52 protein-coding genes and 3 pseudogenes (1 of these 55 running past the window's edge) are annotated in these 56228 nt (G+C 71.1%); 29 read left to right on the top strand and 26 right to left on the bottom strand.

Annotated elements, in window-relative coordinates:
• Window positions 1-1326: the 3' portion of a GAF domain-containing protein gene (locus ABZS97_RS18945; protein ID WP_356139237.1), read on the top strand. 600 nt of this gene lie to the left of the window's left edge; only the last 1326 of its 1926 coding nucleotides appear in the window; the start codon falls outside the window, past its left edge; the stop codon is at window positions 1324-1326.
• 54 nt (window positions 1327-1380) lie between these two features.
• Here ABZS97_RS18945 and ABZS97_RS18940 read toward each other — a convergent pair whose 3' ends face one another.
• Complete coding sequence (locus tag ABZS97_RS18940; protein ID WP_356139235.1) at window positions 1381-2766, bottom strand: MFS transporter; 1386 nt, start codon at window positions 2764-2766, stop codon at window positions 1381-1383.
• A gap of 336 nt (window positions 2767-3102) precedes the next feature.
• Here ABZS97_RS18940 and ABZS97_RS18935 point away from each other — a divergent pair, with 336 nt between their 5' ends.
• Window positions 3103-3354 (top strand): WhiB family transcriptional regulator, encoded by a 252-nt coding sequence (locus ABZS97_RS18935; protein WP_356139233.1) that lies wholly within the window; start codon window positions 3103-3105, stop codon window positions 3352-3354.
• A 152-nt stretch (window positions 3355-3506) separates the two neighbouring features.
• Here ABZS97_RS18935 and ABZS97_RS18930 read toward each other — a convergent pair whose 3' ends face one another.
• Window positions 3507-3872 (bottom strand): DUF6479 family protein, encoded by a 366-nt coding sequence (locus tag ABZS97_RS18930; RefSeq protein WP_356139231.1) that lies wholly within the window; start codon window positions 3870-3872, stop codon window positions 3507-3509.
• 82 nt (window positions 3873-3954) lie between these two features.
• Window positions 3955-4995, bottom strand: a complete 1041-nt coding sequence (locus tag ABZS97_RS18925) for a protein kinase family protein (protein WP_356139229.1) — start codon at window positions 4993-4995, stop codon at window positions 3955-3957.
• Between the two features lie 267 nt (window positions 4996-5262).
• On the opposite strand from ABZS97_RS18925, the gene ABZS97_RS18920 reads away from it, so the two are divergent.
• The 5 genes from ABZS97_RS18920 to pqqB all read left to right on the top strand — a co-directional run bounded on the left by ABZS97_RS18920 (window position 5263) and on the right by pqqB (window position 12311).
• Complete coding sequence (locus ABZS97_RS18920; RefSeq protein ID WP_356139227.1) at window positions 5263-6153, top strand: SDR family oxidoreductase; 891 nt, start codon at window positions 5263-5265, stop codon at window positions 6151-6153.
• Window positions 6154-6332: 179 nt separating this feature from the next.
• The gene (locus ABZS97_RS18915) at window positions 6333-9317 is read left to right on the top strand and encodes a carbohydrate binding domain-containing protein (protein WP_356139225.1); all 2985 of its coding nucleotides are present in this window, start codon (window positions 6333-6335) and stop codon (window positions 9315-9317) included.
• Window positions 9318-9480: 163 nt separating this feature from the next.
• Window positions 9481-10722 (top strand): acyl-CoA dehydrogenase family protein, encoded by a 1242-nt coding sequence (locus tag ABZS97_RS18910; RefSeq protein ID WP_356139223.1) that lies wholly within the window; start codon window positions 9481-9483, stop codon window positions 10720-10722.
• A 143-nt stretch (window positions 10723-10865) separates the two neighbouring features.
• A complete protein-coding gene (locus ABZS97_RS18905; protein WP_356139221.1) occupies window positions 10866-11279 on the top strand; it encodes an SseB family protein in 414 nt (137 codons plus the stop codon).
• Between the two features lie 147 nt (window positions 11280-11426).
• Window positions 11427-12311, top strand: coding sequence for a pyrroloquinoline quinone biosynthesis protein PqqB (pqqB, locus tag ABZS97_RS18900; protein ID WP_356139219.1), 885 nt, complete (start codon window positions 11427-11429; stop codon window positions 12309-12311).
• A 56-nt stretch (window positions 12312-12367) separates the two neighbouring features.
• On the opposite strand, the gene ABZS97_RS18895 is transcribed toward pqqB, so the two are convergent.
• The 6 genes from ABZS97_RS18895 to ABZS97_RS18870 all read right to left on the bottom strand — a co-directional run bounded on the left by ABZS97_RS18895 (window position 12368) and on the right by ABZS97_RS18870 (window position 17540).
• Window positions 12368-12760, bottom strand: coding sequence for a MarR family transcriptional regulator (locus tag ABZS97_RS18895; protein ID WP_356139217.1), 393 nt, complete (start codon window positions 12758-12760; stop codon window positions 12368-12370).
• A 70-nt stretch (window positions 12761-12830) separates the two neighbouring features.
• Window positions 12831-13184, bottom strand: a complete 354-nt coding sequence (locus ABZS97_RS18890) for a VOC family protein (protein WP_356139215.1) — start codon at window positions 13182-13184, stop codon at window positions 12831-12833.
• A gap of 171 nt (window positions 13185-13355) precedes the next feature.
• A complete protein-coding gene (locus ABZS97_RS18885; RefSeq protein WP_356139213.1) occupies window positions 13356-14387 on the bottom strand; it encodes a LacI family DNA-binding transcriptional regulator in 1032 nt (343 codons plus the stop codon).
• The gene (locus tag ABZS97_RS18880; protein WP_356139210.1) at window positions 14384-15298 is read right to left on the bottom strand and encodes a carbohydrate ABC transporter permease; all 915 of its coding nucleotides are present in this window, start codon (window positions 15296-15298) and stop codon (window positions 14384-14386) included. Before ABZS97_RS18880 ends, ABZS97_RS18885 begins: the two co-directional genes overlap by 4 nt.
• Window positions 15295-16218: a sugar ABC transporter permease gene (locus tag ABZS97_RS18875; protein WP_356139208.1), complete on the bottom strand. Its 924-nt coding sequence runs from the start codon at window positions 16216-16218 to the stop codon at window positions 15295-15297. The genes ABZS97_RS18880 and ABZS97_RS18875 overlap by 4 nt, the downstream gene beginning before the upstream one ends.
• Window positions 16215-17540, bottom strand: coding sequence for an extracellular solute-binding protein (locus tag ABZS97_RS18870; RefSeq protein WP_356139206.1), 1326 nt, complete (start codon window positions 17538-17540; stop codon window positions 16215-16217). The genes ABZS97_RS18875 and ABZS97_RS18870 overlap by 4 nt, the downstream gene beginning before the upstream one ends.
• A gap of 239 nt (window positions 17541-17779) precedes the next feature.
• Here ABZS97_RS18870 and ABZS97_RS18865 point away from each other — a divergent pair, with 239 nt between their 5' ends.
• From ABZS97_RS18865 to ABZS97_RS18850, 4 genes are all read left to right on the top strand, one after another.
• On the top strand, window positions 17780-19801 hold the full coding sequence (locus ABZS97_RS18865; RefSeq protein WP_356139204.1) for a beta-galactosidase: 2022 nt from the start codon (window positions 17780-17782) through the stop codon (window positions 19799-19801).
• A 130-nt stretch (window positions 19802-19931) separates the two neighbouring features.
• A complete protein-coding gene (locus ABZS97_RS18860) occupies window positions 19932-21500 on the top strand; it encodes a glycosyl hydrolase 53 family protein (protein ID WP_356139201.1) in 1569 nt (522 codons plus the stop codon).
• Window positions 21501-21713: 213 nt separating this feature from the next.
• Entirely contained in the window at window positions 21714-22001 is a 288-nt protein-coding gene (locus ABZS97_RS18855) for a helix-turn-helix domain-containing protein (protein WP_356139199.1), read from the top strand.
• Between the two features lie 46 nt (window positions 22002-22047).
• Window positions 22048-22776 carry a hypothetical protein gene (locus tag ABZS97_RS18850; protein WP_356139197.1) on the top strand — a complete coding sequence of 243 codons (729 nt, stop codon included), beginning with the start codon at window positions 22048-22050 and terminating at the stop codon, window positions 22774-22776.
• A gap of 114 nt (window positions 22777-22890) precedes the next feature.
• On the opposite strand, the gene ABZS97_RS18845 is transcribed toward ABZS97_RS18850, so the two are convergent.
• From ABZS97_RS18845 to ABZS97_RS18835, 3 genes are all read right to left on the bottom strand, one after another.
• Window positions 22891-23412: a hypothetical protein gene (locus tag ABZS97_RS18845; protein ID WP_356139195.1), complete on the bottom strand. Its 522-nt coding sequence runs from the start codon at window positions 23410-23412 to the stop codon at window positions 22891-22893.
• A 249-nt stretch (window positions 23413-23661) separates the two neighbouring features.
• Window positions 23662-24603 carry a DJ-1/PfpI family protein gene (locus ABZS97_RS18840; RefSeq protein ID WP_356139193.1) on the bottom strand — a complete coding sequence of 314 codons (942 nt, stop codon included), beginning with the start codon at window positions 24601-24603 and terminating at the stop codon, window positions 23662-23664.
• A complete protein-coding gene (locus tag ABZS97_RS18835; RefSeq protein WP_356139191.1) occupies window positions 24600-25151 on the bottom strand; it encodes an isochorismatase family protein in 552 nt (183 codons plus the stop codon). Before ABZS97_RS18835 ends, ABZS97_RS18840 begins: the two co-directional genes overlap by 4 nt.
• Window positions 25152-25291: 140 nt before the next feature.
• Between ABZS97_RS18835 and ABZS97_RS18830 the strand changes: the two genes are divergently transcribed.
• From ABZS97_RS18830 to ABZS97_RS18800, 7 genes are all read left to right on the top strand, one after another.
• Complete coding sequence (locus ABZS97_RS18830; protein ID WP_356139188.1) at window positions 25292-26272, top strand: SMP-30/gluconolactonase/LRE family protein; 981 nt, start codon at window positions 25292-25294, stop codon at window positions 26270-26272.
• 341 nt (window positions 26273-26613) lie between these two features.
• Window positions 26614-27447 (top strand): undecaprenyl-diphosphate phosphatase, encoded by an 834-nt coding sequence (locus ABZS97_RS18825; RefSeq protein ID WP_356139186.1) that lies wholly within the window; start codon window positions 26614-26616, stop codon window positions 27445-27447.
• Between the two features lie 169 nt (window positions 27448-27616).
• Entirely contained in the window at window positions 27617-28294 is a 678-nt protein-coding gene (locus ABZS97_RS18820; RefSeq protein WP_356139243.1) for a FadR/GntR family transcriptional regulator, read from the top strand.
• Window positions 28291-29739 carry an amino acid permease gene (locus tag ABZS97_RS18815; protein WP_356139184.1) on the top strand — a complete coding sequence of 483 codons (1449 nt, stop codon included), beginning with the start codon at window positions 28291-28293 and terminating at the stop codon, window positions 29737-29739. Before ABZS97_RS18820 ends, ABZS97_RS18815 begins: the two co-directional genes overlap by 4 nt.
• A gap of 11 nt (window positions 29740-29750) precedes the next feature.
• A complete protein-coding gene (locus tag ABZS97_RS18810; RefSeq protein ID WP_356139241.1) occupies window positions 29751-30767 on the top strand; it encodes an asparaginase in 1017 nt (338 codons plus the stop codon).
• Window positions 30768-30922: 155 nt separating this feature from the next.
• Window positions 30923-32338, top strand: coding sequence for an aspartate ammonia-lyase (gene aspA, locus ABZS97_RS18805; RefSeq protein ID WP_356139182.1), 1416 nt, complete (start codon window positions 30923-30925; stop codon window positions 32336-32338).
• Window positions 32339-32371: 33 nt separating this feature from the next.
• Window positions 32372-33304 (top strand): glutaminase, encoded by a 933-nt coding sequence (locus tag ABZS97_RS18800; protein WP_356139180.1) that lies wholly within the window; start codon window positions 32372-32374, stop codon window positions 33302-33304.
• 19 nt (window positions 33305-33323) lie between these two features.
• Here the strand turns inward: ABZS97_RS18800 and ABZS97_RS18795 are convergent, their stop codons facing one another.
• Complete coding sequence (locus ABZS97_RS18795) at window positions 33324-34094, bottom strand: alpha/beta hydrolase (protein WP_356139178.1); 771 nt, start codon at window positions 34092-34094, stop codon at window positions 33324-33326.
• 156 nt (window positions 34095-34250) lie between these two features.
• Between ABZS97_RS18795 and ABZS97_RS18790 the strand changes: the two genes are divergently transcribed.
• The 3 genes from ABZS97_RS18790 (at window position 34251) to ABZS97_RS18780 (ending at window position 38208) form a co-directional block, all read left to right on the top strand.
• A complete protein-coding gene (locus ABZS97_RS18790) occupies window positions 34251-35240 on the top strand; it encodes a phosphotransferase (protein WP_356139176.1) in 990 nt (329 codons plus the stop codon).
• A gap of 101 nt (window positions 35241-35341) precedes the next feature.
• Complete coding sequence (mptB, locus tag ABZS97_RS18785; protein WP_356139172.1) at window positions 35342-36730, top strand: polyprenol phosphomannose-dependent alpha 1,6 mannosyltransferase MptB; 1389 nt, start codon at window positions 35342-35344, stop codon at window positions 36728-36730.
• Window positions 36731-36768: 38 nt separating this feature from the next.
• A complete protein-coding gene (locus tag ABZS97_RS18780) occupies window positions 36769-38208 on the top strand; it encodes a glycosyltransferase 87 family protein (protein WP_356139170.1) in 1440 nt (479 codons plus the stop codon).
• A gap of 11 nt (window positions 38209-38219) precedes the next feature.
• Here ABZS97_RS18780 and ABZS97_RS18775 read toward each other — a convergent pair.
• The 3 genes and pseudogenes from ABZS97_RS18775 to ABZS97_RS18765 form a co-directional block, all read right to left on the bottom strand.
• Window positions 38220-39140, bottom strand: a pseudogene (locus ABZS97_RS18775) (D-alanyl-D-alanine carboxypeptidase); the annotation flags it as partial.
• 124 nt (window positions 39141-39264) lie between these two features.
• The gene (gene rho / locus ABZS97_RS18770; protein WP_356139166.1) at window positions 39265-40407 is read right to left on the bottom strand and encodes a transcription termination factor Rho; all 1143 of its coding nucleotides are present in this window, start codon (window positions 40405-40407) and stop codon (window positions 39265-39267) included.
• 480 nt (window positions 40408-40887) lie between these two features.
• Window positions 40888-41382 carry a helix-turn-helix domain-containing protein gene (locus ABZS97_RS18765; RefSeq protein WP_356139164.1) on the bottom strand — a complete coding sequence of 165 codons (495 nt, stop codon included), beginning with the start codon at window positions 41380-41382 and terminating at the stop codon, window positions 40888-40890.
• Between the two features lie 124 nt (window positions 41383-41506).
• Between ABZS97_RS18765 and ABZS97_RS18760 the strand changes: the two genes are divergently transcribed.
• From ABZS97_RS18760 to ABZS97_RS18735, 6 genes are all read left to right on the top strand, one after another.
• Window positions 41507-42352, top strand: coding sequence for an alpha/beta hydrolase (locus ABZS97_RS18760; protein ID WP_356139162.1), 846 nt, complete (start codon window positions 41507-41509; stop codon window positions 42350-42352).
• Between the two features lie 98 nt (window positions 42353-42450).
• Window positions 42451-43704, top strand: a complete 1254-nt coding sequence (locus ABZS97_RS18755; RefSeq protein ID WP_356139160.1) for a cytochrome P450 — start codon at window positions 42451-42453, stop codon at window positions 43702-43704.
• A gap of 116 nt (window positions 43705-43820) precedes the next feature.
• Window positions 43821-44558 (top strand): SgcJ/EcaC family oxidoreductase, encoded by a 738-nt coding sequence (locus ABZS97_RS18750; protein ID WP_356139158.1) that lies wholly within the window; start codon window positions 43821-43823, stop codon window positions 44556-44558.
• The gene (locus ABZS97_RS18745; protein ID WP_356139156.1) at window positions 44555-44896 is read left to right on the top strand and encodes a YciI family protein; all 342 of its coding nucleotides are present in this window, start codon (window positions 44555-44557) and stop codon (window positions 44894-44896) included. Before ABZS97_RS18750 ends, ABZS97_RS18745 begins: the two co-directional genes overlap by 4 nt.
• Complete coding sequence (locus ABZS97_RS18740) at window positions 44893-46158, top strand: RNA polymerase sigma factor (protein ID WP_356139154.1); 1266 nt, start codon at window positions 44893-44895, stop codon at window positions 46156-46158. Before ABZS97_RS18745 ends, ABZS97_RS18740 begins: the two co-directional genes overlap by 4 nt.
• Window positions 46159-46208: 50 nt before the next feature.
• Window positions 46209-46376, top strand: a complete 168-nt coding sequence (locus ABZS97_RS18735) for a hypothetical protein (protein ID WP_356139152.1) — start codon at window positions 46209-46211, stop codon at window positions 46374-46376.
• An 11-nt stretch (window positions 46377-46387) separates the two neighbouring features.
• Here the strand turns inward: ABZS97_RS18735 and ABZS97_RS18730 are convergent, their stop codons facing one another.
• The gene (locus tag ABZS97_RS18730) at window positions 46388-46870 is read right to left on the bottom strand and encodes a GNAT family N-acetyltransferase (RefSeq protein WP_356139150.1); all 483 of its coding nucleotides are present in this window, start codon (window positions 46868-46870) and stop codon (window positions 46388-46390) included.
• Between the two features lie 114 nt (window positions 46871-46984).
• On the opposite strand from ABZS97_RS18730, the gene ABZS97_RS18725 reads away from it, so the two are divergent.
• Window positions 46985-47752 (top strand): class I SAM-dependent methyltransferase, encoded by a 768-nt coding sequence (locus tag ABZS97_RS18725; RefSeq protein ID WP_356139148.1) that lies wholly within the window; start codon window positions 46985-46987, stop codon window positions 47750-47752.
• 59 nt (window positions 47753-47811) lie between these two features.
• On the opposite strand, the pseudogene ABZS97_RS18720 reads toward ABZS97_RS18725, so the two are convergent.
• From ABZS97_RS18720 to ABZS97_RS18695, 6 genes and pseudogenes are all read right to left on the bottom strand, one after another.
• A pseudogene (locus ABZS97_RS18720) lies at window positions 47812-48058 on the bottom strand (MFS transporter); the annotation flags it as partial.
• Between the two features lie 122 nt (window positions 48059-48180).
• Window positions 48181-48444: pseudogene (locus ABZS97_RS18715) on the bottom strand (MFS transporter); the annotation flags it as partial.
• Window positions 48445-48783: 339 nt separating this feature from the next.
• A complete protein-coding gene (locus tag ABZS97_RS18710) occupies window positions 48784-49311 on the bottom strand; it encodes a GNAT family N-acetyltransferase (RefSeq protein WP_356139146.1) in 528 nt (175 codons plus the stop codon).
• Window positions 49312-49448: 137 nt separating this feature from the next.
• A complete protein-coding gene (locus ABZS97_RS18705) occupies window positions 49449-50687 on the bottom strand; it encodes a hypothetical protein (protein ID WP_356139144.1) in 1239 nt (412 codons plus the stop codon).
• A 199-nt stretch (window positions 50688-50886) separates the two neighbouring features.
• Window positions 50887-51612, bottom strand: coding sequence for a winged helix-turn-helix domain-containing protein (locus tag ABZS97_RS18700; protein ID WP_356139141.1), 726 nt, complete (start codon window positions 51610-51612; stop codon window positions 50887-50889).
• A 137-nt stretch (window positions 51613-51749) separates the two neighbouring features.
• A complete protein-coding gene (locus tag ABZS97_RS18695) occupies window positions 51750-52916 on the bottom strand; it encodes a serine hydrolase domain-containing protein (protein ID WP_356139139.1) in 1167 nt (388 codons plus the stop codon).
• Between the two features lie 281 nt (window positions 52917-53197).
• Between ABZS97_RS18695 and ABZS97_RS18690 the strand changes: the two genes are divergently transcribed.
• A complete protein-coding gene (locus ABZS97_RS18690) occupies window positions 53198-54268 on the top strand; it encodes a phosphatidylinositol-specific phospholipase C domain-containing protein (RefSeq protein ID WP_356139137.1) in 1071 nt (356 codons plus the stop codon).
• A 9-nt stretch (window positions 54269-54277) separates the two neighbouring features.
• Here the strand turns inward: ABZS97_RS18690 and ABZS97_RS18685 are convergent, their stop codons facing one another.
• The 3 genes from ABZS97_RS18685 to ABZS97_RS18675 all read right to left on the bottom strand — a co-directional run.
• Entirely contained in the window at window positions 54278-54682 is a 405-nt protein-coding gene (locus ABZS97_RS18685; RefSeq protein ID WP_356139135.1) for a nuclear transport factor 2 family protein, read from the bottom strand.
• A 26-nt stretch (window positions 54683-54708) separates the two neighbouring features.
• The gene (locus ABZS97_RS18680) at window positions 54709-55677 is read right to left on the bottom strand and encodes an acetylxylan esterase (protein WP_356139133.1); all 969 of its coding nucleotides are present in this window, start codon (window positions 55675-55677) and stop codon (window positions 54709-54711) included.
• Between the two features lie 114 nt (window positions 55678-55791).
• The coding region (locus ABZS97_RS18675) for a hypothetical protein (protein WP_356139131.1) at window positions 55792-56228 on the bottom strand (437 nt) is incomplete at its 5' end.

Genomic DNA, 56228 nt, shown 5'->3' with positions numbered 1-56228 from the left:
ATCGGGGTGCTGTTCGCCGCGGACCGCCGTGCGCGGGTCTTCGAGCGGGAGGAGATCGCACTCCTCGGCTCGTTCGCCGCCCTGGCCGCGGCGGCCATCGACACCGCGAACTGGCTGGCGGAGACCCGCTCCGCCCTCGACCGCCTGGCCGGTGCCAACGAGATCATCCGGGACCGCAGCGCCGTGATCGAACGCGCGTCGGACGTCCACGACCGGCTCGCCGAGCTCGTGCTGCGCGGCGGTGGCGTCCACGACGTCGCCGCGGCCGTCTCCGAAAGCCTCGACGGCACGGTGCGGTTCACCGAGACGACCGACGCCCCAGGCACCGCTCTGGAGGCGTCCCGTGCCGAAGGCCACGCCGTGCGCCACCGGGACGACTGGGTGGCCGCAGTGTCCGCCGGAGGCGAACTGCTCGGTGCGCTCGTGCTGCGCGGCCATCCGGGGCTCGATCCCGTCGACCAACGCACACTGGAACGCGCCGCGATGGTCACCTCGCTGCTCCTGCTCGCCCGACGCTCGGCCGCCGAGGCCGAACAACGGGTGCGCGGGGAGTTGCTGGACGACCTGCTGGACGCGCGCGACCGTGACCCGCGCCTGCTGCGGGAACGGGCGGCCCGGCTGGACGCCGACCTCGACGCCACGCACGTGGTGCTGGCCGCCCGCCTGGAGGGTGCGGCCTGCGACGCCGACCAGGAAGCCGCGGCGCGCCGGCGGCTGTGGTCCGCCGCCTCCCATCTCGCCGCGACCCGGCACGGACTGGCCGCGGCCCGCGACGGCGGCACCGTCCTGCTGCTGCCCCTGGTCCGCGACGACACCGCCACGGATCTGGCCCGCCGTACCGCACGACAACTGGGCACCGCGGTCCACGAAGCGGTCACCGTCGGAGCCTCCGCACCCGTCGGCGACCTCGCCGCCCGCCCGGACGTCGTGGCCGCCGCGTATGCGGAGGGACAGCGCTGCCTGGAAGCGCTGCGTCTGCTCGGTCGCGCCGGCGATGGCGCCGCCGCCGAGGACTTCGGGTTCCTGGGGCTGCTGCTCGCCGGGGACCGGGACATCTCCGGGTTCGTCGAGCGCACCATCGGACAGGTGGTCGCCTACGACGAACGGCGCGGTACCGACCTGCTGCGCACGGTCGACGCCTACTTCAGGTCCGGCATGAGCCCCGCACGGACCAAGGACGACCTGCACGTGCATGTGAACACCGTCGCCCAGCGTCTGGAGCGGGTGGGCCGCCTGCTCGGCGAGGACTGGCAGAGCCCGGCCCGCGCGCTGGAGATCCAACTCGCGCTGCGGTTGCACCGGTTGTCGTCCGCGGGCCGGCACTGATCCCCGTACGCCGGAGCGTACGGGGATCAGCGGGGGAGAGCCGTGGGGCGCCGGTCAGGCGGTGTGCGCGTCCGCCGTCGGGGCCGCCACCGGCCGCGCGTCGGTGGTGCTGTCCACCTCGGCCAGGTCGCGGTGGCGGGTTTCCTTGGCGACTCCCACCGCGATGAGCGTCACCACGACCGCCGCGATCACGTACAGGGCGATCGGCGTCGAGCTGTCGTAGTCGGCGAGCAGCGCGGTGGCGATGAGCGGAGCCGGGGCGCCCGCCGCGACCGAGGCGAACTGGGCGCCGATGGAGGCACCGGAGTAGCGCATCCGCGTGGCGAACATCTCGGAGAAGAAGGCGGCCTGAGGGGCGTACATCGCGCCGTGCAGCACCAGACCCACGGTCACGGCGAGGACCAGGTTCCCGAAGCCGCCGGTGTCGATGAGCGAGAAGAACGGGAACATCCACAGGCCGACTCCCGCCGCGCCCAACAGATACACCGGCCGACGCCCGACCCGGTCCGAGAGGGCGCCCCAGGCCGGAATGACCGCGAAGTGCACGGCGGACGCGATGAGCACCGCGTTGAGCGCCGTCTGCTTGGAGACCCCGGCCGACGTGGTGGCGTAGACCAGAATGAACGCGGTGATCACGTAGTAGCTGATGTTCTCGGCCATGCGGGCGCCCATCGCGATCAGGATGTCCCGCCAGTGGTTGCGCAGCACGGACACCACGGGCAACTTCTCCGCCTCGGCGCCCTGCGTGGCCTTCCGGGCCTCGGCCTGCGCCAACGCCTGCTTGAAAACGGGCGATTCATCGACAGAGAGACGTATCCACAAGCCGACGATCACGAGCAGGCCCGAGAGCAGGAACGGGATGCGCCAGCCCCAGGACGTGAAGGACGCGTCGGACAGAGTGGCGGTGAGCAGCGACAGAACGCCGGTCGCGAGCAACTGTCCGGCGGGCGCCCCGGTCTGCGGCCACGATGCCCAGAACCCGCGCCGCCTGGCGTCCCCGTGCTCGGAGACCAGCAGTACGGCGCCGCCCCACTCGCCGCCGAGCGCGAAGCCCTGCACCAGTCGCAGCGCGGTGAGCAGCACGGGCGCGGCCGCGCCGACGGTCGCGTGGGTGGGCAGCAGACCGATCGCGAACGTCGCCCCTCCCATCATCAGCAGGCTCAGGACCAGCAGCTTCTTGCGGCCGAGCCGGTCGCCGTAGTGCCCGAAGACGAGCGCGCCCAGCGGCCGTGCGGCGAAGCCCACCGCGTACGTCAGGAACGACAGCAGCGTGCCGACCAGCGGGTCGGAGTCCGGGAAGAACAGTTTGTTGAAGACGAGTGCCGCGGCCGAGCCGTACAGGAAGAAGTCGTACCACTCGATGGTGGTGCCGATGAGGCTGGCGGCGACTATGCGCTTCAGGTTCACGGACGTCGGGGGAGCGGCTGCTGCGGAGGCCATGTGCACCACTTCCAGGTGTTCGGTGGGGACGTGTATGTGTCGGCACACGCTAGGAACACGCAGGTCGGGCGCACATGTGTTGGGACTACATAGTTCGGCGGTGGTGTGTGCGGTCGGCCCCCATGCTCGCGTCCCGGGCCGCCGCCACGCGCCGCACCCGGTGGTCCGCTCAGCTGTGCTCTGCGTCGGACTCCGTGGCCTCCGACTGTGCACTTCCCGCCACTGATCGCGACGACGCGGGGCCTCCCTCCGTTTCTGTCCTGGTTCTGCGGGCACCCGCACGTGGCGGTCCCGCTGGACGCGGTGAACCAGGAGCGGCCTGCAGGGGAGACGGTCATGGAGTGGTTGCGAAGGGCGGCTTGCGCGGAGATGGATCCCGAGCTGTTCTTCCCGGTCGGAACCACGGGGCCCGCGCTGCGGGACGAGCGGGAGGCGAAGCAGATCTGCGCCCGCTGCCCGGTGGTCGGTGAGTGCCTGGACTGGGCCCTCACGAGTGGACAGGCCTTCGGGGTGTGGGGCGGAACCTGCGAGGAGGAGCGCTCCGCGATGCGGCGATACGCCCTCGACACCGGGCGGGGCGGGCGCTGACGCCGACCGCCCGTCCCGGCAGGGCCCCGCCCTCACCCCAACGGGAGGGCGAGGCCCTGTACTTCCTGGTGCGTGCGTGCGTGCGTGCGTGCGTGCGTGCGTGCCGCTGTGCGCCGTACGACGTTCACGTCACGCATTCCGCCGGCTCGGGCTCAGGTGGGTCCCGGGCCTCCGCTGCCGAAGGAACCGTTGTTGCCCTCGTCCCACCGGGGCCGCTTCTTCGAGGGGCTCGGCCGGGAACTGATGTTGCCGTGGGCCTTCAGGCGGTGCGGTGTCAGGCGGTCGCCGCTGCGGGGCACCTCGTCGGGCTCCCGGTACTCCCGGATCTCCGATACCGGGCCGTCCTCGGGGAGGCGAGGCTGCTCCTCCGGGCGGGGCGGGGCCGGCTCCCGGCGCCGGACCCGGATCCCGAGCCTGACCGCCCAGATCAGACCCGCGACGACGATCACGCCGGCTATGAGCGGAGCGATCCCGAGGAAGCCAAGAGATGCGGCGATTTCCGTGCTCAGTGCAGTCATCCGAGGCGAGTACCCGGGGACGCGCTGTCCACCCCCGTAGGGAATCCGCGGTCGATCCTCCGGTCTCTTCTCTGTTCCGGGCTCAGAACCGCGACGGAAACGGGGTCCGTTTACTCTCGGTGAGCAGGCGGCGGGCGAAGTCGTTGAAGGCGACGGCGGTCCGGGCGTGCCGATCGATGATCGCGGCGATCTCGGGGCGGACCCTCTCGGGCCGGCGGCCGGCGATCCACTCACGCAGGAAGACCTCGGGGTCCGCATCGCCGCGTACGTCGTCGAGCACGTGGTAGCGGAGCAGATGGGTCGCGGTGAGCGAGCGGTCGTAGACGAGATGGTTCGAGAGGAACTCGGCCTCGCCCCCTGAGAGTTCGAAGCGGGAGCTGAGGGCGAGTCCGAAGTCGGCGAAGTAGAGCAGTCGGCCATCGGTCAGGATGTTGTGGAAGTGGGCGTCGAAATGGACGAGCCCGTGTGCGCTCATGAAGGCGGTTGCGCGCACCAGGGACTCCTCCACCCACGGGTAGGCCGAGCTGCCTCCGTCCTGCGGCACGGCCCCCCGACGGTCATCCAGCCATGCGGCCAGCGTCTGCGGCACGTGTTCCAGGAAGAGCACCAGGCAGGCTGACGAGCGGCCGATGGCCTCCAGTCGTTCGCGTACGGCCTGGGAACCCTCCCAGTGAGCGACCGCGCCTTCGATGCCCCCGAACGCGTCGGCGAAGCCTTCCGGAGGGGCGGCGGGCAGGATGCGCCAGTGGTACATCAGCGGAAAGCCCGCGTAGGCGTTCCCGAGGACCCAGTGGGTGGTCATGGTGTGCACGGCCAGTTCACGCCAAGCGCCGAACCCCGCCGACCCCACCCCGTACTGATAGAACATCGGCAGACCGAAGAGATTCGCCGTCGACCGCACGTTCTCCGGCTGCAACTCCAGGTCCGTCAGGGGCACTTGCTTGACGAAGACGCGCGTCCCGTCGATGTCCAGCTCGGCCGACCGGCCCCCGATGCCCGACCCGAGAGGCACGGCCGCGGCGACGACCTCGCCGAGCCGGCGGTCGCTCAGCAGGGACAAGTGCGCGGCTACCGTTCCATGGGCGGCGAGACGCGCGACATGCCGTGGGTCTGGGGGATGCATCGACGGCTCCTCGGCGGCCTGAACCAGGACTTCGGTGATCTCGCGAACGCGCTCGACCCTATCCGTCGGGTCGTCCCGGCGAGGCACCGCATGACCGGCGTCGGGGCGACGCGCACGGTGCCCGCCGAGGGAGAGACGTCCGCTGTCGGCACCCTCGCGTGGTGCCCGCCGGCTGGGTGGGGCGCCGGCGAGCGGTCCGCTTTTCGGGTGCCGTGAGAGGGGAACTCGATCAACCGTCCCGTGCCGTTTCGCGCCCAGGAGGCCGACGTGACCGATTCCCAGCACACTCAACAGAACCCGACGACACAGCACCCCCAGCCCGACTTTCCCGAGCAGGAGCAGCCGCACCCGGGCTGGACCGGGCCCATGGACCCGCCCCCCGATCACGGCGAGGAGTCCTACCGCGGCAGTGGCCGTCTGGAGGGCCGCAAGACCGTGGTGACCGGCGGCGACTCCGGTATCGGGCGCGCGGTGGCGCTGGCCTTCGCCCGTGAAGGGGCCGACGTGCTGTTCACCTACCTCAAGGAGGAGGCGGACGACGCGCGGGAGACCTCCCGGCTGGTCGAGGACGCGGGCCGCAAGGCGGTCGCCGTCCCCTGCGACATACGCGAGGAGGACAACTGCCGCGAGCTGATCGAGCGTGCGGTCGCGGAGTTCGGGCGCATCGACGTCCTGGTGAACAACGCGGCGTACCAGATGTCGCAGCCGGACGGGATAGAAGCGATCTCAACAGAGCAGTTCGACAGGGTCATGCGCACCAACGTGTACGGGATGTTCTGGCTGACGAAGTTCGCGCTGCCGCACATCCCGGAGGGCGGCAGCGTCATCAACTCCACGTCGGTGCAGGCGTACAAGCCCAGTCCGCATCTGCTGGACTACGCCACGACGAAGGGCGCGATCGTGACCTTCACCCAGGGGCTGGCGCAGATGCTCGTCGAGCGCGGCATCCGCGTCAACGCGGTGGCGCCCGGGCCGGTGTGGACACCCCTGATCCCGGCGACGATGCCCGACACCGTCGAGTTCGGCAAGCAGGCCCCTCTCGGCCGCCCCGCGCAGCCCGCCGAACTCGCCCCGGCCTACGTCTACTTGGCCTCCCAGGAGGCGAGCTTCGTCACGGCGGAGATCCTCAACGCGACCGGCGGCACGCCACTGCCGTAGGAGCCGCCCGTTTGCCGACAAGCCGTCCGGACCCCGCTCGTGACGACCGTGCGCACCCCCTTTACGTGGCTGTCATGTCCCTGTAGCTTCCGCGCCGCAAGAGTTTTCAGGAAGTTACCGGTTCTTCTTGCAGATCTTGGGTGTCAAGTCCCTTTCCTGCGGCCCGTATCGGAGTTGCCATGAGACGCACGCCACCACGCCTGCCAAGACGCCCGCTGGTGGTGTTCGTGGCTGCAGCCGGACTGCTCGGACTGGTCGCGGCGCCTGTGACCAAGGGTTCCGCACCGATGGAACCGATGGAGACGACGGCCGCGACCTCCAACACGGCGACCGTCTTCTACTACACGAAGACCAAGAACTGGCCTGCCACGTACCTGCATTACGCGCCGGACGGCGGTTCCTGGACCACCGTGCCCGGTACGCGGATGGAATCGGCCTGCACGGACTGGGTGAAGAAGACGGTCGACCTCGGCTCGGCCGCCGGACTGCAGGCCACCTTCAACAACGGCAGCGGCACCTGGGACAACAACGGCGGCAGCAACTACGCCCTGGGCACCGGCACCATCACCGTCAAGGACGGCGTGATCGCCCACAGCGACCCGTGCGCCGACAGCGGAACGGGCAGCGGCAACCAGGCCACGGTCTACTACTCGACCACGACCTCCGGCTGGACCACCGCCAACATCCACTACGCGCCCGCCGGCGGGTCCTGGACGACCGCGCCCGGCGTCGGCATGGAGGCGGCCTGCACCGGCTGGTGGAAGAAGACCCTCGACATCGGTACGGCGACCTCGCTGAAAGCCGCCTTCAACAACGGCAACGGCGTGTGGGACAACAACAACAGCGCCGACTACAGCATCCCGACCGGCACCACGACCGTGAAGGACCGGACGCTCACCAAGGACGCCACCGACCCCTGCGCCGCCGAGGAGCCGGACACGCAGGCTCCGACCGCGCCCGCCCACGTCACCGCGAGCGCCACCAACACGTCGGTCGTGGTGAGCTGGGATGCGGCAAGTGACGACACGGGCGTCACCAAGTACCAGGTCACCCGCACCGGCGGCACCCGGGGCACGGTCGTCACCGATATCGGCTCAACGGTGTACTCCGACACGGGACTTGAGGAGAAGACCGCTTACACGTACACCGTGAAGGCCGTCGACGCTGCCGGGAACACCTCGCCCGCATCGGCCGCGGCGACCGCCACGACCGGCGAGAAGGCACCCGCGCCGACGTCCGGCACGCCGCTGGGTACCGACCCGCGCAAGGACCCGATCTACTTCGTGCTCACCGCCCGCTTCTACGACGGTGACCGTTCCAACAACCGCGGCGGCAGCCAGGACGTGAAGTCGGGCAACGCGGCGAACAACGACCCCATGTTCCGCGGGGACTTCAAGGGCCTGGTGAACAAGCTCGACTACATCAAGGGGCTCGGCTTCTCGGCCGTCTGGATCACCCCGGTCGTCCTCAACCGCTCGGACTACGACTACCACGGGTACCACGGCTACGACTTCTACAAGGTCGACCCGCGCCTGGAGTCCGCCGGCGCCTCCTACCAGGACCTGATCAACGCGGCCCACGCCAAGGGGATGAAGATCTACCAGGACGTGGTCTACAACCACAGTTCCCGCTGGGGCGCCAAGGGCCTGTTCACGCCTACCGTGTACGGCGTGCGCGATTCCCAGTGGAGCTGGTACTACGACGAGAAGAACGAGGGCTTCGAGTACGACGGCCTGACCGTCGAGCCCAAGTCCGGGAAGTCGTACTACAACGGCGACCTGTGGTCCACGGCCGAACCGTCCGGCAACACCTGTGTCAACTGGGGCAAGCCGACCGGTGCCAAGAGCGCCGAGGGTTACACGCTCTACAACTGTCAGTGGCCCAGCCCCACGTCGGGCATGTTCCCGAAGACGTACTACCACCAGTGCTGGATCGGGAACTGGGAGGGTGAGGACTCGCGGTCCTGCTGGCTGCACGAGGACCTGGCCGACTTCAACACGGAATCGACACCCGTGCAGAACTACCTCATCGGCGCCTACGACAAGTACATCGACATGGGCGTCGACGGCTTCCGCATCGACACCGCCGTGCACATTCCGCGCGTCACCTGGAACCGCCGCTTCCTGCCCGCCATTTACGACCGCGTCACCCAGAAGTTCGGCACGGACGCCGCCAAGAACTTCTTCGTCTTCGGCGAGGTCGGCGCGTTCGTCAACGACAAGTGGAACCGCGGCTCGGTCAACCACTCGGCGCAGTTCTTCACCTGGAAGGAGCGCAAGGAGTACAGCGCGGACGACGCGACAGCGGCCATCGAGCAGTACAACTACGAGGAGCAACTCGGCACCGGAAACCAGCCGACGTCGACGAACGCCTTCCTCAGTGGGAACAGCTACCACACACCGGACCACAGCCAGTTCTCCGGCATGAACATCATCGACATGCGCATGCACATGAACTTCGGCGACGCGCAGAACGCCTACAGCAACGGCAAGGACTCCGACGACTCCGTCAACGACGCCACGTACAACGTCGTCTACGTCGACAGCCACGACTACGGCCCGAACAAGTCCAGCACCCGCTACAGCGGAGGCACCGACGCCTGGGCCGAGAACATGGCGCTGATGTGGACCTTCCGCGGTATCCCCACGCTCTACTACGGCTCGGAGATCGAGTTCCAGAAGGGCAAGCAGATCGACTGCGGCCCGACCTGCCCGCTGGCGTCCACCGGGCGTGCCTACTACGGCGATCACCTCGCCGGGTCCGTCACGGCCTCCGACTTCGGGACGGTGGACTCGGCGAGCGGAGAGGTCGCCACGACGCTGGCCCAGCCCCTGGTCAAGCACCTCCAGCGGCTGAACCGTATCCGCAGGGCGATCCCGGCCCTGCAAATGGGCCAGTACTCCACCGACGGCGTCAGCGGTTCGATAGCCTTCAAGCGCCGCTACACCAGCGGGAGTACGGACAGCTTCGCACTCGTCACGGTCACCGGCGACGCGACGTACACCGGCATCCCGAACGGCACCTACACGGACGCCGTCACCGGTGATGCGAAGACCGTCTCCAACGGCACGCTGTCCGTGGCGGCACCGGGCAAGGGCAACCTGCGGGTGTACGTGCTGAACGGTCCCGGCAGGATCGGGACCGCCGGACCGTACCTGAAGTAGGGCGCGGCGAGAGGCCCCCGGGCCCGGGAGCGTGTTCGCGCTCCCGGGCCCGAGGGCCTGACCTGATTGGCGCTTTCGAGTCGGTACACGCCCGCCCGCTGCCATGTTCAATCGCTCGTATCGGGCCATCGGCGGACGGCCCGCCCGTCAGGAGGCAGGCACTGTGATCGCGGCTCCCGAACCCGGTCTGACCGAACGTGACATCGTCGAGCGGGCCGTGGCGCTTCGCCCCGCACTGCTGGAACGCCAGCCGGAGACCGAGCGGTTGACGCGCTATCCGCAACAGACGCACGACGACTTCCTGCGCTCCGGCTTCTACCGGATACTGCAGCCACGCCGGTACGGCGGCTACGAGTTCGGCCTGCCGACGTTCTACCGCGTGGTGACCGAAATCGCTCGCGGCTGCCCCTCCACGGGCTGGGCCCTCTCGCTCGCCGCCGCTCATGTCCTGCAGGTCACCACGGTCTTCGACGAGCGGGCGCAGGACGAGATCTTCGGCGGCGACGGCGAGTTCCGGGCCGCGTCCACCGCCACCCCCATCGGTGTCGCACAGCCCGACGGCGACCACCATGTGATGCTCGACGGCACCTGGCCGTACGCCTCCGGCTCCCCGTACTCCACGCACTACGTCGGCCAGACGCTGCGCGCCCCCGAGAAGGAGGGCGACCCGCCGGGACCGTTCGTGCTGTTCGTCGCGCCCCGCGCCGTCTGGACGGTGCTCGACGACTGGCAGGGCGTCCTCGGCCTGCGCGGCAGCGGCTCGAACAGCATCCGCCTGGACCGGGCCCGTATCCCCACCCACCTGACCCGCGAGGTGAGCCTGCTCGACCTGCCCGTCGAGGGCGGCACCGCCGGGTCCCGGCTGCACGGCAACCCCATGTACGCCGGTCGCGCGGCCAGCTTCTTCCACGGGGAACTGGCCGCCATCATGACCGGCATCGCCCACGCGGCCGCCGACGAGTACGCGAGGATCGTCGCCGCACGCCCGCTGATCGCCGACCCGACCCGCACCCGGTCCGAACTGCACGACTACCAGCGGCACCTGGGTGAGGCGCTGGGCGCCATCCACGCGGCCGAGGCGGCTCTCCAGCACACCGCCGAGGAGTGGATGGAGACCTGCCGTCGCAACGTCTCGGGCGAGGCCCCCTTCACCGCCGCCGAGGACAACCGGCTGGCGCTCGTCTTCCTCACCGCCGGACGCATGGCCTGGGACGTGCTGCAGGGCATCCTCTTCCGCACGGCGGGCTCCCGTCACGCGCGAGACGGCGAGCGGATGCAGCGCTACTTCCGTGACGCGGCCACGTACTGGTCCCATATCGGCCCCACCATGGCCGAGCCACTGCACCGACGCGTCGGCTGTGACCGCCTCGGCCTGCCTTCGGACCACATTCCGCTGCTGCCCTGAGCGAGGGGCCCGCTGGTCGAGCCCCGTCGCGAAGACCGCAGGCATGCCCACGGTGCGCCCGGGTACGCGACGAGGGTGTGCCCGGGGCGGATCGTGATGATCGTGTCCTGGGCGGCCCGTCCGTACTACCCCCGGGATCTGCCATGGATACGTCCTCGAACAACCACACCGCACCCGCGACGCCCGCGCAGGAGGCGCTGGACACCCTCGCGGTCCACACACAGGACACGGAGGCGTTGAACACGCTCGCGGACAGCGAGGTGCTCATTCCGGTGCCCGACGACGCGGGCGACGCGGACGCCACCGACCCGTCGGCCGTCGCGCTGCCCGTGCTGGAGCAGGACAGCGGTGAGCAGGTCGTGCCGGTGTTCACGTCGGAAGTGGAGATGGCCGGGCTGCTGCCCTTCGTCTCGCGCTACCGGCTGGTGCCGCTGGGCGCGCTGGCCTCCCAATGGCCGTCCGGTGACCTCTCGCTCACCATCGACGCCGGCTCCGCGCACGGCCTGACGCTCAACTCGGAGGGCGTACGCACCCTGTTGGCCCGCCCCCAGCTGTGAACCCGGCACCGGTCAGCGGCTCCTGCGGGGCTTGAAAGGACACCCCCCGGCAGTGCTCGCCCACGGGCCGTGCCGCCGCGTATTCGAGGCCCTCCGACAGGGAAACATCCTGCGGGGAACGGTCCGATACGGAGAGGTGGGATCGCTGTGAGAGTCGCCTTGCTGGGCACGGCCGCCGGGGGCGGCTTCCCGCAGTGGAACTGCGCCTGCGCGCTGTGCGCGGCGGCCCGCGACGGCAAGCTGCCCGCGCGCACGCAGGAGTGCGTCGCCGTCAGCGGCAACGCCCGCGACTGGTGGCTGCTCAACGCCTCACCCGACATCCGTACGCAGCTCATCGCGGCCCCCGTGCTCGCACCGGGACCCGGGCCCAGGGACACGCCCGTACGGGGGGTGCTGCTGACCGACGCCGAGGCCGACCACGTCATGGGGCTGACCATCCTGCGCGGCGGTGCCGACCTCACGGTCTACGCCCCGCCGGCGGTCCTGGCCACGCTGGCACCGCTGCGCGGCATGCTGGACCGCTACGCCCCGTGGGTGTGGGCGGACAGCCTGGCCGAGGGCGGCTTCGTCCTGTCGGGGGGTCTTGTGGTCACCGCGCACCCGATCGGATCCAAGATCCCCAAGTACGTGTCCGGTGCGGCCGAGGACACGCGGTGGGTGACGGCGTACCGGATCGAGGACCTGGCCACCGGGGGAGTGCTCGTGTACGCACCCTGCGTGGCCCGGTGGACCCCGGCGCTGGACGGGCTGCTGACCACGGCGGACTGCGTACTTCTGGACGGCACGTTCTACGCGGCCGACGAGATGGGCGGTGCGGTGCGCGCCCCCGCCGGGCAGGCCGCGATGGGGCACCTCCCGGTCTCCGGGGCGCAGGGCAGCCTGGCCGCTCTGGCCCGCCACCCCCGCGTGCGCCGGATCTACACGCACCTCAACAACACCAACCCGCTGCTTGACCCGGACTCGGAGGCCCGTGCCCGGGTCACGGAGACAGGCGTCGAGGTGCTGGAGGACGGCGCCGAGGTGGCCCTCTAGGGCCGCTCCGCGGGCCGTACGGCCCTGGTCGGGGCCGGTGCGCCGCCGTGCGGCCGCTAGTCGTTCAGCATGCGGGCGAGGGCGGCGCGTTGCAGGGGGCGGACCTCCGTGTGCAGGTCGCGGCCCTTCGGGGTGAGCGCGACCCACACGCCACGGCGGTCCTCCTGGCAGACGCTGCGCTCCACCAGGCCGTCCTTGTCCAGCCGGCCGATCAGGCGGGACAAGGCGCTCTGGCTCAGGTGCACCCGGCCGACGATGTTCTGCACCCGGCACTGCTCGCCCGGCGCGGCGGCAGCCTCGGAGGCCAGGATGTCGAGCACCTCGAAGTCGCTGGCGCCGAGGCCGTACGGATGCAGCACGCGGTCGATCTCGCACATGGTGCGCGCGTGCACCGACAGGATGTCCCGCCACCGCTCCTCAAGCCGCGTACCGGCCGTCTTCGCTGCCATATCTGAACGATAACAGAGATCCGGCCATTCGTTGAGTATGCAATTAGTGCAGCTGCATGCAATGGTCGGGCTAGGCGGTGGGCGGGTCCTGCGTGATGCCGACCAGGTTGCCGTCCGCGTCCTTGACCGAGGCGATCAGCTTGCCGCCGCCCACGTCCTGGACGTCCTGCAGCAGCTCGGCGCCGGCCTCGACGAGACCCGCCAGCGTCGCCCGGATGTCGGTGACGTGCCAGTAGGGAACGGGTCCGGTCATCCCCTTGGCGTGCCCGTTGGGGTCCAGACCCACGTCCTGCCCGGCGTCCTTGTAGCCCACGTAGTAGGGCTCGTCCGCGTACGGCTCCACCCCCAGCAGCGCGCTGAACAGGGCCTTCGTCCGGGTGAGGTCCTTGACGGGGTAGATGATGGTCTTCAGGCCGTCGGTCATGACGTCTCCTAGGGAGTGCGTGTCGGGGTGCCGCTGTCCGGCGTGCCGACGTGTTGTCGTCGGCTCCTTCACGTTAGGTCCGCGGAGTGCCCGGTGGCTTCTTCGATCCTGACCGGTCGACGCCTTGGCCGACGGTGGTGGGCGACACGGCCGCTGCCGCCCACCACTCGCTCAGGTCGACTGCCGCCGCACCAGTTCCGTCGGCAGGATCACCGCCGCCGGGTCCTCGCCCCCTATCTGGGCAAGCAGGACGCGCACCATCTCGTTGCTGATGCGGTCCCAGGGCTGGCGGATGGTGGTGAGGGCGGGGTTGGCCGCCGTCGCGGCGGGGGAGTCGTCGAAGCCGCCGACCGACACGTCCTCCGGCACCCGCAGCCCGGCCTTGCGCAGGGCCGCCAGTACGCCCTGCGCCATCAGGTCGGAGGCCACGAAGACGGCGTCCATGTCCGGGACCCGCGCGAGGAGCTGCTCGGCGCCGGCCTCACCGCTGGCCCGGCTGTAGTCGCCGGAGGCGATGAGGCGGTCGTCGGCCTCGATGCCCGCGGCGGACAGCACCTCGCGGTAGCCCGCCAGACGCTCGACGCCACCGGGGGTGTCGAGCGGACCCGTGACCATGCCGATGCGGCGACGGCCCAGCGACAACAGGTGCTGGACCATGTCGCGGGCGCCGTCACGGTCGTCCGCGGCGACGTAACTCACCTTGGAACCCAGGCCGATCGGCTTGCCGCAGGCGACCAGCGGCACCCCGGCCTCGCGCAGTTCCTCGGCGACCGGGTCGCCGGAGTGACTGGAGACCAGCAGCACGCCGTCGACGTGACCCGCGGTGATGTACCGCGTTATACGCCGCCGTTCGTCCTCGGTCCCGGCGAGCATCAGCAGGAGCGGGACGTCGTGGGCGGCCAGCGCCTGCGTGCAACCACGCAGCAGGACATTGAAGTTGGGGTCCTCGAAGAACCGCTCCTGAGGCTCGGTCAGCAGGAAGCCGATCGAGTCGGAACGCCCGGTGATCAGCGAGCGGGCGTGCCGGTTCACCACGTAACCCGTGCGGTGGATGGCGGCGTTGACCGCCTCCTGGGCGGCGGGGCTCACATAGTGGCCGCCGTTGAGCACCCGTGACACGGTGCCGCGCGAGACCCCCGCCTCACGCGCCACGTCGTGGATCGTCGGCGGTTTGCGCCTGCCCCCCGTGTTGCTCATGGTCATGACTTTACGGCCCCGGACAGCAGGTCGAGGCTCCAGAACCGCTGGATGACCAGGAACAGGGCGATCAGCGGGAGCACCGCCAGCAGAGCGCCGGTGATGACCAGCGTGTACAGGGCGGGGGTGTTGGCGCCCTGCTCCAGCAGGGTGAACAGGCCCAGTGTGATCGGGAACTTCTCGTCGTCACTGAGCATGATGTACGGCAGCAGGAAGTTGTTCCAGACCGCCACGAACTGGAACAGGAACACCGTCACCAGTCCGGGCACCATCATCGGCAGCGCGATCCGCGTGAAGATCCGCCACTCGCTCGCCCCGTCCATCCGCCCGGCCTCCACCACGTCACCGGGCACGGCCGCGGCCGCGTAGATCCGGGCGAGGTACACGCCGTACGGGGAGAGGATGAGGGGCAGGAGCACGGAGGCGTACGAGTCGGTGATGTCCGCCTTGGCCAGCAGCAGGTACTGCGGGATCGCGAGGATCACCGGCGGCATCAGCACGCCCGCCATGAGCACGCTGAAGACGGTCTCGCGGCCGCGGAAGCGGTAGACGGCGAGGGCGTAACCGCTGAGCGCCGAGACGGCCGTCGACAGGAGGGCGCCCAGGCCCGCGTAGAGGGCGGAGTTGCCCATCCACTTCCAGTAGACGCCGTCGCGGTAGGCGTTGAGATCCTTGACGTTCTGGGTGAAGCCGGTGCCCGGCAGGAACGTGAACGTCGAGAACAGCTCACGGCCCGACTTGGTGGCCGCGATCACCACCCAGGCGACCGGCAGCAGGCAGTACAGCGCGCCCAGCAGCAGGGTGAGGGTGGGGACGAGTGCGATCCGGCGGCGCAGCGGCGGGCCCTGGGCGGTGCCGGGCGTGGTGCCGGCCGCCGGGGCGGCCTTGCGGATGTCGCCGGTGGCAAGAGAACTCATCGTGCTTCCTCCTGCTTGTTACGGGAGTTCGCGGCGCGCAGGAATCCGAAGGACAGGACGAGCGTGGCGAGGGCGATGATCGTCGCCTCCGCGGCGGCCGCGTAGATGTCGCCCTTGCCGAAGGCGTCCTGGTACACCTTCATCAGCGGACTCCAGGTCGTGGGAACGGAGTTGGTGAGCGGTTTGAGGGTGGTCGGCTCGCTGAACACCTGGAGCGTCGCGATGATCGAGAAGAAGAAGGTGAGCACCAGCGAGGGCGCCACCATCGGGATCTTGATCTTCAGCGCGACCTGCAGTGGCGTGGCACCGTCCAGCTTCGCCGCCTCGTACACCTCGACCGGGATGGCCTTGAGAGAGGTGTAGATGACGATCATGTTGAAGCCGGTGCCGCCCCAGACCGCGATGTTCGACAGCGCGAGGTAGAGCGGGCCGCCGTCCAGCAGGTCCGGCTGCGGCATCCCCAGCTTGTCGAGGATGAAGTAGAACGGGCTGACGTCCGGCAGGTACAGGAAGCCCCACAGCAGCGCCGCCACGACGCCGGGGATGGCGTACGGCAGGAAGATCGCGAGCCGGGTGAAGGGCGCGAGCCGCACCTTGTCCGTGTCGAGCATCAGCGCGAAGAGCAGGGCGAGCCCGAGCATCACCGGGACCACGATGGCACCGTAGCCGACCACGCGCAGCGCGCCGTCGAGGAGCTCGGAGTCGCTCAGGGCGTCCTTGTAGTTCTCCAGGCCGGCCCAGACCTCCTTGCGGGCACCCGAGCCCAGACCGAGGCCCGAGACGTGCACCTTGTGGAGGCTGAGCCAGAGCGCGTACCCGATGGGCAGCGCGAAGAACAGGGCGAACAGGATCGTCGCGGGGAGGAGGAAAGCGTACGGGGCCGTCCTGACCCCGTACGACTTCCGGCGTGCCGTGGTCACTCGGCGACCTCGAAGCCCTGCTTCTCGAGGTCGGCGACCGTGTCACCCTGCATCTTGGTCAGGGCGGCGGAGAAGTCCGACTTGTTCTTGGCGGCGGCGCCGAACGCGTCCTTGAAGGTCGTGTAGGCGACGTTCACGTTCGGGCCCCAGGCCGAGGGCGCCGTGGACTTCGCGATCTCGGAGGCCCGGGCGTAGAAGTCCGACTGGTTCGAGAAGAAGGCCGGCGGCTGGGCGAAGGCGTCACTGGTCTGCGCGGTCGTGGCGGCGGGGTAGATGCCGCCCTCCTTCGCCAGCGCGGTCAGCGCCTCGGGGTCGGTGTTCAGCCAGGCGGCGAACTTCGCGGCGGCCGCCTTGTGGTTCGAGTCCGTGGTGACGGCCGTGGAGGAGCCGCCCCAGCTGCCGGTGACCTTCTCTGAGGCGGACCACTGCGGCAGCGGGGCCATCGCCCACTTGCCCTTGGTGTCGGGGGCCGCCGTGGTCAGGGTGCCGGGCGCCCAGACCGCGCTGACCCAGGCGATCTGCTTGCCGGTGTTCAGCGCCTTGTTCCAGGACGGCGTGTACATCGGCTGGTTGTCGATCGCGCCCTCCTTGACGAGGCCGCCCCAGAAGTCGGCGACCTTCTTCGACGCCGCGTCGTCGATGCCGACCTTCCACTTCTCGCCCGAGGTCGTCCACCACTTGGCACCGGCCTGCTGGGCGAGACCGGCGAAGAGGCCGGAGTCGTTGGCGGAGAAGGTGGTCAGGTCCTTCTCGGGGGCCTTCTTCTTCAGAGCGCGGGCGGTCTCGGCGAACTCGTCCCAGGTCGTCGGAACCTTCAGGCCGTACTTCTTGAAGAGGTCCTGGCGGTAGTAGAACATCATCGGACCGATGTCCTGCGGGATCGCGTAGACCGCGTCCGTGCCGAGCGTGGTCTGCTGCCAGACGCCGTCGGCGAAGTCGGACTTCGCGTCCTTCACGTCGCCCGCTATGTCGGCCAGGGCGTCATTGCTGACCAGGGTCGGCAGCGCCTGGTACTCGGCCTGGACCAGGTCCGGGGCCTTCTTCGCCTTGTGCGCCGTGAGGATCTTGGTGACCAGCGTGTCGCCGGACGCCTGCTTCTTCACGGTCACCGTGATCTGCTGCTTCTTCCCCGGCCCCTTGTTCCACAGGTCCGCGACCTTGTCCATGCCCGGGGTCCAGGTCCAGTAGGTCAGCGAGGCGGGCCCGGACTGGGCGTCGCTGTCGCTGTCCTTGTCGGACGAGCCGCAAGCGGCGAGGGCGGTGGCGCCGAGCGTGACGGCGAGGGCGGTGGCCACGAGGCGGCTGAGCTTCGTGTTGGGCATGGATCGTTCTCCCCTGACCTGGGTCTCCGCCTGCTGCGGAGGCCTGCCATGCTTCTGTGAGCGTTCACATAACCAGGATCAATGCTTGGCGCAAAGACCTGCGCTGTGTCTGTGAGCGTTCACAGTAGAGAAACATCCCGGACACTTGTCAATGGTTGTTGCTGTGCGGTTATGTTGGGCTCTCGCCGTCGGCGATGTGTGTGCACGTTCCCAAATGATCGACTTCACGGGAGAGATCCATGCCGGAGACCACCCCGAAGGGCCTCACCCGGCTCGCCTTCGGAGGGGACTACAACCCTGAGCAGTGGCCGGAACACGTCTGGCACGAAGACGTCCGGCTGATGCGCGAGGCGGGCGTCACGATGGTGAGCGTCGGGATCTTCTCCTGGGCGATGCTCGAGCCCGAGCGCGGCGCCCACGACTTCGGCTGGCTCGACCGGCTGCTCGACCTGCTCCACGACAACGGCATCCGCGCCGACCTCGGCACCCCGACGGTCGCCCCGCCGGTGTGGTTCTACCGCGAGCACCCGGACGCGCTGCCGGTGGCCGCCGACGGCACCCGCTACGAGTTCGGCTCGCGCGGCGCCATCTGCCACAGCAACGCCGACTACCGCGCCGCAGCCGCCGACATCACCACGCGGCTCGCCACCCGGTACGCCGACCACCCGGCGCTCGCCCTGTGGCACGTCCACAACGAGTACGGCGTCCCCGTCTCCGCCTGCTACTGCGACTCCTGCGCCGCGCACTTCCGCCGCTGGCTGGGCGCGACGTACGAGACCGTCGAGGCGCTCAACGAGGCCTGGGGGACCGCCTTCTGGGGCCAGCGCTACACGGACTTCGAGCAGGTCAACCCGCCACGGACGACTCCCACCGTCGGCAACCCCGCCCAGGCGCTGGACTACAAGCGGTTCGCCGACGCCACCATGCGCGAGAACTTCGTGGCCGAGCGGGACATCCTGCACCGCCTCTCGCCCGGCATCCCGGTGACCACCAACTTCATGACCGCGCTCAGCCAGTGCGACTCCGTCGACTACTGGGCCTGGGGCCGCGAGGTCGACCTGGTCACCAACGACCACTACCTGATCACCGACGGCCGCCGCACCCATGTGAACCTCGCGATGGCCGCCGACCTCACCCGCTCGGTGGCCGGCGGCGCCCCCTGGCTGCTGCTCGAACACTCCACCTCGGGCGTCAACTGGCAGGCCCGCAACCCCGCGAAGGCCCCGGGCCAGATGGCCCGCAACTCCCTCGCCCATGTGGCGCGCGGCTCCGAGGGCGCCATGTTCTTCCAGTGGCGCCAGTCCCGGCGCGGCGCCGAGAAGTTCCACTCCTCGATGCTGCCGCACGCCGGCACGGACTCCCGGGTGTGGCGCGAGGTGGTCGAACTCGGCGCCTCCCTCGACTCGTTGAGCACCGTCCGGGGCACCCGCACCCAGGCCGACGTGGCCGTCCTGTGGGACTGGCACTCCTGGTGGGCGCAGACCCTCGACTGGCGCCCCAGCGAGGACCACGACCCGCGCGAGCGCGCCGACGCGTTCTACGAGGCGCTCTACGACCGCCACCTGACCGTCGACTTCGCCCACCCGGAAGCCGACTTGTCGGCCTATCCCCTTGTCGTCGTGCCCGCGCTGTACCTGATGACCGAGGCCGCCGGGAACAACCTCAGGGAGTACGTCGAGAACGGCGGCACCCTCGTCGTCTCGTACTTCTCCGGCATCGTCGACGAGCACGACGCCGTGCACGAGGGTCCCTACCCCGGCCCCCTGCGCGACGTACTCGGCCTGACCGTCGAGGAGTTCTCGCCGCTGCTCAAGGACGACCGCGTCCGCATCACCGGCCCCGACGGCTCCGAGCTCAGCGGCGATGTGTGGACCGAGTTCGTGGTGCCGCGCGGCGCCGAGACCGTGTGGACGTACGCCGACGGTCTGACCGCCGGCCATCCCGCCATCACCCGGCACCGGCACGGCAAGGGCTCGGCCTGGTACGTCTCCACCCGACTGGCCGCGCAGGGGCTGGACGCCCTCATCGGCTGGGCCGCCGACGACGCCCGTCTCGCGCCACGGGCCGACCTCCCCCGCGACGTCGAACTGGTGCACCGCACCGGCGAGTCGGGCACCTTCCTGTTCGCGATCAACCACTCCGCGCTCGACGCCAAGGTGCCCCTCGACGCGCACGGCACGGAACTGCTCACCGGCGAACGCGCCGCCGGGCGCCTGTCCGTGCCCGCGGGAGCCGTCAGGGTCGTACGACTCGACGGCTGATCCCCGCCCACAAGACCCCGACCGGACTCCTGGGGGGACATCCGGTCGGACGGGCGGCGCCGGGCCCCGACCTTCGGGCGCGGCGCCGCCCCACACCCCCAGTCTCCCCACCTTCGTCGAAGGGACGACGATGTTCCACGCGAGACGCGCTCTACGGGCCCTGCTGATACCGCTGTTCGCGGGGCTGGCCCTTGTCACTCTGCCGGTCACCACCGCCCAGGCCGCCTCCACGCTCACCAACGGCGGCTTCGAGTCGAACGGCACCGGCACCGCCACGCCGACCGGCTGGTCGACGTACTCGGCGGGCGGCCAGAACGCCGCCTCCTTCACCGAGTCCGGTGGCCACAGCGGCAGTTACCGCCTCACCCACTACTCGTCCGCCGCCTACAAGGTGGAGACGTACCAGTACCTCTCCGGGCTGACCAACGGGAACTACACCCTCACCGCCTGGGTCCGCTCCGGCGGCGGCCAGAACTCGGCGTACATCGCGCTGAAGAACTGCGGCAGCACCGAGCAGCGCACCGGGCTGCCGGTGTCCAGCAGCGGCTGGGTCCGGATCGTCACCTCCATCGCGGTGACGAACAACCAGTGCACGATCAGCATCAACTCCGATGCCAACGCGGGCAACTGGATCAACGTCGACGACCTGACGTTCGCCTCCGGCGCGACGGGCCTGAGCATCAAGGGCGCCGACATCTCCTCCCTCGCCAAGAGCGAGGCGCTGGGCGGCGTGTACAAGACGAGCTCCGGCACCACGAGTGACGCGCTCACCGTCCTGAAGTCCTCCGGCATGAACTACGCGCGCCTGAAGGTCTGGGTTAACCCCGCCGACGGCTACAACAACAAGACGCGCGTCCTCGCCATGGCCAAGCGCATCAAGGCGCAGGGCATGAAGCTGCTGGTCGACTTCCACTACTCCGACACCTGGGCCGACCCGGGCAAGCAGACCAAGCCCGCAGCCTGGTCCGGACACACCTACAGCCAGCTCAAGACGGACGTCTACAACCACACGTACGACGTCCTGAACGCCCTCAAGGCGCAGGGCACCACCGCCGACATGGTGCAGGTCGGCAACGAGATCAACGGCGGCATGCTCTGGTCCGAGGGCTCCACCGACAACTGGTCGCAACTCGCCGGGCTGCTCAACTCCGGCTACAGCGCGGCCAAGGCGGTCTCCTCCTCCACCGTGGTGGCCCTGCACCTGGCCAACGCGGGTGACGACGCCACCGTCCGCTGGTGGTTCGACAACGCGAAGACGTACGGGATCAACTACGACGCGATCGGCCTGTCGTACTACGGCTACTGGCACGGCACGCTCGCCGCGGCGCAGACCACGCTCGACGACGTCGCCTCCCGCTACGGCAAGCCCGTGTTCATCGCCGAGACGGCCTACCCCTTCCGTCTCGACAGCGACGACTCGCTCGTCAACCAGATCGACACCACCGGTGAACTGGTCTCCGGCTACGCGGCCTCGACGGCCGGGCAGACGGCGTGGATGAACGACGTGGCGAGCATCGTGGAGGCCGTCCCGAACGGACGCGGCCTCGGTGTCTTCTACTGGGAGGCCACCTGGACGGCGGTCACCGGCAACGGCTGGGACCCGGCCGACGCCACCTCCGGCAACGGCTGGGAGAACCAGGCCCTGTTCGGCTTCGACGACAAGGCGCTGCCCGCCATGTCGTGGTTCAGCCACCGCTGAGCAGGTGACGAAGGACTGAACGCATGAGGAGGGGCCCGGTCGCCAGGCGCGGCCGGGTCCCTTCGCGCGTGACGGCGCACGCCGGGGGCCGAACGGCCCATCCGGCCCTGCCCGTTCGGCCCCCGACCGGGGCCGCTGAGGCCTGGGCACACGGCCCCCGGCCGCGAGACAGTGACCGTACGGCGCGGTGCCGGACCGACCGAGGGGGAAGAGATGCTGAGGGTGCCGAGCAACGAGAGACGGCTGGACATCCTGGAGTGGCTCCGGGACCCCGCCACGCACTTCCCACCGCAGCCCCACGCCGACCCCGTCACCGACGGCGTCTGCTCCCAGTCGGTCGCCGACAAGCTGGGAGTGAGCCGCCCGGTGGCCAGCGCACACCTCGAACTCCTCGCCGGAATAGGACTGTTGCGGGCCACCAGGATCAGCAGCCGCACCTTCTACCGCCGCGACGAGGAGCGCATCGCCGATGTGCGGTGGCTGTTCGAGAAGGGCTGGTAGCAACGCGGACACCCGGCCCGGCGGCGGAATCAGGCAGACTCGGCGGGTGGACAGCTATGGAATGGTGCACCGAGAACCCGCTCCCGAACGGTACGGACGCCTGCGCGTGCGGACCGACGATCTCGGCCCGGCCCGCTGGCTGACCGAACGTGCCCCTGGGAACGGCGCCTTCGGCACGGTGGCGGGTGTCGCCGCGCCGGGGTTCGCCGCCTACGCGAGGGTGCTGCATCCGGCGTCACTGGGGGAGCGGCCGGTGCGGTGGTCGACGGTGGGCGCCGCCTACGGCCGTGAGGTCGCGCCGGGCACGAACTGGCATGAGCTGATCGGGACCGACCGGGACTATCAGAACGCCGCCGACTACGGCCTGCCCGGTGTCTGGGACGAACACGCGGCGGAGGGTCCCACCCCGCCCGGTGTCGCCCGGGCGCTGATCCCCGTCCTGGCCCGGCACACGCGGAACCCCGAGCGCTGCTGGTTCGGGCTGTGGAACGGCTACGGCCGCTGGGACTTCGATCTGTTGCCCTCCTTCGAGACCCCCGGCCGGGACGAGGTACTGCTCGCCGGAACGCTGGCCGAAGCCGTCTCGCCGGTGTCCCTGGACGAGTTCGCCGAGCTGCCCGATCTGTGGTGGCCCGAGGATCGCGCCTGGTGCCTGGGCGGCGACGTCGACCTGGTGAGCACCTACATCGGCGGGTCCGAGGCGTTGATCGCCGAGTTGCTGGCTTCCCCGGACCTGGAGGCACACCGGGTGTCGCCCGGGGACGCGGTCGGCTGACGCTCCGGTGCACCGGTAAGAGCCGGTGCGCCGCGGCACGAGTACGGCTGCGCGCCACGAGGCCGTGCGGCCGGCGCCACCGGGTCGGAGCGCCGAAGCCCGGGGCGCAACCGCTCACCGCTTCTCCCGTCCCCACTGCGGCCCTACCCGGTCCCACGCCCTGCCCCACTCGTCGATCCGGCGGCGGTCCAGCTGACGGCGCAGGACGCGTCCGCCGGCGTAGACCGGCGCGGCGAACGCCGTCGCGGCCAGCAGGCCGAGCGCGTCGGCCTGCACGGAACTCTCCGTCGCGGACGGAGGGCGGGTGACGAGCCGGCCCTGACCGTTCACCCAGACCTTGACCTCGGAGCCGACCCGATGTCCCGCATCGATCATTGTCCGGTCGGTGCGCGTGGTGCCGTCGGCCGTCCAGCGGACCGTGGCGCGGACCCGGGTACCCTCCCAGCCGGCCCGTACCGGGCTCGACGTGTTGTCCATCAGCACGGCCTGCACGGGGTGCCGATCGGCGCGCTGCCGGGCGAAGGCGTCCTCGGCGGAGTGCGCGCAGACCGTGCCGGTGAAGGGGGCACCGACCGCGATGGCCGTCCATACGCCCAGGACGACCCACCCTTCGACGACGTCGTCGCGTCGCCGCAACGGATTCCTGCGCCACCGCCACAGCCATCGGCCGCGCGTTGGCTGCCCGTCGTGCTGTCCCGACGGCCTGCCCGCCCCGTGCCCGCTCCGCTGTGTCGGCCTGCCATTGCCTCGCATCGCGTCGCACCTCCTCCTCCGGCCCTTCACGACCGTCCGTCACGACCGTGACACCCGGACGAGTTCCCAGATGAGGGCAGCTGAGGCAGGAGTGGGAGGACCGTTCGGCGTGACGCGCCGGCCCGGCCGCGGTCAGTTCAGTGCGGCCTCGCCGGACCTCGCGGAGGGCGCCCGCTGCCGCAGGCGGCGCAGCATCCGGGCGTCCTCGAAACCGACCTCGCGGGCCGCGCCCTCCACCGTCGCACCATGGCTGATCAGGTGCTCGGCGCGCTCCAGCCGGAGCATCTGCTGGTAGCGCAGCGGGGTGAGGCCGTCGGCGGCGCGGTGGAACAGCCGGGTCAGCGTGCGCTCGCTGACGCCGACGGAGGACGCCAGCCGGGCCAGCGGAAGCTGCTCGGCGAACCGCGCGTCGATGAGGTCCTGGACGCGGTGGACCGTGTCGTCCAGATGGGATCGGTGCCGCAGCATGGCGCTGGCCTGCGGTTCGTGGCCGTTGCGGCGGGCGTAGACGACCATGTTCCGCGCCACCTGGGCGGCGCTCGCCGCGCCGTGGCGTACGGCCAGCAGATGCAGCGCCAGGTCGATGCCGCTGGCGATACCCGCCGACGTCACCACCCGGTCGTCGGTGGTGAACAGCACGTCGCGGACCACGATCGCGCGGGGATGGCGGGTGGCCAGCTCGTCCTGGTGCTCGTGGTGGGTGGTGCATCGGCGCCCGTCCAGCAGTCCCGCGAGGCCGAGCGCCTCGGCTCCGGCGCACACGCTGGCGACGGTGCCGCCGGCGGCATGGTGGGAGCGCAGACGCTCCAGGGTGGCCGGGCCCGGTTGCGGGCCGCCCCGAAGGGTGGGCGCCCGCCAGCCGGGCACCATGACGAGGTCGTCGGCGCCGAGATCCGGCCATTCGGTCCGCGCGGTCAGCGGCAGTCCCTGGGCGCTTTGCACCTGCTCCTGCTCGCCGACGTAGGCGATGCGGTAGGGCAGCCCGTAGCCCGCCGCCGTACTGAAGACCTGGGCCGGACCGGCCAGATCGAGCAGATGGACGCCGGGCAGCAGGAAGAAGACGACAAGGCTCACGCCTGGGATGCTCCCCTCTCCGCCTCCAGTTCGGCCACCGTGGCGATCCGCGCGAAGCGGTCGCGCAGGACCGCCTCCGTGCGCTCGATGATCGCATCCGCGCCGAGGTCACCGATCGGGTTGGTGGTCGTCGCGTCGGTCACGAAGGTCATCCGGTAGCCGAGGTCGCTGCCGACCCGGGTGGTGGTCTCCACGCACTGCTCGGTGCGGATGCCGCAGACCGACAGCTCGCGCACGCCGGCCTCGGTCAGCCGCTGCTGCAGATTGGTGGTGGTGAAGGCGTTGTGGGAGGTCTTGTGCAGGACCGGTTCGCCGGGCTGCGGCTGCTCCAGTTCTTCCATCAGCCGTACGTGACCCAGGGCGGGGTCGAACACGGTTCCGCTGCCGGGCTCGGAGTGCAGGACCCAGACCACCAGGTCGCCGCTCGCGCGGGCGAGGCGGACCAGCCGGTTGACCGGATCCGCGATCTCGGGGTTGGCGGCCTGCTCCCACTCCTTGCGGGCACGGAAGGATTCCTGGACATCGATGACGATCAGCGCTCGGTTCATGTCCCCCATTCTGGTCTGCGCCGATGCCCGGGGAGCAGGCCCGATCCAGGCCTCCACCGGAACGATCCGGTCACGCCTGCCGCCGGGCCCGCGCGCGGCGCGCTTGCCCCCTCCCGCGGATCGCGGCAGCCTACGCAGACATGGCCCACCTACGCACAGCCCACCGTCCTCAGGCCCTCCAGCCCCAACGCCTCGTCGCGATCGGCGGTCACGGCCCCGAGGACGTCGTCGCCGACACGCGCGGCCGCGTGCTGACCGGAGTCGAGGACGGACGCATCCTGCGCCTGGACGGCGTCGCGGACCCCTCCCGTGTGCGGGTCGAGACGCTCGCCGACACCGGCGGCAGGCCCCTCGGGCTCGAACTCCTCCCGGACAACGCCCTGTTGGTCTGCGATGCCCGGCGCGGCCTGCTGCGGGTGTGCCTCGACGACGGCACCGTGCACGTCCTCGCCGATTCGGTGCAAGGACAGCCGCTCCGGTTCTGCAGCAACGCGGTCGCCCTGTCCGACGGCAGCATCTACTTCACGGTCTCCAGCCGGAGTTACCCCCTGGAGCAGTGGATCGGCGACCTGGTCGAGCACACCGCGACCGGACGGCTGCTGCGCCTCGCAGCCGGCGACAAGGAACCCGAAGTCCTCCTGGAGGGGCTGCAGTTCGCGAACGGGATCGCGCCGGCAACCGACGAGTCCTTTCTCGTCGTCGCCGAGACCGGCACCCGCCGGCTCACCCGCTACTGGCTCACCGGACCGACGGCCGGTCGCAGCGAGGTCTTCGCCGACGATCTGCCGGGGCAGCCGGACAACCTGTGGCGCAGCCCGGGCGGACCGATCTGGGTGGCACTCGCCGGGCCCCGCGTCCCCCCGCTGGAGCTGCTGCACCGCCGGGGCCCCGCCGTCCGTGCCGCCGCCGCGAAGGTGGCCGTACGGGCGCCGTTCCGGCCTCCGGGCCTCGCCGCCGTCCTCGCCGTCGACGAGCAGGGCCGCACCCTGCACCACCTGGAGCGGCGACGCGCCCCTTTCCGTATGGTCACCAGCGTCTGCGAGGCCGACGGTCGGCTGGTCCTGGGCAGCCTGTGGGAGCGCGGCGTGGCGGTGTGCGATCTGCCGCAGTCCACCGGCTGACGACCGTGGCGAGGCCTCGGGGAAGGTAAGAAGTGGTTGTGAGCCGACTCTTGGTGATCATCCGTGCGATCGTCGGTGCGCCTGCGCGTACCTGACCGACCGGGTGGTGGGGACCCTGCGCGACACTGTTTCCCCGGCCCCTTCACGGCCACCGGCGTTGGCGATCCTGTGCCGGGCCCCGCTGCCCGCAGCGGCGGCCGCGGCGCGGCGTTCGGGGAGTCCCGGTGCGGCTGGGGCCCTGCGGGGGTGGGCGGCGGGAACCCCCGGGTGGGCGTGGGGCGTCACGTCCGTGTAGTAAGACTGTGCCCGCCGCACTCCTTCTCTGAGCAGAACTGGATCCCATGAGCGTCATCAACGTCGGTCAGGCCGTCGTCCTCGGAGCGATCGAGGGCGTGACCGAATTCCTGCCCGTGTCCTCCACCGGTCACCTCAAGATCGCCGAGGGGCTCATGGACATCCCCGTCGACGACGACGCCGTCGTGGGATTCTCCGCCGTGATCCAGGTCGGCGCGATCGCTGCCGTCCTCGTGTACTTCTTCAAGGACATCGTGCGGATCGTCTCCGCCTGGGGCCGTGGGCTGCGCGACCGCGAGGAGCGCACGAGCCATGACTACAAGTTCGCCTGGTGGGTCATCTACGCGACCATCCCGATCGTGATCGTGGGCCTGGCCGCCAAGCCGCTCATCGAGGGCCCCCTCGCCTCCCTGTGGGTGGTGGCCGGGTCGCTGATCGTCGGCAGCGGCGTGATGTGGGCGGCGGACCAGATGGGCCGGCACAAGCGCGGTGAGGACGACACCTCGTTCAAGGACGCGATGCTGGTGGGCAGTTCGCAGATCCTCGCCCTGCTCTTCCCGGGTTTCTCGCGCTCCGGCGCCACCATGTCCACCGCGCTCATCCTGGACCTCGACCGGGTCGCCGCCACCCGGCTCTCCTTCTTCCTCGGCATCCCCGCCCTGACCGGCGCGGGCCTGTACGAGCTGAAGGACGCGCTGGGCACCGGGGTGGGCGTGGCCCCGCTGGCCGTCGGCACGGCCGTGTCGTTCGTGGTGGCGTACGGCTCGATCGCCTGGCTGCTGAAGTTCGTCGCCAAGCACTCGTTCAACGCGTTCGTGATCTACCGGATCGTTGTCGGTGTTCTGCTGTTCGGCCTGCTGGCCACAGACGTACTCGGCTGATCTCTCACGTGATCCAGCACGGGGCGTGATACCGGTATTCAGGTATCACGCCCCGTGAAAATTTAAATACCGACCCCCTTGACAGCTCCCTCTCGTCCCCCGGAGGATCACCCCCGTGAACCTGTCAGACAGCCAGACAGGTGGTTCCGGCCCGCGGCGCATCAGCGCCATGGAAGCGGTGCTCGGCCATCTGCGCAGCGCCATCGAGCGTGGTGAGTACGCGGTGGGGGACAAGCTCCCCTCCGAGGCGGAGCTGTGCCGTCTTCTCGAGGTCAGCCGGCCCGTGCTGCGCGAGGCCCTGCGGGCCCTGCAGACCATGGGCCTGACCGTCTCCAAGACCGGCAAGGGCACCTTCGTCGTCGCCAGCGCCGTCGAGGACCCCACCTTCGGCGACTACGCGGCCAGTGACCTGCTGGAAGTCCGTCGGCACGTCGAGATCCCGGTGGCCGGGTACGCCGCCGCGCGGCGCACGCCGGAGGACCTCGACCATCTGGCGCACCTGCTGGACCGCATGGAGCACGAGACCGACACCACCGCGTGGGTCGCCATGGACACGCTCTTCCATCTCGCCGTCGCCCAGGCCGCCCAGAACCCGGTCTTCCGCCGGGTCATCGAGGAGATCCGGGACGCGCTGGCCCGCCAGTCGGCCTTCCTCAACGAGCTCGGCGGCCGGCGCGAGCAGTCCAACCGCGAGCACCGGGCGATCGTCGAGGCACTCATCGACGGCAGCGAGGGCGACGCGGTGGAGGCCATGTCCCACCACCTCGACCGGGTCGAGACGACCCTCACCGACATCGTGCGTCCCGCGCACGCGGACACCCCCACGGAAGGCGGAACCGAAGCGTGAGCGAGCAGTTCCTCAAAGAAGAGACCCTGCCCACCGGGCAACCGGCCGCGCACGTCGACGCCGGAGACGCCGGCTACAGCAAGTCCCTGAAGTCCCGCCACGTCAACATGATCGCCATCGGCGGCGCCATCGGAACCGGCCTCTTCCTCGGCGCCGGCGGCCGCCTCGCCGACGCCGGCCCCTCCCTGTTCATCGCCTACGCCGTCTGCGGAATCTTCGCGTTCCTCGTCGTCCGCGCGCTCGGTGAACTGGTCCTGTACCGGCCCTCCTCCGGCGCGTTCGTGTCGTACGCCCGCGAGTTCCTCGGCGAGAAGGGCGCGTACGTCGCGGGCTGGATGTACTTCCTGAACTGGGCGACCACCGGGATCGCCGACATCACCGCGGTGGCGCTCTACACGCACTACTGGGGCATGTTCTCCGACATCCCGCAGTGGGTGATCGCGCTCATCGCACTCGCCGTCGTCCTCACCGTGAACCTGATATCCGTGAAAATGTTCGGCGAACTGGAGTTCTGGTTCGCCATCATCAAGGTGAGCGCGCTGGTCGTCTTCATGCTGATCGGCATCTTCCTGCTGGTCACGCAGCACCCCGTGGACGGCCACAACCCCGGCCCGTCCCTGATCACGGACAACGGCGGCATCTTCCCCAACGGTCTGCTGCCCATGCTGCTGATCATCCAGGGCGTCGTCTTCGCCTACGCCTCCGTCGAGCTCGTCGGCGTCGCGGCGGGAGAGACCGAGAACCCCGAGAAGATCATGCCGAAGGCGATCAACTCGATCATGTGGCGCGTGGGCCTCTTCTACGTCGGCTCCGTGGTCCTGCTGTCGATGCTCCTGCCCTGGAGCAAGTACAGCGCGGCGCAGAGCCCCTTCGTCACGGTGCTCTCCAACATCGGCATCCCGGCGGCGGGCGGCGTGATGAACCTCGTCGTCCTGACCGCCGCCATGTCCTCGCTCAACTCCGGCCTGTACTCCACCGGCCGCATCCTGCGCTCCATGGCGATGTCGGGATCCGCACCGAAGTTCACCGGCAACATGAGCCGCAGCCAGGTCCCCTACGGCGGCATCCTGCTCACCAGCGGCATCTGCGTCCTCGGCGTCGGCCTCAACTTCGTCGTCCCCGCCGACGCCTTCGAGATCGTGCTGAACTTCGCGGCGATCGGCATCCTCTCCACCTGGGGCATGATCATGCTCTGCCACCTGCTGTTCTGGCGGAAGACCCAGAACGGCGAGCTGTCCCGGCCGAGTTACCGGCTGCCCGGCTCACCGTGGACCGAGATCGTCACCATCGGCTTCCTCGTCTCCGTGCTCGTGCTGATGTACGCCGACGGAGGCGCCGGACGTACCACCGTGCTGTGTCTCCCGCTGATCGCCGCCGCGCTCGTCGCCGGCTGGTACGGAGTGCGCCGCCGCGTGGCCGCGATACAGGTCGAGGCAGGAAAGTGAACCAGGCAGTGATGTACGGCAGTTCGGTCTCCGCGGCCCCCGCGATCCGTGAACCCCTCCACGCACCCGTCGCCCATCTCGTCCGCGGCGGTGTCATCGAGGGCATCCACTACGGCTCGGTGGTCGTGCTGGCCGCCGACGGTGGCGTCGACCTCCAGATCGGCGACATCGAGGCCGCCTGCTACCCCCGCTCGGCGCTGAAGCCCGTCCAGGCCGTGGCGATGCTGCGGGCCGGGCTGCCGCTGGACGGCGAGCTGCTGTCGCTCGCGGCGGCCAGCCACTCCGGCGAGGAACGCCATCTGGCCGGCACCCGGCGCATCCTGGAGCTGGCCGGCCTGCCCGAGAGCGCCCTGCGCAACGCGCCGGACCTCCCCTTCGACCCGGTGGTCCGGGAGGCCTGGATACGCGAGGGCCGGTTGCCCTCCCGGCTCGCCCAGAACTGTTCCGGCAAGCACGCGGCCATGCTGCTGACCGCACGGCTCAACGGCTGGTCCCTCGACGACTACCTCGACCCCGGGCACCCCCTGCAACAGGCCATCGCCGAGATCGTCGAGGACCTCACCGGCCAGGCGATCGCCCAGGTCACCGTCGACGGCTGCGGCGCGCCGCTCTTCTCGATCTCCCTGCACGGCCTCGCCCGCGCCGCCGCCCGGATCACCACCGCAGCACCGGGCACCCCCGAGGCGCAGGTGGCCGACGCGATGCGCGAACACGCCGAGATGGCCTCCGGCTCGGGCCGTGACGTCGCCGCGCTGATGCGGGCCGTACCGGGGCTGCTCGCCAAGGACGGCTTCGAAGGCGTCCAGGTCGCAGCCCTGCCCGACGGGCGCGCCGTCGCCGTGAAGATCGCCGACGGTGCCGACCGGGCCCGCGTCCCGGTGGCCGCCGCCGCCCTCGCCCGCGCCGGCGTCGATCCCGTCGCGCTCGCCGAGTTCGCCGGGGCCCCGCTGCTCGGCGGCGACGCCGTGGTCGGCAGCCTCCGGCCGACCCGCGCCCTCGACCCGGTGACCCGGCCCACGTACGCCTGATCCCGATCCGGTCACCCGGCCCACGTACGGCCTGATCCCGATCCGGTCACCCGGCCCACGTACGGCCTGATCCCGATCCGGTACCTCGCCGCTCGTACGCCCTCCTCAGCCCCCTGCGCCCGACCGCCCCCTCCCGAAGGAAGACCCGCACCGACATGACCGCCGCAACCCATCGCAGCGAGCACGATCTGCTCGGCGACCGCGACGTCCCCGCCGAGGCGTACTGGGGCATCCACTCCCTGCGCGCCACGGAGAACTTCCCCATCACGGGCACCTCGATCTCCGCCTACCCGCACCTGATCGACGCCATCGCCGCGGTCAAGGAGGCCGCCGCGCGCGCCAACGAGGACCTCGGCCTGCTCGAACCGAGGAAGGCCGCCGCGATCGTCGAGGCCTGCCGGGAGATCCGCGACGGCAAGCTGCACGACCAGTTCGTCGTCGACGTCATCCAGGGCGGCGCCGGCACCTCGACCAACATGAACGCCAACGAGGTGATCGCCAACCGGGCGCTGGAGCTGCTCGGGCACGCCAAGGGCGAGTACCGGCACCTGCATCCCAACGAGGACGTCAACCTCGGCCAGTCCACCAACGACGTCTACCCGACCGCTGTGAAGATCGCCACGGTCTTCGCCGTACGAGGCCTGCTCAAGGCGATGGCCGTGCTCCAGGACGCGTTCGCCCGCAAGGCCGTCGAGTTCCGTGACGTACTGAAGATGGGGCGAACCCAGCTCCAGGACGCCGTGCCGATGACGCTCGGCCAGGAGTTCTCGGCGTTCGCGGTCATGCTGGACGAGGACCGCAGCCGCCTCGCCGAGGCCGTCGAGCTGATCCACGAGATCAACCTCGGTGCCACCGCGATCGGCACCGGCCTCAACGCCCCCGCCGGCTATGCCGAGTCGGCGCGCCGCCACCTCGCCGACATCACCGGACTGCCGCTGGTGACGGCGGCGAACCTGGTCGAGGCGACCCAGGACTGCGGGGCGTTCGTGCAGATGTCGGGTGTGCTGAAGCGGATCGCCGTCAAGCTCTCCAAGAGCTGCAACGACCTGCGGCTGCTGTCGTCGGGGCCGCGGGCCGGCCTCAACGAGATCAACCTGCCGCCGGTGCAGGCCGGTTCGTCCATCATGCCCGGCAAGGTCAACCCGGTGATCCCCGAGGTCGTCAACCAGGTCGCCTTCGAGGTGATCGGCAACGACGTCACCATCACCATGGCCGCCGAGGCCGGACAGCTCCAGCTCAACGCCTTCGAGCCGATCATCCTGCACTCCCTGTCCGAGAGCATCACCCATCTGCGCGCCGCCTGCCTCACCCTCGCCGAGCGCTGCGTGGACGGCATCACCGCCAACACGGAGGGACTGCGCGCCGCGGTGGAGAACTCCATCGGCCTGGTCACCGCCCTCAACCCGCACATCGGCTACACGGCGGCCACCGACATCGCCAAGGAAGCCCTCGCCTCCGGACGCGGCGTCGCCGAACTCGTCCTGGAGAAGGGCCTGTTGCCCGCAGAGCGGCTTGAGGCACTGCTGCGGCCCGAGGTGCTCGCCGGCACCGGCACCGCGCAGGCGATCTGACCCGATGAGCACCAGGACCGGAGGGACGGCACAATGGTGATCATGTCTCCGTCGCTGACCTTCCAGCCGGTCCTGGAGCGCATCGCCACCGAGATCGCGCAGACCCCCGGCCGCGGCCGGCCCGCCGACTACATCCCGGCGCTGGCCGCCCGCGACCCGCGCAGCTTCGGCATGGCCGTCGCCGAGCTCGACGGCACGGTGTACGGCGTGGGGGACTGGCGCAACCCGTTCTCCACCCAGTCCCTCACCAAGGTGTTCACCCTCGCCCTCGACCTGGCCCGCGAGAGCGACGAGCTGTGGGAGCACGTCGGCCGCGAGCCCTCCGGCAACCCGTTCAACTCCCTGGTCCAGCTGGAGTACGAGAACGGCATCCCGCGCAACCCGTTCATCAACGCGGGCGCCCTCGTCGTCACCGACCGGCTGCAGACCCAGACCGGCGACGCGGCGGGCACCCTGCTGGAGTTCCTGCGCACCGAGAGCGGCAACTCCGCGCTCACCTTCGACAAGGGCGTGGCCGCCTCCGAGGCCGCGCACGGCGACCGCAACGCGGCGCTCGGCCACTTCATGGCGTCCTACGGCAACATCGACAACCCGGTACCGGTCCTCCTGGAGCAGTACTTCCGCCAGTGCTCCATCGAGGCGTCCTGCGCCGACCTCGCCCTGGCCACCGGATTCCTGGCCCGGCACGGCATCCGCGCCGACGGCTCCCGGCTGCTCACCCGCAGCCAGGCCAAGCAGGTCAACGCCGTGATGCTCACCTGCGGCACGTACGACGCGGCCGGCGACTTCGCCTACCGCGTCGGCCTGCCCGGCAAGAGCGGCGTCGGCGGCGGCATCATCGCGGTCGTCCCCGGCCGCTGCACGCTGTGTGTGTGGAGCCCGGGCCTGGACCAGCGTGGCAACTCGGTGGCGGGTGTCGCCGCCCTGGACCGCTTCACCACACTGACCGGACTGTCCGTGTTCTGAGCGCCCGCGACCCCGGCGGTCAGCCGAGGAACTCGGTCACCGCCGGCAGGAGCAGCTCCGTACGCCGCATCAGGGCGACGTGCGTGGTCGCGGGCAGCACCGCCAGCCGGGCGTTAGGAATGAGGCCCTGCATCTCGGCGGCGTGCTCGACCCGCACGAAGTCGGTGTCCCCCACGACCAGCAGCGTGGGCATCGCCAGCCCGCGCAGGTCGTCGGCGCTCCAGGGCAGCGGGGCGTGCGCAGCGGCCGTGCACCTGCCGAGGAAGTCCTGGAAGTGCTCGGGATGGGGCGCGACGGCCGCGTACGCCTCGGCCATCTCCTGGAAGTCGGCCTCGCTCGGCAGCCTCGGCGAGGTGTAGTCGGGTGTGCGGACGTCGTCGTGGTAGCCGTCCTGGGCGTACTGCGTGGAGGCGAGCACGAGCTTGCCCACCCGCTCGGGGTGCCGTACGGCGATCTCCAGGGCGGTCAGTCCGCCGAGGCTGAAGCCGAGGAAGTCCGCCTGCCCGATGCCGAGTTCGTCGAGCAGCGCCACCACGTCGGAAGCCAGATTCGGCACGGTCATCGCCCGCTCCGTGTCGGCGGTGCGGCCGTGGCCTTGAAGCTCCGGAGCCACCACACGCCTTCCTGTCGCAAGCGCGGGCAGCACCGCCGCGAAGGACAGGTCGATGGTGAGTACGCCGCCGTGCAGCAGGACGAGCGGGCGCCCGGTGTCGTGCTCGGCGCCGTGGATCTCGTAGTACATCTCCAGGCCGTTGACCTTGGCGTAGGCGGAGGTGTTCGCCATCGTCATCACGTCCGTTCTGTGGAGTGGAGGGGGCAGTGGAAGGGGGATACACGGCAGACCGGCCGCAGTCGCGGAACTCATCGCCGCGACGAAGGCGCTCGCCCGTGGATCACTGCCGGGCCTATAGTCAACGCCGGTCATCAGCACCCGAGAGGCATCTGTATGCACGACACAGCCGACTTAATCGCGAAGACCTACGCGCTGGGCGCCGGACCGTGGACGATCCGGTCCGTCACCCGCGGCGCCCTGGGCCAGATCTGGAAGCTCTCCGGAAACGGCTCCTCATGGGCGGTCAAGGAACTGCTCTTCGGCTGCGACGAGGAACAGGTCGAACGGGAGGCCGCACTCCGGCAGGCCGCGGAGAGCCTGGGCATCGTCTCCCCGCGGCTCATCCCCAACCGGCAGGGCGCACATGTCTCACGGCTCGGCCCGTCCTCGGACGGGTCCGACGGTTCCTTCGTCAAGCTGTACGACTGGATCGACGGCACCAAGGCGGACGCGTCCGATCCGGAGATCCTGGACTGGTTCGGCGGGGCCATGGCGCTCCTGCACACGGCGGGGGAGGGCGCGAGCGAGCCGCCGGACGCCTGGTACGAGCAGTGCCCTCAGGACGCCGACTGGAAGAAGCTCCACGAGGAGGTCCAGCGGGCCGGGCTGCCGTGGTCGGACGAGCTGGGCCGGTTCATCGCCACGTCCGCGGCGGAGCTGGCCCGGTGGGTGACCCCGGCCGATCCCGGCGACCTGGTGACGTCGCATCTCGACCTGCAGCCGCAGAACGTTCTCGTCCGCAAGGACGGACCGGTTCTCCTCGACTGGGACAACGCCGGGTCCACCTCCGCGGAACGCGAACTCGCGCGTGCCCTCTACGTATGGTCGGGCGGCAGCGACGCGGACACCGGGTCCGCGCGGCGACTGATGCGGGCCTTTCGCGGCGCCGGAGGCGGTGCGGTGATCAAGGGGCCGGAGTCCTTCGCGATGCTCTTCGCCACGGACCTGAACTACATCCGTGTACAGGCCGAGTGCGCCGTCGATCCGGCCGTGACGCCCGCGCAGCGCGAGTTCGGGAGCAGCCAGGTGGTCGCCTGCCTGCGCCGCCTGCCGGACCTGGCGGCGATCTCCCGGCTGACCGCGGCGGTACAGGACGTGGGCTGACCGAGCACCGATCACACGGAGGTCACACGCAGGCCGTCACCTCGAGGGGAGTGTGTCGCCTTCCGGCCATCCGGCGTTGACACGCTGCCCGAGTGTTGGCCATGGCTTTTCCCGTCGATCTACGCCGCTGCCAGGCCCTGGGCCTGGTCGGTACAGCCGTGCTCGCGCTGGGAGGTGAGACGGCCGGGGCCCTGCCGGCCCGGGAGCTGCTCGCGCCCGCCTCCGCGCGCGCCGCGCTCGGCGTGGTCGGCGTGTACTTCGGCGTCGTCCTGCTGATCGCCGCCTGGGTCCTTCTCGGCAAGGTCGTACGTGGCCCCGAACCACCCTCCGTGCGCGCCCTGTTGGCCGTGCTCGCCGTGTGGACGGCACCACTGCTGCTGGCGCCGCCGCTGTTCAGCCGGGACGTGTACAGCTATCTCGCGCAGGGCGCCATGGCCGACGCACACCTCGACGTCTACGCACACGGGCCGGCGCAGCTCGGCGGACCGCTCGTCGACGAGGTGGCGCCGATGTGGCGGCAGACCGCGACACCGTACGGTCCGGTCTTCCTCGCCGTCGCCTCCGCGCTGTCCGGTCTCACCGGGGGCGACGTGCCGGCCGGGCTGCTCGGCATGCGCCTGGTGGCCCTGCTCGGTGTGGCGCTGATGGCGGCGGCGCTGCCCCGCCTCGCCCGGCACAGCGGCGCCGACCCGGCCGCCGCACTGTGGCTGGGGGCGCTCAACCCCCTTGTGCTGCTGCACCTGGTGGCCGGGGCGCACAACGACGCGCTCATGCTCGGCCTGCTCGGCATCGGACTGGTCGCCGCGCGCGGCCGCCTGCATGTGCTCGGCGTCGTCCTCGTCACGCTGGCGGCGCTGGTCAAGGCACCCGCCGCGCTCGGGCTGCTCGCGGTCGTCGCGCTGCGCGGCCGCCGGGGCCTGGCCGGAACCGTCCTGATCACGGCAGGTGTCGCCCTGGCCACGACGGCGGCGGCCACTGCCGTGGCAGGCACCGGCTACGGCTGGATAGCGGCCCTGAAAACCCCGGTCTCGCCGCACAACTGGGCACCCACCAGCGTCCTCGGTCGCGCCACCGGCGCCCTGCTCCACGACCTGGGCAGCGGCCTCGCCCCACTGGCCGTGCCGCTTTGGCAGGCGGCCGGTCTCACGGCGACCGCACTGCTCCTGCTGTTCATCTGGCTGCGCCTCAAACCCGGCCCGGTCCACGCCCTGGGCCTGAGCCTCGCTGCCCTGGCCGCCCTGGGCCCCGCGATCCGGCCCTGGTACGCCCTGTGGGGCCTGTTCCTCATCGCCGCCGCCGCGCCCGGCCGGGCGACCCGCCCGCGCGTCGCCGCCGCGATCGGCGTCCTGGCTCTGGCGGTGGTGCCGGGCGGCGGCTCGGCGGATGTCGATCAGGTCGTACTTGCGGTCTCCGGGGGCGCGCTCGCCGCGGTGGTGCTCTGGCAGGCCCAACAGGCGGCGCAGGCACCGGTGTTGGGACGGACGGTATGAGAGCAGTGCTCACGGAGATCGGTGCCAGGGCAGGTCGTATGAGAGGACCTCGCGTCGCACTCGCGGGTCATACGGGCACGGATCGCGGCCGGTTGCTCCTGCTGCTCGGCCTCGCCGCCGCTGTCACCCTGTTCACCGCGACCGTGCCCCTGCTGCGTGACTGGTTCGACCTGCGCGTCTACTACGGCGCCGTGGACGCGTGGGCCCGCCACGGCGGCCGGATCTACGACTACCGGGTCCCGGGGACGACGTACGGCTTCACGTATCCGCCGTTCGCCGCCCTCAGCATGCTGCCGATGAGTGTGCTGGCGCTGGACGGGGCGATCGTGGTCTGCCTGCTGCTCAACCTTGTCGCGACGGGCACGGTGGTGTGGATTCTGGTCGGCCCCTCGCTGCGACGCTACGGCTGGTTCGGGTTCGGCCTGGCGGGCTGTCTGCTGGCGCTGTTCGAACCCGTTCGGGACACGTTCAGCTTCGGGCAGGTCAACCTGCTGCTGCTGGCCCTCGTGCTCGGTGACGCGTGGCTGTTGTCCACCGGCAGGGGCAGATGGGCGGGCGTCGGCATCGGTCTGGCCGCGGCGGTGAAGCTCACGCCCGTGCTCTTCATCGGGCTGTTGCTGCTCGCCCGGCGCCGGCGCGCCGCCGGAGTGGCCACGGCCACCGCCGCCGTCGCGACCGCGCTTGCGGCGTGGGCGGCGCCGGACGCCTCGCGCTTCTACTGGACCGACGCGGTGTGGGACACCACCCGCATCGGCCGTCTTGGCTATGTCTCCAACCAGTCCCTCCAAGGTGTGCTGGCCCGGCTCGCGCAGCCGCACGAGCCGAGCCGGGCCGTCTGGGCGGTGGCAGCCCTCGCGGTGCTGTGCGTGTGGGCGTGGCGGGCGCACCGTGCGGTGGCCGCCGACGACTGGATGGCCGCCTTCGCCCTCACCGGACTCGCCGCCTGCCTGGTCAGCCCCATCACCTGGGTGCACCACCTGGTCTGGCTGCTGCCGTCCTTCGCCGTGCTGCTGCACCGGCACCGGCCGTGGACCGCCGCCGTCCTGTACGCGGTGCTGTGCAGCAGCGTGGTGTGGCTGTGGTTCCACGACTCGTCCGGAATCGACGGCTTCCTCGGCAGCAACACGTACACATGGATCACCCTCGGGCTGCTGCTGCGACTGCCCGTCGGTCAGTCGCGTGTGCCCCGGCCGCCCCTGAGCCGCAGCGCCAGCGCCACGCCGCCCGCGCCCAGACCGGCCGCGCACCCGATACCGGCCGCCGCCGCCCAGCCGGCTCCGTCACCCGCGGACAGCGACGCGGCCGCGGCCGGGGTCGGGGTCGGCGTCGGTGTCGCGTGCAGCGCGGCCGGCCCCGACCGGGGCACGGCCCGCGAGTTGACGAGCGACCCCACCGGGTCGACCCGTCCGGCCGCCCCGAAACCCCAGTCGAGCAGCGAGCGGGCCTCCTCGTACACGGTGAACCCGCCGCCCGCCTGAGGGTTCATCACCGTGACGACCAGGGTGCGCCCGCCCCGCCGCGCGGCGGCGACGAGCGTGTTGCCCGCGTTGGTGGTGTATCCGTTCTTGACGCCGATCAGCCCGGGGTAGCGCTCCACGCCGTCGGCGCCGGTCAGCAGCCGGTTGGTGTTCTGGATGCCGTACGACCAGGAGCCGCCGCCGGGAAACTGCGCCTCGGCCGTGGAGCAGTACCGCGCGAAGTCCGCGTTGGCGAGACCCGCCCGTCCGAACACCGCGAGGTCGTACGCGGAGGAGACCTGGCCCGGCGTGTCGTAACCGTCCGGGGAGATGACGTGCGTGTCGAAGGCGCCCAGCGTGCGGGCCTTGGCCTGCATCCGTACGGCCGTGGTGTGCCAGCCACCGTTCATCGCGGCCAGTACGTGCACGGCGTCGTTGCCGGAGTTGAGGAAGACACCGCGCCACAGATCGGACACGCGGTAGGAGTGCCCCTCGGCGACGCCCACCAGGCTGCTGCCGTCGCCGATCCCCGACAGCTCCTGCTCGGTGACGGTGTGCCGCAGGCCGCCGGGCAGCCCAGGCAGCACGGTCAGCGCGAACAGGGTCTTCAAGGTGCTCGCGGGCGGCAGCTTGCGGTGCGCGTCGTGCGCCGCGAGCACCGCACCGGTGCGGGCGTCCGCCACCAGCCACGACAAGGCGGAGACCTCGGGCACCTCGGGCGCGCCGGCCCGGGGCCGCACCTGTGTGTTCGACCGGTAGAGGGAGGGCGGCTGCGAGGCGGTGGGTCTCGGTGCACCCGGGTCCGTCGCGGCCCGGGCAAGGGCCGGACTCGGCGCCAGGGCCAGCGCGCCGACCACGCACACGGCGGAGCAGGAGACGGCGACGCGGGTGAAGGAGGCCCGGGAGGCGGTGGCCCGAGGGAGGCCGACGCGGAATGAGAATCCGATGGTCATACCGCCAACGTAGGAACGGACACGGCGTACACCGGGCTGCCAGGGCCGAGTGAAGGGATTCCAGCACCCGGATGCCGCACGCGAGGGGTGCCCGACCGGGTGCGGGGGCGTGGCCGACGGGCCGTCAGGGGGCGGGCAGCGTGGGATGGACCTGGCGCAGGAAGGTGGCGTTGTCCGGCGTGGCGCGCATCCGCTCCAGGAGGGTTTCGAGGTTCGCCTGCCCGTCCCGTGTCTGCAGGGCACGCCGCAGTCCGCGCATGGCGGTCAACTCGGCTGTGGGCAGCAGGAGTTCCTCGCGGCGGGTGCCGGAGGGGGTGATGTCGACGGCAGGATAGAGGCGCCGGGAGGCGAGGGTGCGGTCGAGGCGGAGCTCCATGTTGCCGGTGCTCTTGAGCTCCTCGAAGAAGAAGTCGTCGGCACGGGAGCCGGTCTCCACCAGCGCGGTGGCGAGGATGGTCAGCGAGCCGCCCTCCTCGGCGAGGCGGGCGGCGCCGAAGAGCCGCTTGGGGCCTTGCAGCGCGCTCGCGTCGACGCCGCCGCTGAGGGTGCGGCCACCGGAGGCGGCCGCGTTGTTGTGGGCCCGGCACAGCCGGGTGAGGGAGTCCATCAGGATGACGACGTCCTCACCCTGCTCGACGAGCCGCTTGGCGCGCTCGATGACGAGCTCGGCGAGCGCGATGTGCTGCTTGGGCGTCTTGTCGAACGTCGAGGCGAAGACCTCGCCGCGCACGGAGCGCCGCATGTCGGTGACCTCCTCGGGCCGCTCGTCGAGCAGCATCACCATCAGATGGCATTCGGGGTGGTTGCCCGCCACGGCGGCGGCGATCTGCTGGAGGAGCACGGTCTTGCCGGTCTTGGGCGGGGCCACGATGAGGCCGCGCTGCCCCTTGCCGACCGGCGAGACCAGGTCGATGAGGCGGGTGGACACTCCGCCCGCCGGGTGTTCCAGGCGCAGCCGGTCGCGGGGGTGCAGCGGGGTGAGGTCGCGGAAGTGCGGTCGGCGCTTCAGGTCTTCGGGCGTACGGCCGTTGATCCGCTCGACCTCGGCCAGGGCGCGGGGCCCGCCGCGGACGCCTTCGACGCTGTCGCCCTTGCGCAGGCCGTGGCGGCGGATGAGCGCGGCGGAGACCTGGAGGTCGTTCGGCGCGGGCAGGCAGCTGTCGGCGGCCCGCAGATACCCCTGCCCGCCCTGCGCGATGTCGAGGACACCGGAGACCTGGGCCGGGAGCTGCTGCTGTACGGGAGGGTGTTCGAGTGTGGTGGTCATGGTGATCGGTCCTTTCAACGGACGGAGTCATGAGGTCATGAGGGAAGGAGGGGAAGGCCGGGGGAGGCGGCGTGCTCACGCCCCCGTGCGGCGAAGGACAGCACCTCGGCTGCGACGAACGACGGGAACTGCCCGAGTCCGTGCTCACGAGGTGGTGCGAGGAAGCTGGACGGCCGGTCGGGATACGACGGGCGTGTCAGCGAGAAGAAGTGGAACTGGCACCGGCGCCCGAGACGGGGCGTACACAAGTGCTAGCGGCACTGTACCACGCGGGGGCCCGGTGGAATGGTGATGTGCGCCTCAGGGGCTCGTCGCTCGTGCGCAGCCGGCGGATGAGCGGACCCGTCCCCGATCGGGGCGTCGGTGACGTCGTCCAGTTTCGTTCATGCGCGGCCCAAGTATTCGCGGCCCAGCAGCAGTTCGCCGACCTCCTCCTGACGCAGGGCTGCGGACGCTGTGGGCGCGCCGGGTGACGAAGGTCTACGGCTCTGTCGTGTGCCCACGTGGCGACCCGCCGGTCGGGCTCTCGCGCAGCCGGTCGAGAACGGTGGGGGAGAGGCGGGCGGCCAGCTGCTCCAGCAAGGAGACGGTGTCGGCGACGGTGTCCTCGTCGTCGGTGCCGAGGGCGGCGGCGAGCGCGTCGTCGATCGGGGTGGTCGCGACCTCGGCCCGGCGCCCGGAGATCTCGGGGGACTGCCGGATCAGGGTGCGCCGGCGGTCGGTGGGGTCGGTTGCGGCCAGCACGGAGCCCGTCTCCCTGAGGCGTGCCACGCAGGCCGAGACGGCACTCTGAGGCAGTCCGGTGCGCCCGGCGACCTCGCCGACCGTGGTGTCCGGGTGGGCGTAGACGTCGAGCATCACGATCAGGACGGACCGTGTGCTCGTGGAGCGCGGGCCGACGCCCTCGGTGGGGATGGCCTCCTCGCCGATCTTCATCAGGGTCCGACCGAGGAGGAAGAGTTCAGCTCCGTTCATGGCGGCAGATTACATCGAGTCCGATACATCAAAAATGATGCATCACTCTTGATGCATCATTTTTGATGGAGTACGTTCGACGTCGAAGCCCCGCACCGCACCCACCCTGTAACGGAGGACCACCATGAGCACTGCCGCGAACGCCGCCAGGACCGCCACCCTCGCCGTCCCTGGCGCCACCCTCCACTATGAAGTCCGCGGCTGCGGCCCCCTGCTGCTCGTGTCGCAGAGCGGCGAGGGGGACGCCAACCGCAGCGACGCGATGGTCGATCACCTCGTCGACACCTGCACCGTGGTGACGTACGACCGCCGGGGCCTTTCCCGCAGCGTTCTCGACGACCCGGCCCGGGGCGCGACCCTCGACGACCACGTCGACGACGTACACCGGCTGCTGGCCGAACTCACCGACGAGCCCGCGCTGATGGCCGGATGCAGCATGGGCGCCCTCATCGGGCTGCGGCTCGCGCTGCGGCACCCGGGACAGCTGAGCACACTCGTCGCGCACGAGCCCGCCATCCCGGGACTGTTGCCCGACGCCGAACGGCTGCACGCCCAGGAAGAGTTGGACGAGATGCGTGCCATCTTCCAGCGGGACGGCTGGATCGCCGGAGTGAAGAAGATCGGCGAGATCCTCGGCATCGACCCCGCCCGCCAGGAACTTGAGCCCGGCGCCAGGCTCGCCCCCTTCGACGCGTCGCGCGAGCCCAACTTCACCTTCTTCATCAAGCATGACGCGCCGACCATGACCCGGGCCGAGCTGAGCGCGCAGGAGATCAAGGCGCTCGCGTCGAGCCCCGTCCGCATCGTGCCCGCGGCCGGACGCACCACCCCGCGCACCGTCTTCGACTACCGGTGCGCCGAGGAGCTGGCCGCCGGACTCGGCACTGAGCTGCTGCACCTCCCCGGCGGGCACAACGGCAACCTCACCCACCCCAAGGGCTTCGCCGAGTTGCTGCGCGCAGCGCTGTGAGCAGGCAGAATCACCGACGTACGACCCAGGACGCCAGGACCTGAGGCGTACGCCCGACTCGGCACCACAGGCCGCAGACCGCAGACTGGAGAACACCGGTGGACGTCTCGCCCGGCACACCGCATCGTCTGGACCCCGCCGGAGGCTGCCCGCACGCCGACAACGCGCGGCTGCTCGCGCGCGGAAGTGTCGCGCCCGTGGCCCTGCCCGGAGGCGTGGAAGGCATGGCGGTGATCGGGCACGACACGCTGAAGGAGTTCCTCGCGCACTCCGAAGTCGCCAAGGGCGCCGAGCACTTCACCGCACTGCGGGAGGGCCGCATAGCCGCCGGATGGCCGTTGATGACCTTCGCCACCGTACGCGGGATGACGACCGCGGACGACGAGGACCACCGGCGGCTCAGATCCCTGGTCAGTACGGCGTTCACGCCCCGCCGGGTGGAGCGACTGCGGCCGTGGATCGAGGAGTTGACCGATCAGCTGCTCGACGACCTCTGGCGCGCGGCGGACGGGAACGACGGGGTCGCCGACCTGCGCCGGAACTTCGCGCTGCCGCTTCCGATGGGTGTCATCGGTGAACTGCTGGGCGTCGACGCCGAGTTCCGCGACCGGCTGCACCATCTGTCCAGCCAAGTGGTGGCCACCGACATCGGCCCCGAACAGGCCGTGGCCGCCAACCGTGACCTGGTCGCCGTCCTCGCCTCGGTGGCCGCCGCGCGGGCCGAGCGGCCGGGCGACGACCTCACCAGCGCGCTGATCGCCGCCCGGGACGAGGAGGGCGACCGGCTCAGCCAGGAGGAACTCCTCGGCACCCTGGTGCTGATGATCATCGCCGGGCACGAGACGACCCTCAACCTCATCACCAACGCCGTCCGCGCGCTGTGCGGCCACCGCGACCAGCTGGAGAGCGTGCGCAACGGCAGGGCCGACTGGTCGGACGTGGTCGAGGAGACGCTGCGCTGGGACGCCCCCGTCAGCTACTTCCCCTTCCGCTACCCGGTGCGCGACCTCACCCTGGACGGGACGGTGATCCCGAAGGGCACACCCGTGCTGGCCGGTTACTCGGCCGCCGGGCGCGACAAGGACGCCCACGGCCCGGACGCCGACCGCTTCGACGTGACCCGGCCCGCCCGTCCCGGCACCGCCCGCCACCTCTCCCTCGGGCACGGCGCCCACTACTGCCTGGGCGCCCCGCTCGCCCGACTGGAGACCACCATCGCCCTGGAACGGCTGTTCACCCGCTTCCCCGACCTCGACCTCGCCGTCCCCGAGGCGGAACTGACGCGCCACTCCAGCTTCGTGGGCAACAGCGTGCGGACCCTGCCGGTACGGCCGGGAGTTTCCGGGCCCTGACCTGCGGCTGCCGCGCCGGAGGCGGGAATCTCACTTCCGGCGCACTGGATGTGTCGATTCGGCGCCGGCCCGTTCGTCGGTGGAACGTCAGGACCCAGTGAGCTCCGGGAGGAACCATGAAGTACATGCTGCTGGTCTGCGGCGACGACACCGCCGACGCCTCGGGCATGGCGCCCGTCCAACCGTGGGTGGAGGAACTCGCACAGCGCGAGGTGCGGCTGCACGGCCACCGTCTCGCCCTGCCCGCCGACGCCGTCACCGTCCGCGTGCGCGACGGTGAAGTGCTGCGCACCGACGGGCCGTTCGCGGAGACGAAGGAGTACGTCGCCGGATACGACATCCTCGACTGCGACAGTCTGGAGGAGGCGGTCGCGGCGGCGGCGAAGCACCCCGTGGCGACCATCGGAGCCATGGAGGTGCGCCCCTTCTGGGGCGACGAGGGCGAGGACGCCGAGAAGGAGATCCGCCACCTCGACAAGGAACTCACCCTCGCCCTGCGCGAGCGGAACATCGAACGCCACCTGGCCTGCTACACGCCCGACGCCGAGGTGGTGCACGCGATGAGCGGGCTGGAGCAGGGCGTCGACGCCCTGCGCAAGGCCCAGGAGCGGTTCTTCGCCACCGTCACCGGGCCCGTGGAGCGCGAGGTGCTGGAATTCCGCCTCCGGGTCGACGAGAGCGTCGCCTTCAGCCACGGCGTCGTACGGATTCGCGCGACGCTCACCACCGGCGAGCCGCTCACCGGCGTGGCACGGGTGACCACCGGCTACCGCGCCGTCGCCGACCGGTGGCTCATCGACCACGAGCACGCGTCGGTCCCCGCAGACCTCGGCATCAAGGGATCGGCGTCATGAAGTACGTCCTGTTCCTCTGCACCCCCGTCGGCGGTGAGGAACCCGGCCCCGACGCGATCGCCGACGACGCCCGCCTCACCGCGTACGCAGACCAGGTGCCCGGCCTCGACCCGGGCCGGGGCGGAACGCGTCTGCGGCCCTCCACCGACGCCACCACCGTGCGCGTCGAGAGCGGTGAAGTACTGCTCAGCGACGGGCCGTTCGCGCAGGCCGATGAGTACATCGCCGGAATCGACGTCGTCGAGGTCGCCGACCTCGACGAGGCCCTCGCCCTCGCCTCCCGCCACCCCGCCGCCCTCGACGGCGGCTCGGTGGAGGTACGGCCGGTCTGGGAGTGAACGAGAACCCGGCGGCGAACGACGTCGAGGACGCGGTCGCCGCCGCCTTCCGTGCGGAGTGGGGCCAGGTCGTCGCCACCCTGATCAGGGTGACCGGCGACTGGGACCTCGCCGAGGAGTGCGCGCAGGACGCCTTCACCCAGGCCCTGGACCGGTGGCGGCGCGACGGCGTGCCGCACCGCCCCGGCGCCTGGCTGACCACGACGGCGAAGAACCGCGCCCTCGACGTGCTGCGCCGGCAGGCGGTGGGGGCCCAGAAGCTGCGGGAGGTGGCCGTGCAGGCGCGCCACGAGGGGCCCTACGACCCGGAGTTCGAGGACGACGACGGGCTGCACGACGACCGGCTGCGGCTGATCTTCACCTGCTGTCACCCGGCACTGCCCATCGAGGCCCGGGTGGCACTGACGCTGCGCACCCTCGCGGGCCTGACCACGCCCGAGATCGCCCGCGCCTTCCTCGTCCCCGAGGCGACGATGGCGCAGCGGCTGGTGCGCGCCAAGCGGAAGATCCGCAACGCCGGCATCCCCTACCGCGTGCCGCCCCCGCATCTGCTGCCCGAACGCACCACGGGCGTCCTCGGCGTCGTCTACCTCCTCTTCAACGAGGGGTACGCCGCCACGTCCGGCGCCGATCTGGTGCGCAGGAACCTGTGCGCGGAGGCCATCCGACTCGCCCGCGTCCTGGCCCACCTGATGCCGGACGAGCCCGAGGTACTGGGCCTGCTCGCGCTGCTCCTGCTGCACGACGCCCGCCGGGACACCCGCGTCGACGCGGCGGGGGAGCTGGTGACCCTGGAGGACCAGGACCGTACGGCCTGGGACCGGCCCGCCATCGACGAGGGCGCCGCTCTGCTGGAGACCGTGCTGCGCCGTGGCCGCCCCGGTCCCTACCAGATCCAGGCTGCCATCGCCGCCTGCCACACCACCGCTGCCACGGCCGCGGACACGGACTGGGCCGACATCGCCGCGCTTTACGGCGAGCTGGCCCGCTTCGTGCCGTCCGCCGTGGTGCGGCTGAACCGCGCGGTCGCGATCGGTATGTCCGAGGGCCCGGCCGCGGGGCTCGCCCTGGTGTCGGAACTGGAGCAGGAGGGCGACCTGGCGGGTTACCACCTGCTGTCCGCCACACGCGCCGACCTGCTGCGCCGGATGGGACGCCAGGCGGAGGCGGCCGAGGCGTACGGCCGGGCGCTGGAGCTCGTGGAGAACGAAGCGGAGCGCAACTTCCTCGAAAAGCGGCTCGCGGAGTGTCGATCCGCGTAGGACCCGTTCGTCGGTGGGGTGCAAGACCCCCTACGACACAGGAGCACCCCATGACCATGAACATCACCGTCGCTGTCCTCGCCCGGCCTGCCAAGCGGGCCGCCGCCCTTTTCGCTCCGCGCACTCCGCGTCGCCCACAGCGCCCGAGCAGCACACCCCCGCCGGCCTCTGCGAGCACGCCCGACGTCTGGCTCGCCGGCCTCCGGCTGGGCGGCTGAGCCGCGCCCGGCTACGCGAGCAGGCGCCGGTAGCGCATACCGGGCCGCCCGACGAGGGTGATCTCCTCCACCGCGGTGAATCCGTTCCGTTCGAGGACCGTCCTGGACGCGGCGTTGTCGAGGGTGGTGACCGCGATGAGTGAGGAGAGCCGGTACGCCGAGGCGGCCAGGCGGCACACCTCGGCGACCGCGGCCGTCGCCGTGCCCCGGCCTGCGGCTCGCTCTGCGATCCGGTAGCCGAGTTCGGCGGCGCCGTCCGCGACGTCCACGAGATTCACGCGGCCGACCAGGTTCCCCTGCTCGTCCACGGCGACATGGAAATGGCAGACGCCCGCGTCCTGTTCGGCGAGCAGTGCGCGATGGCGCGCGGGGAACTCGGCGAAGTACGCGTCCCCGCGGTCCGACACCGACCGTGCGAAGTAGTCCCGGTTCTCCCGCTCGAAGGCGAGCAGAGCCGGCGCGTGGTCGGTCCGGAGCCTCTCCAGCGTCAACATGGCGGACAGAGTACGGATCCGTGACGGGGCTCCGCACCAGGATTGAGCAGCGCCCGACGGCTGCAGCCGTGCACGGGCGCTCTCACCGCCCCGCGCTGCCCTAAGCTGACGACGATGTTCACCCCGCAAGGTCCCACACTCCGCGAACTGGCGGTCCAGGCCCTCTCGTCCGTCGAGCGCGGTTACGACCTGCTGGCCCCCAAGTTCGACCACACCCCCTTCCGCACACCGGAGTCGATCCTCGACGCGGTGGGACGGGCCCTCGCCCGGATGGGCCCGTTCGAGAACGGGCTCGACCTGTGCTGCGGCACCGGAGCGGGCATGGACGTGCTCGAAAAGCTGTGCCAGGAGAGCGTCACCGGCGTCGACGTCAGCGCCGGGATGCTGACCGTAGGCCGGGAGCGGGAGCGGGAGCGGGAGCGGGTCCGGGGCCGGGTTGACGGGGAACCGCGTGTCGACTGGGTGCGCGGTGACGCTCGTGCGCTGCCCTTCGGGCCCGCCTTCGACCTCGTCGTGAGCTTCGGCGCGTTCGGGCACTTCCTGCCGCGCGAGCTGCCGAACCTGTTCGCGCAGGTCCACTCTGTGCTGCGGCCGGGCGGTCGCTTCGCGTTTCCGATGCCGGCACCGGCCCGCCCCAGCTCGCCCTGGTTCTGGGCTCTGTTGGGCTTCGACACGGCCATGCGGGTGCGCAACGCGCTCTGGCGTCCGCCGTTCGTCATGTACTACCGGGGCTTCCGGCTCGGCGACGTACAGCGCGAGCTGGCGTGGGCCGGATTCGACGTACAGCTCCTGACGCTCCCCGAGTTCGGCCATCGGTCCGACGGCAGTCCGCGGTGCCGAATGGTCGTGGCCAGCCGTGCGGACGGTCCGCGCCCGGGCTGAGACAGGCACGCCCGACGGACATGGCGGACGGTCTCCGACGGTGTGCCGCCGCCAGGGCGTCAACCCGCGGCCCCAAGCGGGCGGCTGGGCAGGACCGCCACCGCAAGCGCCGGGACGGCGGCGAGCACCAGCCAGGTCACGGCCGCGGGGAGACCGGAGTCGAACAGGCACCCCGGTGGCCCAGCTGCCGATGAGGACGATCAGCCCGGAGACGGATGACAACGCGCCGACTTAGAGGCCGAGGCGTCCGCCCGGGGCGAGGTCGGGCACCCAGGCACGGGTGGCCGGGGTGACCAGCATCTGGCCTCATCGCCAAGGCCCGGGTGAACGTGCACCGCAAGATGGCCAAACTCGCTGCTCTGACCGGCCAGTATCCGCTGGCACCAATGCCGTCGCCCAGGAACTCGGCATCACCCAGCGCTCCGTGGGAGGGTGAGCAGGACGACGAACCCCGCGGCCGGCAGCAGCCCAGCAGTTCCCGTCCAGCGGGCCGGGCGCACGGCCACCACTCCGAAGCCGGCCGCGATGAGCAGCAGCCCGGCGGCCATGGAACGGCGCAGGTCGAGCCGCTCGGCCGCCCAGCGCGTGACGGGCAGTTGAGCACACACGACCAGCAGGGACGAGAGGGCGAACAGCCAGGACAGGGGCGTCTGAGAGCCGGTCGCCCGCTCCACCTCGCCGGGCAGGGCCAGACGCGTTCCTGCCGCAGCAGGGCGGAGGTGTGTGCGGCCAGTGGCGACCAGGCGACGGCGGCCACGGCTGACGCGGGGGTCCATGGGCCGCTGCCCGCGACGCCGGTGACGAGAAGCCTGGCCAGGACGGGCGGTACGGCCGTGAGCGTGTCCACCATCGGACCGGACAGGCGGGGGACAGACCCAGCAGCACTCCGGCCGTCAAAGCCGCCGCGCTCACCGCCAGAGCGACGCCCAGGGTGTGCAGCCCTCCGTGCGTGACGCGGCCGACGGCGGGGGGTTCGCATGGTGTTCTTGTTCGTCCCTCTGGGTGTGTCGGTGTCGATCGGGGAGATGGGGTCAGCGCAGGGGGATCTCGAAGTGGAGGATCCGTTGGCCGCCGCCGGGCTGCTCGTCGTGCACCAGCTTGCCCAGGGACCGCCACAGGGCCTCGGCTCCCGGTGACGCCGGGTCCGTGTGCAGATAGGCCGACCGGTAGCCGCCGTCCGCTCTGGCGAACCCGATCAGCTCGCCGACCAGCCGCCGGGCGAGCCCGCGCCGCCGGTGCTCGGGATGCACGTACACCCGCCGCAGCTGAGCGGTCTCGCCCGAGGGGTAACGCTCGGCCAGCCACCGGGGGTTGGGCGGATGCGCCGGTCCGCGCGCGTCCAGCGCGGCCGTGGCGGCCACCGTCCCGTCCCGCTCGTGGACTGCCACCAGCAGCGTGTGCCGGGGAGGGACGAGGTAGAAGCGCTCGGGCTCGATGATGTCGCCGTGCCACCGGGGCACGTACCCGGTTCCGAAGTCCCGGTAGACGGTGTCGAGCATCACGGCCCGTGCCGCGTCGAGGTCTTCCGGGGCCGCCGCCCTGATGCGATATTCAAGCACCTGCAGATCTTATGCAATAAGAAAACGGCGAGAGTGACCAGGGACGTGGCGGCGGAGGTGTCCCGGGCGCCGGGCGACTCGTATGCGCGCCGCGGCTGTGCGCCGCCGCCACGTGTGGTCGTTCGCGTGGCAGTGCGTCAGGAGGACTTGGTGCCGGTCCGGCGCCGTACGGCCAGGATCAGCAGACCGCCGAGCGTCGCGGTGACGGCCGCGGCACCGGCGACGAGCGTGGTGCCGTCGGATCCGGTGCTCGCCAGGTGGCCGTCGGCAAGGACGCCGGTGGAGCCGCCGACCGACGAGCCCGCCGACATCGAACCCGTGGTCGCGGAGCCCGTCGTTCCGGTGCCGCCGGCGGCCTGGCCCTGCGGGTGATTGCCTTCGTCGCCACTGCCGGAGCCGCCGTCTCCCGAGTCGCCGCTGCCGGTGGAGCTCTGCGAAGGGCTCGGGCTGGGCCCGGCGTTGCCGTCGGGCACGTCGATGCTGAGATGAGCGGTGTCGTTGGCGGGGTTCTTGTCGAACGCCGGGTCGATGCCGTACACGGAGGTGGCCCGCACTTCGCCTTCGGTGTCCCGCGCGGTGTCCTTGACGTCCAGTACGAAGGCGTAGGTGAGGGACTGGCCGACCTCAAGGGTGAGGTCGGAGGGCCAGCAGACGTACTGGGGCTTGCCCGGGGCGGACGGTCCGCTCGGGCCGTCGATGTTGAAGGGCGCGCATTCCTTGGGCACCTCGGCGGCGACCGTGCCGGGCGGAATCGTCACCATGAGTGCCACGGGATCGTCGCTCTCCTGGTTCTGGATCCAGCCGGGGCCGTCGTTGCGCAGCGTCGCCTTCACGGTCGCGGTGTGGCCCGGACGCGCCTTCACCCGGTCGCCGGTGGCGGCGAGGTCGGCCGTGCTGTCCGCGGTCAGGGTCAGACGCCGGTAGCTGTCCGTGTATCCCTCGCCCGGGGCCTCGCCGGTGCGTCCGGTGCCGTACTCCACGGATTCCATCAGCGCCTTGGGCAGGGCCTTGAACCGTACGGGCGTGGTGACCGAGGCGCCGGGCGGGATGACGGTGTCGAGTTCGCAGAGTGCCTGGCGGACCTGGTCCTCGACGGTCGAGTAGGTGCAGCCCTTGACCGGTTCGGGGAAGTCGAGCCCTCGGGTCAGCCGTATCCGGAACGCGACACCGTCCGCGGCCACGGTGCCGTTGTTGGTGAGGGTGACGGACTCGTCGTAGACCTCGCCGGGCTTGGGCGTGGCACGCGGCAGCGTCGAGATCACCAGGTCGGGGCCGGCCTCCTCGGCATGCGCCACCGGAGCGGCGAGTGCGGGAACGGCGGCGGCGATCGCGAATGCGGCCACGATGGCTGCCGGGGGACGGAGGCGCTGGCGCAAGATGATTCTCCTCGTGGGGGTGGGAAGGCGGCGGCCGGGCAGCGTTGGCCGTCCGGTCATGTCCTGGACACCCCGAAGGCCCCGAGGGTTGTAGTGATCCGGATGCCGGGCGCCGACGGTTCACGGACCGCGCGGCCGAGCGGGCCATTTGGGCCCGCTCGGCGCGGTGTACCTTGCCGAGTCGCTGGACGCCCCGGTGTCAGCCGGCCGCCGGAAGGGTGAACTCGTAGACCAGGGTGTCCTGTTGGGCGTCCACCAGTAGATCGGTGATCTCCAGGGGGCGGTCGTACTGGTCGTGCACGCGCCGGGTGACCCGGACGGACGGCGGGAGCTGCTGGATCGAGTCACGGTGGTGCAGCGTGAGCCCCGCCTTGCGCATCCAGTCGTAGGCCCGTCGCAGCTGCGCCGAGGCCGAGCCGTCCGCACGGTCGCGGTAGCGGGCCAGTTCCTCGACCTCGCTGACCGCGACGGCGGAGAAGGACGTCACCGCCGTCCTGCGGCCGCTCCCGTCGGCCGCGGCGGATTCGTAGCGATGGACCAGCGTCGGCCGCCGTGGCGCCAGTCCCAGCGCCCGGGCGTGCTCGGGCGGGGGAGCCTCCCAGGTGACCGTCGTGCGGTGGACGGCGCACGGCTCGGTGGTGTGCGCGCCGACGGGGAAGTCCAGCGAGGGGATGTGCTCGGCGGTGGCGCCGGGCAGGGTCGCGTGGCTGCCGCGCCCGTCCGTGGAGACCAGGCCGCCGGCCCGCAGGACCTGCAGGGCCTGGCGTATCGTCTCCCGGCTGACGCCGAAGCGGGTGGCCAACTGCCGTTCCCCCGGCAGCCGTTCACCGGGGGCGACGGTCCCGTCCCGCAGTTCGTCGAGGAGTTGGGTGGCGATCCTCCAGTAGCGGGGTTCGTGGTCGGACAGTCGGGTGGTGCGGGCCATGTCCGCGCCTCCTGTGTGGTCACAATCCGAGCGGCTTCCTTGCGCGACCAGATCTAGCATTGGTCTAAACCACAAGGAAGGGTCGCTGGACGGTTCGGCCGGTTTCCGCCCGCATCCACCACACCGTGCGCGTGCGCTCAGAGCGCGCTGTACAAGGCGTCGATCAGTGCCATCTTCCTTGGGTCGTCTGCGATGTGCGGGCCCATGCGGTTCATGACGTACCCCAGTGACACGCGCGCTTCCGGGTCCGCCAGACCGCACGAGCCGCCGAAACCGTCATGTCCGAAAGCCCTCGGGTTCGGCCCGTACGAACCGTTCGGCCCGCTCAGCCACAACCCCAGCCCGACCTCCGTCTCGTGCGCGAACCCGGCCCCCAGCACCAGGTCGCGGCAGGCGCCCTGGCCCTCACGGACCCGCTCGGCCGCCGCCGGTGAGAGCACCTGGCGCCCGTCGTACGTGCCCCGCCCGGCGAAGACGCCGTACAGGGCGGCGACCGCACGCGCCGTGGCGTGGCCGTTCGCGGCCGGGATCTCCGCCGCCCGCCACCCGGGCGTGTTCGCCTCGGCGGCGCCGACGAGCGGATTGGCCAGGGCGGCGAGTGCCGCGGGCGCCAACTGGGCGAAGACCGCCGCCTGTTCGCTGGTCTCGGCGGCCGGCGGATGCACCAGCTCGGCCGCCCGGCCGGCCTCCTTCTCGGGCAGCCCGATGGTGAAGTCGATCCCGAGCGGACCGGTCACCTCCCGCTCCAGGAACGCGCCCGGCAGCAGGCCCGACACGCGCCGCACCACCTCACCCACCAGGAAGCCGTACGTCAGCGCGTGATAGCCCGACCGCGTCCCCGGCTCCCACCAGGGCTCCTGCTCCGCCAGGCGCTTGACGGTCAGCTCCCAGTCGTACAACTGCGCCGCCGTGTGCGGCTCCCGCAGCCCGGCCAGGCCCGCGCGGTGCGACAGCAGATGCCGTACGAGGACCGACTCCTTGCCGGCCGCCGCGAACTCCGGCCAGTACGTGGCCACCGGCGCGTCGAAGTCGAGCAGCCCGCGGTCGGCCAGGATGTGTGCGCAGAGCGCTGTCGGCCCCTTCGACGTCGACCACACGTTGACCAGCGTCTCGCGCTGCCACGGCCGGGTGCGCGCCGCGTCGGCCCAGCCGCCCCACAGGTCGACCACGCTCTCGCCGTCGAGCGTGACGGTCACGGCCGCGCCCAGTTCCCCGCGTGCGCGGAAGTTCTCGGCGAACGCCGCACGGACCGCTTCGAAGCGCGGGTCGCAGTGGCCTTCAAGGTGTGGCGTGTGCTGGGACATGGGCCCTCCGTCGTCCGCCGGAAACCGGGATACCGGGACGCCGGTACGCGGACGGAGCGGCCCGGCCCCCTGAACGTACCGACTGGTCGGACTGGAAGGAAGGAGGGGGAAGTCACCAATCGTCGGCGCGGTCGGGCGCCCCTCGCCGGTGCCACCGAAGGCCGGGATCCGGCCGGCCGGGGTCCCGTCGCGCATCCGTCATCCCGCCATCTGCCGGATGTCAGCCAACACCCCTACTCTGCTTCCCAGTTGACCACCGAGGTGCAGGAGGCAAGGGGACCATGCGGAGACAAGTGAGGGTGCTGACCCGTACCGGGACGGCCGTGGCGGCGGCAGGTGTGCTCGCGCTGGCCGCAGGACCGCAGGCGACGGCAGCGGGCCCCGCGGCGACCACCGCGGATCTCACGTACGCGTCCAGCACCTGGGTGGGCGTCCACAACGCCTACGACAAGGCGAAGTACCCGTACTTCGCCGACGCGCTGGACTCCGGCGCCGGGATGCTCGAACTCGACGTGTGGACCAACGTGTTCGGCTCCTCCTGGCGCGTCTCGCACAGCAACCCGCTCGGCAACGACAACAACTGCGAGAACGCCGCGAGCGCCGTGGAGCTGCGCACCAAGTCGCGCAACCGCGACCTCGGCGGCTGCCTCGCCGACATCAAGGCCTGGCACGACGCGCACCCGGGTCACCGCCCGATCCAGCTGAAGATCGAGATGAAGGACGGCTTCCAGTCCAACAACGGCCGCGGCCCGGCCCAGTTGGACGCGCTGCTCTCCGCCAAGCTCGGCGACGCCCTGCTGCGTCCCGCCGACGTCGTCGGCTCCCATACCGACCTCGACTCGGCCGTCCGCGCCGACGGCTGGCCCGCCCGCTCCGCCCTGGCGGGCAAGTTCGTCGTCGAGCTGATCCCCGGCACCGTCGAGGAGGGCAACCCCCTCGACACGCTGTGGACCGACCGCGAGTACGCCACCCATCTGCGCGACCTCGCCTCCGCCGGCCGGCTGCGCGAGGCGGCCGCCTTCCCCGCCGTGCACGGCGCGGCCGCCGGCGACCCGCGCACCCGCTACACCGACACGACGATCCGCCCCTGGTTCGTGTTCTTCGACGGCGACGCCGCCACCTACGCGAACGGCACCATCGACACCGCCTGGTACGACGACCGCCACTACCTGGTCGTCATGACCGACGCCCACAACGTCCCACCGACCATCGACGGCACCAATCCCACCCAGGCCCAGGCGTTGGAGCGGGTCACCCTGCTGGCCACACGGCACGCCAGCGTGGTCTCCGCGGACTGGTACCCCCTGCCCACCGTCCTCGCCACGGTCGCACCGCGCGGGACGGCGGGGTGAGGCACCTGTCTAGGTGAGGAACAGGGGGCCGGCGGGTTCCTGGTGGCCTGCGGCGGTGTGCCAGTAGTCGCGGGTCTCCACCGCCTGCCCGGCCGCGTCGAAGCGCACGAAGACGCAGCCCGCGAGCGTCACGGGTTCCCCGTCCTCCTCGGCGAGGACGCGGAACTCGGCGACCGCGAGCCCGTCCCGGCCGACGACGGGCTCGGAGAACCGGACGTCGACCGTGCGCTCGGACGCGAACGACCAGCGCACGTAGGCCGCGAGTTCGTCGCGGCCTACGTGCGGCTCGCGGAACGGCATCGAGCGGTGCACGCACTGCGGGGCGTACAGCTCCAGGATCGCGTCCACGTCGTGGGCGGCCCAGGCTCGTTCCCACACGCGGACGAAGCGGTGTGCCGCTCCAGCCGATTCCATGACGCTCGCTCCTCGCAGGTCGCGGGTCAGAGGTGCCGGGGGAGCCAGCGCAGCTTCGCCGCCTCCTGGAAGGGACCACCGCCCTCGTGGTCGTTGAAGTCGTACACCTCGATCGTCTTGTTGTCGTCGGCCCAGTTGTTGAAGGCCGCGAAGACCGTCGACGGCGGGCAGGTCACGTCCTCCAGGGCAACCGAGAACAGCGCGGGCGCCCGGCCGCGCGACGCGAAGTGCACGGCGTCGAAGTAGGACAGCGTGCGCAGGACGCGCTCGGTGCGGCCGCGGTGGGTCTTGAGGTAGTTGCCGATCTCCCGGTAGGGGTCGCGGTCGGTGATCGTCGTCGCGCGCGGGAAGTCGCACAGGAACGGCACGTCCGGCGCGACCGCGGCCAGGTCGGGGACCAGACCGCCGACCGCGATCGAGATGCCCCCGCCCTGGCTGGCGCCGACAACCGCGGTGCGTGCCGCGTCGGTCAACGGGTGCGAACGGGCCGCCTCCACGGCGCGTACGGCGTCGGTGTACACCCGTCGGTAGTAGTAGTTCTCGGGGGCGTCGATGCCGCGCGTCATGAATCCGGGGTAGGCGGGGGCGCCGCCGACCGGGTCCGCGGTGTCGCCGCCACCGCCCCAGGCGCTGCCCTGGCCGCGGGTGTCCATCACGAAGTGCGCGAAGCCCGCCGCCGCCCACAGCAGATGGGTGTGGGGAAGGCCGCGGCCGCCGCCGTAGCCGAGGAACTCGACGACCGCGGGCAGCGGCGCGTTCGCCCAGGCCGGGAGCGTCAGCCAGCCCTTGACCGGGTGCCCGCCGAAGCCCGCGAAGGTCACGTCGAACACCTTGACTGTCTTCAGGTGCGTCTCGACCGGTTCGAAGCGGGCGTCCAGTTCGTGCTCGCGGGTCTCCTGCAAGGTCTTCGCCCAGAAGGAGTCGAAGTCCTCCGGCTCGGTGGACGCGCTGCGGTAGCTGCGGAGTTCGTCGAGCGGCAGGTCGAACAAGGCCATGAATGACCACCTTTGACGTCAGGAGTGCGGATGATCACACCGTACGTGGGCCCACCGGGAGGCCGCCAGGCCTTCTCCCCGCGACTGGACCCGCGCCCGTGGAGGGGGCGGGGCTCAGCCTTCCTTCGGGTGCGGGACCACGGTCACGTCGAGGGTGAAGGCGACGCGCGCCGCGCCTGCCACGTCCGGCGCCTTCGCCATGGCGGTGACCTTGGCCGCACCGGCCCGGGTGCCCGCGCACCGCACTTCGGCGCGGGCGGTGCCGTCCGGGCCGACCCGCCATCCGGAGGGCAGGACGAACACCGGGGCGGAGCTGTGCACGGCCGTCCACCGCTTGTCGTCGATGCGGGGTCGCAGGACGAGGGTCACCACTGTCCCCGGCCGGGCGCACAGCCGCTGTTCGACGGCGTCGCCGGGGGAGACGGTGACCTCCGTGTGCCCGGCGGCACAGGGTGCCGCCGAGGCGGACGGCGTGGGGGCCGGGACGGACGGGCTCGGCACGCTCGGGCTCGCGGGCCCGCTCGCGGACGAGGAGGCGGACGTGGTCGCCG

It is taken from the genome of Streptomyces sp. NPDC005485, assembly GCF_040606085.1.
Taxonomy (GTDB): Bacteria; Actinomycetota; Actinomycetes; order Streptomycetales; family Streptomycetaceae; genus Streptomyces.
The sequence above is the reverse complement of the archived record's forward strand: the minus strand, read 5'-3'. Positions and strand labels throughout refer to the sequence as shown.

Bases quoted from the DNA above. Each gene is read 5' to 3' on its own strand.
- ABZS97_RS18940 (WP_356139235.1), bottom strand. From the start codon at position 2,766: ATGGCCTCCGCAGCAGCCGCTCCCCCGACGTCCGTGAACCTGAAGCGC.
- ABZS97_RS18935 (WP_356139233.1), top strand. From the start codon at position 3,103: ATGGAGTGGTTGCGAAGGGCGGCTTGCGCGGAGATGGATCCCGAGCTG.
- ABZS97_RS18930 (WP_356139231.1), bottom strand. From the start codon at position 3,872: ATGACTGCACTGAGCACGGAAATCGCCGCATCTCTTGGCTTCCTCGGG.
- ABZS97_RS18925 (WP_356139229.1), bottom strand. From the start codon at position 4,995: ATGCATCCCCCAGACCCACGGCATGTCGCGCGTCTCGCCGCCCATGGA.
- ABZS97_RS18915 (WP_356139225.1), top strand. From the start codon at position 6,333: ATGAGACGCACGCCACCACGCCTGCCAAGACGCCCGCTGGTGGTGTTC.
- ABZS97_RS18905 (WP_356139221.1), top strand. From the start codon at position 10,866: ATGGATACGTCCTCGAACAACCACACCGCACCCGCGACGCCCGCGCAG.
- ABZS97_RS18895 (WP_356139217.1), bottom strand. From the start codon at position 12,760: ATGGCAGCGAAGACGGCCGGTACGCGGCTTGAGGAGCGGTGGCGGGAC.
- ABZS97_RS18890 (WP_356139215.1), bottom strand. From the start codon at position 13,184: ATGACCGACGGCCTGAAGACCATCATCTACCCCGTCAAGGACCTCACC.
- ABZS97_RS18885 (WP_356139213.1), bottom strand. From the start codon at position 14,387: ATGACCATGAGCAACACGGGGGGCAGGCGCAAACCGCCGACGATCCAC.
- ABZS97_RS18880 (WP_356139210.1), bottom strand. From the start codon at position 15,298: ATGAGTTCTCTTGCCACCGGCGACATCCGCAAGGCCGCCCCGGCGGCC.
- ABZS97_RS18870 (WP_356139206.1), bottom strand. From the start codon at position 17,540: ATGCCCAACACGAAGCTCAGCCGCCTCGTGGCCACCGCCCTCGCCGTC.
- ABZS97_RS18865 (WP_356139204.1), top strand. From the start codon at position 17,780: ATGCCGGAGACCACCCCGAAGGGCCTCACCCGGCTCGCCTTCGGAGGG.
- ABZS97_RS18860 (WP_356139201.1), top strand. From the start codon at position 19,932: ATGTTCCACGCGAGACGCGCTCTACGGGCCCTGCTGATACCGCTGTTC.
- ABZS97_RS18855 (WP_356139199.1), top strand. From the start codon at position 21,714: ATGCTGAGGGTGCCGAGCAACGAGAGACGGCTGGACATCCTGGAGTGG.
- ABZS97_RS18835 (WP_356139191.1), bottom strand. From the start codon at position 25,151: ATGAACCGAGCGCTGATCGTCATCGATGTCCAGGAATCCTTCCGTGCC.
- ABZS97_RS18830 (WP_356139188.1), top strand. From the start codon at position 25,292: ATGGCCCACCTACGCACAGCCCACCGTCCTCAGGCCCTCCAGCCCCAA.
- ABZS97_RS18825 (WP_356139186.1), top strand. From the start codon at position 26,614: ATGAGCGTCATCAACGTCGGTCAGGCCGTCGTCCTCGGAGCGATCGAG.
- ABZS97_RS18820 (WP_356139243.1), top strand. From the start codon at position 27,617: ATGGAAGCGGTGCTCGGCCATCTGCGCAGCGCCATCGAGCGTGGTGAG.
- ABZS97_RS18810 (WP_356139241.1), top strand. From the start codon at position 29,751: ATGTACGGCAGTTCGGTCTCCGCGGCCCCCGCGATCCGTGAACCCCTC.
- aspA (WP_356139182.1), top strand. From the start codon at position 30,923: ATGACCGCCGCAACCCATCGCAGCGAGCACGATCTGCTCGGCGACCGC.
- ABZS97_RS18800 (WP_356139180.1), top strand. From the start codon at position 32,372: ATGGTGATCATGTCTCCGTCGCTGACCTTCCAGCCGGTCCTGGAGCGC.
- ABZS97_RS18795 (WP_356139178.1), bottom strand. From the start codon at position 34,094: ATGACGATGGCGAACACCTCCGCCTACGCCAAGGTCAACGGCCTGGAG.
- ABZS97_RS18790 (WP_356139176.1), top strand. From the start codon at position 34,251: ATGCACGACACAGCCGACTTAATCGCGAAGACCTACGCGCTGGGCGCC.
- mptB (WP_356139172.1), top strand. From the start codon at position 35,342: ATGGCTTTTCCCGTCGATCTACGCCGCTGCCAGGCCCTGGGCCTGGTC.
- ABZS97_RS18780 (WP_356139170.1), top strand. From the start codon at position 36,769: ATGAGAGGACCTCGCGTCGCACTCGCGGGTCATACGGGCACGGATCGC.
- rho (WP_356139166.1), bottom strand. From the start codon at position 40,407: ATGACCACCACACTCGAACACCCTCCCGTACAGCAGCAGCTCCCGGCC.
- ABZS97_RS18765 (WP_356139164.1), bottom strand. From the start codon at position 41,382: ATGAACGGAGCTGAACTCTTCCTCCTCGGTCGGACCCTGATGAAGATC.
- ABZS97_RS18760 (WP_356139162.1), top strand. From the start codon at position 41,507: ATGAGCACTGCCGCGAACGCCGCCAGGACCGCCACCCTCGCCGTCCCT.
- ABZS97_RS18750 (WP_356139158.1), top strand. From the start codon at position 43,821: ATGAAGTACATGCTGCTGGTCTGCGGCGACGACACCGCCGACGCCTCG.
- ABZS97_RS18745 (WP_356139156.1), top strand. From the start codon at position 44,555: ATGAAGTACGTCCTGTTCCTCTGCACCCCCGTCGGCGGTGAGGAACCC.
- ABZS97_RS18735 (WP_356139152.1), top strand. From the start codon at position 46,209: ATGACCATGAACATCACCGTCGCTGTCCTCGCCCGGCCTGCCAAGCGG.
- ABZS97_RS18730 (WP_356139150.1), bottom strand. From the start codon at position 46,870: ATGTTGACGCTGGAGAGGCTCCGGACCGACCACGCGCCGGCTCTGCTC.
- ABZS97_RS18725 (WP_356139148.1), top strand. From the start codon at position 46,985: ATGTTCACCCCGCAAGGTCCCACACTCCGCGAACTGGCGGTCCAGGCC.
- ABZS97_RS18700 (WP_356139141.1), bottom strand. From the start codon at position 51,612: ATGGCCCGCACCACCCGACTGTCCGACCACGAACCCCGCTACTGGAGG.
- ABZS97_RS18695 (WP_356139139.1), bottom strand. From the start codon at position 52,916: ATGTCCCAGCACACGCCACACCTTGAAGGCCACTGCGACCCGCGCTTC.
- ABZS97_RS18690 (WP_356139137.1), top strand. From the start codon at position 53,198: ATGCGGAGACAAGTGAGGGTGCTGACCCGTACCGGGACGGCCGTGGCG.
- ABZS97_RS18685 (WP_356139135.1), bottom strand. From the start codon at position 54,682: ATGGAATCGGCTGGAGCGGCACACCGCTTCGTCCGCGTGTGGGAACGA.
- ABZS97_RS18680 (WP_356139133.1), bottom strand. From the start codon at position 55,677: ATGGCCTTGTTCGACCTGCCGCTCGACGAACTCCGCAGCTACCGCAGC.